This is a genomic window from Variovorax sp. 01N429 (genome assembly GCF_056399425.1).
On record NZ_JBFTRG010000027.1, the window covers coordinates 1 to 45,313 of the forward strand.

The following is a 45,313-nucleotide window of genomic DNA, read 5'->3' on the forward strand; positions in this document are numbered from 1 at the left end:
CTCGCGCGCGCGGCGACGCTCGGCCTCTTCGGCCAGGCGGCGGGCATAGCCTTCGGGGTCGGCGTAGGGCTCCCATTCAGGGTGCTGCGCCAAGTCGGCCTTGGCGCCGGCGCGGAAGGTTGGGTCGCTTGCACGCCCTCGCCACAGCGGCAGCAACGGAAGCCGCAGTGCCGGCTCGGTGCCCAGCCAGGCCGCCACATCGGCGTATGTGATTTCGCCGCGCACCTTGGGTGTCACGTTGCGCTTGGCGAACTGCTCACCGCGGGCGGGCAGGCTGTCGCGGAACTGACGCGGGACCTTGCCCAGGAAATCGGGCGCCGCACGCGCCGCGACCGTCTGCGCACTGCCTTCACGCCGCTGTGCAAAGTCGCCAGCGCTCAGTTGCACCATCGACTGCGCCCGATCGCGCTGCGTGAGCCTGGCGCTGCCGGATTCGACGAACAGCGCGTACTGCGCGCCCTTGGTGTAGATGACGGTGGTGGCATCCTGCGCCGCGACTTCGACACTCGGCGTGACGTAGCCGAAGGCACCTTTGGCGCTGGTCTTGAGCCAGCCCTCGAGCAGATAGAGCGGCGGCGCCGCGAGGCCCTTGCCCACCTGAGGCCGCAGCATCAGCCGCGTCGATTCGCCGATGCCGACAAGCACGCCATTGGGGAGTTCGATCTGTGCGAAGGCGCCGGGCGCCGATTCGATGATGTCCTGCTCGTTCAACACCACGCCCTCGGCGAGCGCATAGCGCGTGGTCTGGCGTATCAGAGCGACGTCGCCTTCGACGATGCCGACGACACTGTTGGTTCGCGCCCAGGCCGATGCGGCATCGGTGGATTGCGCGAGGGCAATCGACGAGGCGAGCAGACTCGCAACGCACGAAAGCAGCAAGCCGAACAAGATCTTCGTGAGCCGCAAGGAGGTAACTCCGTTTGCATTGGGCATCTTGGAACGTGACAGCAAAGAAATTCCATGCTACTCAAGTCGCTCGTGCAGTGACCGCGTTTTTCGGCGTAAGGGACCCCTGACGGGAGTATTCCGTTCGACCGGTTGCGTGACCCGTTTGCAAGCATGGAGGCGAGATGGCATAGGCCCATCGACGCGATGCCGGCGCGGCCGGTCGGAGCGGCCGGCTAAATGACCTTGAAGTGATGCGTTCCGTCGGCCGCGAGTTGGGCGACGAGCCCGAATTCCCAGTCCAGGTACGCCTGCATCGCTTCCGCAGGCGCATCGGTTCCTTCATACGGACGGCGATAGCGGACCGTCGCGGCGGCGGACGGTGGATCCGGAGGGTTGAGCGGCGCCGCACCCGACTCACTCCGCGACGAGGCGGGATGCGGCTCCACGACATGCACATCCCACCCCATCTGCGCGAGCCATGACGCCGTCATCGGGGCGCGAACGCCGTCGTCATCTGCAAGCACGACGCGTGCGCCGCGCACCGGCACGTGGTGATCGGTCTCCTGGACCAGCTGGCCGCCTGGCGCGCTAGCAAAGCCCGGCAGATGTCCGGCCTCGTACTCCTCGGGCGTGCGCACGTCGAAGCGGTAGACCGTGCGGCCCGGCGCCTGGAGACTGGCGAGCGCGTCGAGCGCAACCCAGCGAACCCCCGCCCGCCGCGCCACGTCCCTCGCATTCGCTTGCGCGGCGGCGCGGTTCTCTTCGCCCGGCGCGGGCGCGCGGCGCGACGCTCCGTGGTCCAGTTGCTGCCCGGCCAGCTTCCAGCCGATCGTGCCGTTGCGCAGCGCCGCGACGGGATTGGGAATCCCCGCGTTCACCAACGATTGCGCGCCGATGATGCTGCGCGTGCGTCCGGCGCAGTTGACGATCACCCGTGTGGCCGGATCGGGCGCCATCTCGCGGACGCGCAGCACCAGTTCAGCGCCCGGCACGCTGGTCGCCGTGGGAATGCTCATGGTCTGGAATTCGTCGAAGCGCCGCGCATCGAGCACCACGACGTCAGCCCGCGCATCGATCAGGGCCTTGACCTCCTGCGCCGAGAGCGAGGGTGTGTGGCGCTCGTGCTCGACCAGCTCTCCAAACGCCTTGCTCGGCACATTGACGTCGCGGAACAGTTCTCCGCCGGCATCGCGCCAGCCTTCCAGACCACCCTGGAGCAAGTGCACGCGCGTGTAGCCCAGCGCCGAGAGTCGCTCGGCCGCGAGGGGTGCGAGGTCGGTTCCTTCATGCGCGCCGTAGAGCGCGATGAGCGTGTCGCGGCGCGGGATGCGGCGCGATGCATCCAGCTCGATCCGCGAGAGCGGCAGGTTGGCAGCCCACAGTGGATGGGCCTGTGCATAGAGGTCTTCCCCGCGCACATCGAGCAGCGCAATCTCCTCGCGCGCATGCAGATGGTGACGGACCGAGGCGAATGAGATGGAAGCAGTCATGTCGATGAATTGGGCAAGCCGAGGGGCAACGGCGAATAGCCGGACACGAATCGCTCGCGTCCGCCGCTGGTCGGGTAAGTATGGCGCGCCACCTTGCCGATGTCCGCGCCGTAAACGTGGATGCTGACGGACACGCGATCGTCGTAGGCATTGCGCACGCGGTGCAAGTCGCCGATCGTCGGCGACACCGCCTCGACGTCGCCCGGCTCGAGCCGCACCGGCAAGCCATCGGCCAGCAGCAAGCGATCGCGCTCGATGTAGCGTTGGCTCGACTCGGCGCCGCGAAGCATGCCGATCAGACCCCAGACCGTATGGTCATGCACCGGCGTGGCCTGGCCCGGCCCCCATACGAAGCTCACGACCGAGAAGCGTTCGGCGGCATCGAGATGCAGCAGGTATTGCCGGTACCGCGTGGGATGCGGCTCGGCGAAGGCATCGGGCAGCCAGTCGTCGCGCGCGACGAGACGCCGCAGCAGCGCCCCACCCTCTTCCACGATGCGCGGCTCCTCGGGCCTCGTGTCCATCAGTCGGCCGAAATCGGCGGCGAAATCGCGCAGTCGCTCGCTCATCGTTCGAGCGCGGCCTTGCCGGCGGCCACCAGGATCGCGTCGTTCTGCGGGGTATGGATGCGGCTGCAAAGCACGTCGCGGTAGTGGCGCTCCAGCGGGTTCTGTCGCGTGAGGCCATGGTTGCCGCTGAGCTGCAAAGCCAGTTCGACCGCGCGGATTGCATTCGTGGTGACGGTGTACTTGAGCAAGCCGCTCCGTATGGCGGAGGGCGCCCGCCCTGCGTCGACCTCGGCGCTTGCGTCTTCCAGCAGCACGCGCGCGGCGTTCAGCAAAGCTTCGATCTCGCCAACGGCTTCCTGCACGCGCGGCAGGCTCGCGAGCGGCGCGCCGAGGCCGCTGGGAGCCCTGCGATTGAGAAACCCGACGAGCCAGTCACGCGCCGCACGCGCGACCGAGAGGTAGAGCGTGCCCAGCAGCACCGCCATCCAGGCCTGCTGGGTCGCATGGGCATCGATGTCGGTCTGGCTGCCCGCATCGGGCGCCCATTGCGCCGCCGCACGCAGATCGACCGCATGGTCGAGCGGGATCGCGACATCTTCGAAGATCACTTCGTGGCTGCCCGAGGCGCGAAGCCCCAGGTGATCCCAGCTGGCGATCACGCGAACGCCGGGCGCGTCGCGCGGCACCAGGAAGGCGCCGACGCGCGCCGTGTCGTCCTCGGTGCGTGCCCACACCGACAGCCACCGCAGGCCTTCGATGCCGGTCGTGTAGAGCTTGTGGCCGCTGAGCTTCCATTGATGGCCGTCGAGGCGCGCCGTCGTCGCGGGCAAACCGCCTCGCGCCGGCGAACCCAGAGCCGGTTCGACGCGCAAGGCGTTGATCAACGCGCCCTCCCGGACGGCTTCGTGCAACACACGGTCGCGCAGATGCGCGGGCCAGCGGCTGTCGGTACGGCCGATGGCAAGCTGCTGCAGCCAGCTCATCGTGAGGATCAGCGCGGTCGCGGGCTCGCCGTATGCGACGGCCGACAGTACTCGGCGCGCCGCCGCAAGCGATGCACCCCCACCGCCATGCGTGCGCGGCGCGACCAGGCCGACCAACCCATTGGCATGCAGCGCGGCAAAGTTCTCGTGCGGAAAAGCGCCGCTGCGGTCGTAGTCGGCGGCCGTCTCGGCAAAGAGCGCGGACAGTCGCGCCAGCAACGCATCGTCCGTTTCAGGTGCGACCGGCAGGCGGCGCAAGGCTTGTGAACTCATGGGCTGGCACCTTAGCTGCCGCCGCCGATGCCGAAAACGACGGAAGACGCATATCCAAGAACGTTTTTCTGCGTTCGCTTTCGTACCTGCTCGCCTTACGGTCATGCCTCTTCGTTCCGACCTGAACGCCCGAACCATTCATTGCAAGGACCCACCATGAGCGACATCGAATTCATCGGCATGATCCAGGCCCAGAAGGTCTCCGAGATCCATCCGGCGTACGGCCCCGCGATCGACCGCGACTACGTGCGGGCATTCGCACAGGCGCATGAGAAGGCCGGCTTCGACCGGGTGCTGGTGCCGCACCACTCCACCAGCCCCGATGCGACGTTGACAGTGGCATACGCCGCTTCGGTCACCGAGCGCATCCACTTCATGCTCGCGCACCGGCCGGGCTTCGTCGCGCCGACACTGGCCGCAAGGCAGTTTGCATCGCTCGACCAGTTCAGCGGTGGCCGGCTCGGCGTGCACTACATCTCGGGCGGCTCGGACGACGAGCAAAAGCGTGACGGCGACTGGCTCGACCACGACCAGCGCTACGCCCGCACCGACGAATACCTCGATATCCTGCGCCGGGTATGGACCAGCGACAAACCCTTCGATCACGAAGGCGCCCACTACCGCTTCAAGAATGCCTTCTCCGAGGTGAAGCCGGTGCAGTCGCTCAACGACAGACCGCACGTGCCGGTGTACTTCGGCGGCGCGTCGGAGGCGGCGATTCCCGTCGCGGGCAAACATGCGGACGTGTACGCGCTCTGGGGCGAATCACTGGATCAGGCGCGCGAGCTCACGGGCCGTGTGCGCGCAGAAGCCGCCAGGCATGGACGCACCGTGCGCTTCTCGGTTTCGTTCCGGCCCATCCTTGCTGACACTGAAGAGAAGGCATGGGAGCGAGCGGATGCAATCCTCGACGAGACGCGGCGACTGCGCGTGGTCCAAGGCTTCGGCCGCGGCGGCCCGCAGCAAAGCGAAGGGGCCAGGCGGCTGCTGGCCGCCGCCGAGCAAGGCCCGCGGCTCGACAAACGCCTCTGGACTGCTGTCGCGCGCGAGATTGGCGGCCGTTCGAACAGCACGGCGCTGGTCGGCACGCCCGAACAGGTGGCCGACGCCCTGCTCGATTACTACGACCTGGGCGTCACGACTTTCCTGATCCGCGGCTTCGACCCGCTCGAGGACGCGATCGATTACGGACGCGAACTGATTCCCCGCACACGCCAACTGGTGGCGCAGCGCGTTGCCGCGCAACGCCGCGCGGCCTGATGCACCTCCAACACCCAGCCTTCTCCTATCCAGACCATGAACCATCCGTCTTTCTCGCGGCGCAGCGTGTTGCGCGCCAGCGGCGCCGCGGCCGCCATCGCATCCACCAGCCTGATCGCCACGCGCGCGTGGTCGCAGCAGCGCAAGCTGAGCTTCGCGTGGAACGCGACGGCCTTCTGCCTTTCGCCGGTGGTGGTCGCACAGGAGCGCGGCATCTTCGAGAAGAACGGCCTGCAGGTCGATCTCGTCAACTACACGGGTTCGACCGACCAACTGCTCGAATCGCTCGCCACAGCCAAGGCCGATGCGGCGGTCGGCATGATCCATCGCTGGCTCAAGCCGCTCGAATCGGGGTTCGACGTGAAGATCGTCGGCAGCTCGCACGGTGGCTGCGTGCGGCTCGTGGGGGTCAAGGAGGCCGGGGTCACCGACCTGCAGAAGCTCAAGGGCAAGACCATCGGCGTTTCCGATATCGCGAGCCCCGGCAAGAACTTCTTCTCGATCCTGCTCAAGAAGAACGGCATCGACGCCGACAAGGACGTGACCTGGCGGCAGTATCCGGCCGACCTGCTCGACATTGCGGTGAACAAGGGCGAGATCCAGGCCATTGCCGACGGTGACCCGACGCTGTACCTGATCGAGAAGCGCAACAAGGGCCGCTATCTCGAGCTGGCATCCAACCTCTCGGGCGAATACAAGGACAAGGTCTGCTGCATCGTGGGCGCACGCGGCGAACTGGTGCGCAACGAAAAGCCGGTGGTGGCGGCGCTGGTGCGCTCCATCGTGCAGGCATCCGACTTCGTGGCTGAAAACCCGAACGAATCGGCCAGGCTCTTCGCGAAGTATTCGCCGAAGGTGCCGGTGGAGGACCTTCAGGCGCTGCTGGGCACATTGACGCACGCGCACCACCCCGTGGGCAAGAACCTGCGCGACGAGGTGGAGTTCTATGCGCGCGATTTCCGGTCGGTCGGCGTACTCAAGCAGAGCACCGACCCGGCGCGCCTGGCAAACCATGTGTCGGTGGACGTGCTCGCATGACCACCGCCGACAACCTCATCCTGGGCGCGGCACGTCCACGCGCTGCGAAGCCGCACCCGCACGAAGCGCGCGGCGCATCGGAGAGTGCGCCCATCAAGGTCTGGCGCACAGGCATCCTCGCGGCGAGCGCGTGGCTGGCGCTGGGCGTTCTGACCACCACTTGGCCCAATCGGGAGATCGGCTTCAGTGACTGGAACTTCACTCACGAGTTCGGCATCGGCGCCATCGCCGTCGCAGCGCTGTTGCTCCTGGCAGCGCTGTTCGGCGGCCGCACAGGTCGCTTTGGCCGCAGGCTTCGATCGGCGGGTCAATGGCTCGTTGCAGCACCGCTGCTGCTCGCGCTCTGGGAGGTGCTGACCGCCAAGCTCGGCGTGCTGCCACCGCCCTTCTTCGCGCCGCCGCAAAGCCTGCTCGACGTCGCTTCGGAGGACTGGCGTCGGCTCGGGCTCTCGGCCGCCCACTCTCTGAGGCTGCTCGCGCACGGCTTCGCACTGGGGGCGCTGAGCGGGTTCGCGACGGGCGTGTGGATCGGCTGGTCCCGCATCGCGGGCTACTGGGTGCATCCGCTGCTGCGCTTTCTCGGGCCTGTGCCAGCCTCGGCGCTCCTGCCGCTGGCCTTCTTCTTCGCGCCTTCGAGCTACGCGGCAGCCGTCTTCCTGGTCGCGCTCGCCACATTCTTCCCGGTCGCGGTACTGAGCTGGTCGGGCGTGGCCTCGGTCAACAAGAACTACTACGACGTCGCACGCACGCTCGGCGCACCGCCATGGTTCCTGGTGCTGAGGGTCGCCGTGCCGGCCGCGCTGCCGCAGGTCTTCGTCGGCCTCTTCATGGGGCTGGGTGCGTCGTTCTCGGTGCTGGTCACCGCTGAGATGATGGGCGTCAAAGCCGGCCTTGGCTGGTACCTGCAGTGGGCGCAAGGCTGGGCGGCCTACGCCAACATGTATGCGGCGCTTCTGGTAATGGCGGCGCTGTGCTCCGGGCTGATCACGCTGCTTTTCGCAGTGCGCGATCGAGCGCTGTCCTGGCAGAAGGGGACTGTCAAATGGTAGATGCCCTCGATGCCCCGGCGGTCACCGCCGGTGCGCACATCGAGATCCGCAACGTCAGCCACTGGTTCAAGCTTGCAAGCGGCGCGCTGCAGGTACTGGACGGCATCGACCTCGACGTCGGGCCCGGCGAGTTCGTCGCCCTGCTGGGGCCGAGCGGCTGCGGCAAGTCGACGCTGCTGCGGCTCGTGGCCGGGCTCGAACCCGCGTCTGCCGGCACCCTCACACAGGATGCCGCGCCCATCACGCGGCCCGACCCATCGCGCATCGTCGTGTTCCAGGACCCGACCCTGTATCCGTGGCGCAGCGTCTGGGACAACGTCGCGCTGGGCCTGCAGGCGCGCGGGCTGCTGAAGACGCAGCGTTCGCGCGTGGACGATGCGCTCAAGCTCGTGGGCCTCGGCGAATTCGCCAAGACCTTTCCCCATCAGCTCTCGGGCGGCATGGCGCAGCGCGTGGCGCTCGCAAGGGCGCTGGTCAACGACCCGCGCCTGCTGGTGCTCGACGAGCCGCTCGGCAAGCTCGATTCGCTCACACGCATGGCCATGCAGGGCGAACTCGTGAACCTCTGGCAGCGCGCCGGCTTCTCCGCGCTGCTCGTGACGCACGACGTCGAAGAGGCCTTGTTTCTTGCCAATCGCGTGGTCGTGCTGAGCGACCGGCCCGCGCGCATCGCTGCGCAGCTCGTGGTCGACCTGCCCTATCCGAGGCACCGGGGCCATCCTCGGCTGGCCGCCTTGCGGCACGAAGCACTTCGCCACCTCGGCCTCGATGCCACCTGGTGATGACGCTGAACGCGCTGGTGGCACTCCTGCAGACCGTGCAAGCAGGCCTGCTGCAAGTGCTGGCCTGGCTGGGCCTGGCCGGCACGAGCCACGGACAGCCCGCGTGGCCTTGGCCGCTGCGCCTGTCAGGCGAGAACCTGTCAATCGATCTCGGCCAGGCGCGGCGCATGGCCTTGACGCTGGTCGTGCTCGCGCTGGTGGCAGTCCTGCTCGCAACCGCACTCGCCTGGCGAAAGCGCCGATGGCTCTTGCTTGCGACAGTGCCAATGCTGCTGCTGCTCGCGCCATGGCCTCGGCCTGAGGTCGTGCTCGTGCCTGCATATCCCACGAGCTTTCATCGATCCCCGACAGGCTTCACCGCCGAGTCGATCACGCAGGGACACGCGCTCTATGAGCAGCATTGCGCGGCTTGCCATGGAGCGGATGGAAGAGGACAAGGTCCGTTGGCAGCGGCGCAGCCGGTGTGGCCGCCCGACCTCGCAGGACCGCTGTTGTGGCGGCGCGCCGATGGCGATCTCCTGTGGCGCGTGCTGCATGGAACGAGCGATCGGCATGGAAGCTCGACCATGCCGGCGTTCGAGCAGCTGGCCGATGGCGAGGCATGGGCGCTGATCGACTTCATGAAAGCACAGAGTGCCGGACAAGTGCTTCAGGCGACGGGTGCCTGGAGCGCGCCCATTGCGCTGCCCGAGGTCATCGTCCGGTGCGAAGGCCGTTCCCCGCGTGCCCTCTCGACCTGGCGCGGCCAGCGCGTGCGCGTGCTTGCACGCGGCCCGGCGACCGCGCCGGCACCCGAAGACCCTCGCGTGGTCACCGTCCAACTGGTGCCAGCCGCCCAGCAGGCCCAGCAGGCGCAGCCGCAGGAAGCGGATTGCGTGGTGGACTCATCCGCCGCATGGGACGCCTTCGCGCTGATCGCCGGCACAGAGCATCTCGAAGGCACGCAGCTGCTCGCCGATCGCGACGGCTGGCTGCGCGCCCGCAGCGCGCCAGGCAATCCCGGCTGGTCCGAAGACGACCTGCTGTGCCGCACCGCATCCGCACCCGGAGCCCCGCAGGACGTGCCGCAGCCCGGCGACGGACTCGGTGCCCTGATCGCCCGCATGGATGCCGAGCCTGTGCGCTTCGTCCGGGGCGGCTTCGTCCACTGATCACGATTACTTCCACTTTCAAGGAGCCCCTTCATGGCCCAGGCAACCCGCCGCCAGTTCGTCATCCACACGCTCTCAGGCGCGGCAGCAATCGCCCTGCCGACCACCGCATCGCATGCGCAAGCGCGGCCGCTGCTCAAGGCCGGCGATCAGAAAGGCGGCCTGCGCGCACTGCTCGAAGCGGCAGGCGGACTGGACGGCCTCACCTATGACATCCAATGGTCGGAGTTCCCGGCTGCCGCGCCACTGGCGGAAGCCCTCAATGCGGGCGCCGTCGACTTGGGCCCCATCGGCGATGCGCCGCTGGTTTTCGCGCTGGCCGCGGGAACGCGCATCAAGGCCATCGGCGCGAACCGGTCCGACTCGTACGGCACGGCCGTCCTCGTGCGGCCGGACTCGCCGCTGAAGAACGCGGCCGACCTCAAGGGCAAGAGCATCGCGACCAACCGGGGCTCCATCGGCCACTACGTCACGCTCAAAGCCGTGATCACGGCAGGCCTCAAGCCGGAGGACGTCAACATCCGGTTCCTCGCGCCCGCGGATGCCAAGCTCGCATTGATGCACGGCGCCGTCGATGCGTGGGCCACCTGGGAGCCCTACACGGCGCTGGCCGAAACCAGCCAGCACGCGCGCGTGCTCGTCAGTGGGCGCGGCTTGCTCCCCGGCCTGAGCTACGTGGCCGCGACAGACGCCGCCATCGCGGCAAAACGACCCGTCCTGCGCGACTTTCTGCAAAGGGTCGTCAAGGCGCAAGCCTGGTCGTACCGAAACGTCGATGCCTTCAGCGCCACGCTCGCACGCATCATCGGCATTCCCGCCGAGGCAGCCAAGCTGCAGTTCGTGCGGCGCGAGCAGACATGGGTGCCCATCGATGCCCAACTCATCCTCGACCAGCAGCGCACGGCGGACTTCTATCACCAGGTCGGGCTCATCAAGCAGCCCTTGGACGTGCGCCCCACTTTCGACGCGACCGTGGCGAGCAGCGCCTGAAGGGGTAATGAAGGCTTGCACCCTATAGATCATTTCCCTATTTGAAATCAACGATTCAGTCGTTCCCCGATCCGATGCCTCTGCGGACAATGGCCCGCCACGCCCCTGCGGGCGCCGTTTTCTGTTCGAGCATCATGAATTTCCAACAACTGCGCTCGGTGCGCGAGGCCGTGCGCTGCGGCTTCAATCTCACCGAAGTCGCCCATGCGCTGCATACCTCGCAGCCCGGCGTGAGCCGGCAGATCCGCGAACTGGAGGATGAATTGGGCATCGAGCTTTTCGTGCGTGCGGGCAAGCGATTGACCGGCCTGACCGAACCGGGAGAGCATGTGCTGCCGATCATCGAGCGCATGCTGATGGAAAGCACCAACTTGAAGCAAGCGGGACAAGAATTCGTCGCGCGCGAAAGCGGGCTGCTCTCGATCGCGGCGACCCACTCGCAGGCGCGCTATGCGCTGCCGGTCGCGGTGCAGGAGTTTCGCTCGCACTTTCCCAACGTGAAGCTGCATCTCCACCAAGGCTCGCCCAAGCAGATCGCGCAGATGCTGCTGAGCGGCGAGGCTGACGTCGGCATCGCGACCGAAGCGCTGGGCGACTACCCGCAACTGGTGGCGTTGCCGTGCTACCGGTGGACGCATTCGGTGATCGTGCCGCCGGGGCATGCCTTGCTCGACGCGCCGCCCACGCTCGAAGCACTGACGCGGTATCCGCTGATCACCTACGACACCGGTTTCACCGGACGCACGCGCATCGACAAGGCCTTCGAAGACCAGGGGCTGGCGCCCAACATCGTGCTGACGGCGATGGACGCGGACGTGATCAAGACCTACGTGCAGCTTGGCATGGGCGTGGGCATCGTCGCCGGCATCGCCTACGAGGCAGAGCGCGACACGCAGCTTCGCGCGATCGATGCGGGGAGCCTCTTCGGCATCAACCTCACGAAGCTGGCGGTGCGGCGCGGCAACTACCTCCGAGGCTATGTGCACGCCTTCATCGAATCGTTTGCGCCGACGCTGCCGCGAGGGGTTGTGGAGAAGGCGCTGGCGAGCGATGCACCGGTGCAGGTCGAGGCATGACGCCGGGAAGGCCCTGCTCGTTCACCTTCGCGAGTTCCAGCTGGTATTGCTCCCAACCGGAGGCCGGAACGACTTCCCCGGACCGATCAGCAACAGCCTCCAGCGCGTGACACAGTTGTTCGCCAGCGGTCGAGACATCATCGAGGTGCACGCCCTGCGTCATCGTGATGTGGGCGCATTCGAAGCTGCCGGCGCCTGCCAGCAAGATCATGCGGGTCGGCGCGGCTTCATCCACCAGCGCGATCAGGCCGGGGCTGACATGCTCCGGCGTGAGCCGCGCGAGAGCCTCCGCGGGCAATACGCTTTGCGTCATCGCCGTAGCCGCGCTGGGGGCGAGGCAGTTCACGCGGATGTTGCGCTTCATGCCTTCCAAGGCGAGCGTCTGCATCAGCCCAACCAACGCCATCTTGGCCGCACCGTAGTTGGACTGACCGAAGTTGCCATACAAGCCGGACGACGACGTCGTCATGACGATGCGCCCGTATTGCTGCTCCTGCATCTGCGCCCAGACGGCCTTGGTGCAATGGACGGCGCCCATGACATGCACGTCCATGACCAGGCGAAACTCGTCGAGCGTCATCTTCGAGAACGTGCGGTCGCGCAGGATGCCGGCGTTGTTGACCAGGATGTCGATGCGACCCCACCTTGCGATGGCTTGCGCGGCCATGGCCTCCATTTCGTCGGCGCGGGTGACGTCGCCAGCGACGGCAAGGGCATCACCCCCGCGGCTGCGGATCTCCTCGGCGACAGCTTCGGCCGGTGAGCCTCCCACGTCGTTGACCAAGATGCGCGCACCATGGCGAGCGAGTTCAAGCGCGTGCGTGCGGCCGAGTCCGCCACCGGCACCGGTGACGATGGCCACGCGGCCCTGCAATCGTTGATTCATTGTTTTCCTTACGGCCTCGAAATGGCCACAGCGTCCTTGCCTTTGAGCCCCAACATGCGCCGGGCCTCCTCGGGGGTTGCCACCTCCAGCGACAGTTCATCGAGGATGCGTCGAATCTTCAGCACCTGTTCGGCGCAGGAGTGCGCCAGGCGCCCCTTGCCGAGGTAGAGGCTGTCCTCCAGCCCCACGCGCACGTGGCCGCCGAGCACTGCGCCCATGGTGAGCAAGGGCATCTGGTGTCGCCCGGCGCCGAGCACGGAGAAGCGGTACTTGCCCCGGCCGAACAGCCGATCGGCCGTGCTCTTCATGGTGACCAGGTTCTCGGGGTCGGGACCCATGCCGCCCAGGATGCCGAAGATGCTCTGGATGAACAGCGTCCCCTCGATCAATCCTTCGTCGACGAAATGGGCCAGCGTGTACAGATGCCCCACGTCATAGCATTCGAACTCGAAGCGCGTACCGCAATCCCGGCCGAGCACCTGCAGGATGTGGCGGATGTCCCTGAACGTGTTGCGGAAGATCAGGTCTTCCATGCCTTCGACGTAAGGCTTTTCCCAGGCATGCACCCACTCGGTGTACTTGCGTGCGAGCGGATGGACGGAGAAGTTCATCGAGCCCATGTTCAGCGAGCACATTTCCGGCCGCGCCTGCAGCGGATAGGCCAGCCGCTCTTCCAGCGTCATCCGGGTGCTGCCGCCCGTGGTGATGTTGATGACCGCATCGGTAGCGGCCTGGATGCGCGGCACGAATTGATCGAACAGGCGCGGGTCCGCACTGGGACGCCCGTCCGCAGGATCGCGAGCGTGGAGATGAAGAATCGCCGCACCAGCCTTGGCGGCATCGATCGCCTGTTCGGCGATCTGGTCGGGCGTCAGCGCCAGGTAGGGCGACATCGTCGGCGTGTGGACCGAGCCTGTCACGGCGCAGGTGATGATGACCTTGTCTTGGGCCGTGTTCACGTGCTTGTTCCTTGGGGCTTGTTCCTTGGCGCTCAAACGGCCAGCCAGCGAGACAACAACTCCCGATCGGCGGCGAACTGTTGGGGCCCGCCCTGGAAGACGATGCGGCCGTGTCCCATCACGCACACGCGCGAGGACACCTTCAGGGCAATCGCGAGCTTCTGCTCCACCAGCACCACCGACAGGCCGCGCCGACGCATGTCGTCAATGGATTCGCCGACCTGGGCGACGATCTTCGGCGCGAGTCCTTCGGTCGGTTCATCGATCAGGATGGCCAGCGGATTGCCCAGCAGGGAGCGGCAGATCGTCAGCATCTGCTGCTCCCCGCCCGAAAGACTGCCCGCCTTGGTGTTACGGCGTTCCTTGAGGCGAGGAAAGTAGTCGAACATCTGGTCCAGAGTCCAGCGCAGCGCGCCAGCCACCGGCGGCTGCTCGCCCATGCGCAGGTTCTCGTCGACGCTGAGATTGGCGAAGACCTCGCGTTCCTCCGGCACGTAGGCCAAACCCGCGCGGCAGATGGCATGAGGCTTGGCGCCTGCGAGCTGGCGCTGTGCAAGCTGCACGCGTCCTCCGGTGGGCGGCACGAGCCCCATCAGCGCCTTCAGCGTCGTCGAGCGGCCCGAGCCGTTGCGCCCCAGCAGGCTGACGACTTCGCCCCGATCGACAGCGAAGCTGACGCCGCGCAGGATGTGGCTCTTGCCGTAGTGCGCGTGCAGGTCCTGCACCTGCAGCAACGATGCGCCGCCGCTCAGCATGCGACCTCCTCGCCGAGGTAGGCCTCGCGCACACCCTGGTTGCTGCGGATCTCGTCCGGCGTGCCCGTGGCGATGACTTCACCGTAGACCAGCACGCTGATGCGATCGGCCAGCGCAAAGACCACGTCCATGTCGTGCTCGACGATCAGCAGGGCACGCCCGCTCGTGACCTCGCGGATCAGCTCCAGCGTGTAGTGGGTCTCTTCGGTGGACATGCCGGCCATGGGTTCGTCCAACAGGATCACCTTCGGATCCGAGGCGAGCGTCATCGCGAGTTCCAGCGAGCGCTGCAGCGAATACGACATCTCGCCCGCGAAGGTCGAAGCATGGCTTTGCAAGCGCACGCGCTCCAGGAGCCGTTCGGTGGCCTCCTGCAGGCCCGGCACCCGGTCGATTCGCCGCCAGAACATGTATTGCGGCTGGCGCTCCCGCATGACTGCAAGACGGATGTTCTCGAACACGCTCAGCTTCGGGAAGACGTTCGTGATCTGGAATGAGCGAGCCAGCCCCGCACGATTGATGCGCTGCGGAGCCCAGCCCGTGATCGTCTGGCCATCGAAGCGCACCCTGCCGGCGGTCGGCGCGATGCTGCCGGAGATCAAATGAAACAGCGTGGACTTGCCCGCGCCGTTCGGTCCGATCAGCGCACGGCGCTCGCCACTGCACAGATCGAGGTCCACGCCACGGATGATCTCGGCAGGGCCGAAAGATTTGCGCAGCTCGCGCAGCGAAAGAATGGGGTCGCTCATGGGTGGGCCTCTCCGGCAGGGGCCACGATCGGCATTGATTCATCCCGCGGGCGGGAAAGTCGCAGTGCGCACCATGCGACCAGGCCGCCTGCGGCGAGCAGACCGGCAGGCACCGTCCAGGTGGACATCGCCGCAGCCACCCAGCTGCGCCCGAACAGCGTGACCGGTGGCGCACTCGCGCTCATGCGCGCCAAGGCGCGATAGTCCTGCGAGAACAGGCGCTGCAGCATCTCGACGATGAACACTGCGCCCGACGTCAGCAGCACGGCCGCGAGCACCCACAACAGGATGCGCGGCAACACCGCGGCGACGCCGTGGCGCCGGATCTGCGACGCCGTTGACGTGAACAGCCCCGTGAGCCCGTCCGGCATGAACATCATCACCAGCACGAACAAAGTGCCCTGGTAGAGCAGCCAGACCTGCGTCTGATCCGAGACCGAGTAGCCGAAGAAAGTCATCAGCGCCGCACCCAATGCCGGTCCGAGAAAGCTGCCGACGCCGCCGATGAACGCGTTGAGGACCACGCTGGCGGAGACGCCCGCATCGAAGACGGCGTAGTTGGCGGATTCATTGCCGAGAACTTGCAGGCCGCCCGCGATGCCCGCGAACATGGCCGACAGGGCAAAGGCCGAGACACCGAGGCCATGCATGTCGTATCCCAGGAATCGCAGCCGGTGCGCGTTCTCGCGCAGCGCGAGGGTGAGCCGCCCCAGCGGCGTGCGGCTGTGAAAATACAGCGCGGCGAGCGATACCACGACCCACACCAGCGTCAGGTAGTAGACCTGCGTGGTCGATCCGAAATCGAGTCCCCACGCTGGCATCCGCATGGCGGAAATTCCGGATTCGCCACCGAACCAACCCTTGAGCTGGGGTGCCAGCGAATGCAGCAGTTCGGCGATGGCCAGCGTGATCATCGCGAACGCCGTTCCGCTGCGTTGCGTAGCGAACCATCCGGCCACGAGCCCGAAGGCCAGCCCGGCGACGGCACCCACCAGCGGCAGCAAGGGCGTAGGCAGCAATCCGCTGCCGCCCAGCGCGTTCATGGCATGGACCGTAGCGAAGGCGCCGACGCCGAAGTAAGCCGCATGCCCGAACGACAGCATCCCCGCGCGGCCCGCCAGCAGGCTGTAGGCGCAGGCGAACAAGGCGGCGATCAGCATCTGGATCGAGGCGTTGAGCAAGCCCGCCGACAACATGAAAGGCAGCGCGGCCAGCAACGCCGCGCCGAGCAGGCAAAGAGCAGTACGAATCACCGGGTCAGTCCTTGTCGCCCATGAGGCCTGAAGGGCGCAGCAAGAGAACCAGCAGCATCAACGCGAAGGGAAGTGTCGCGGCCAGGCTCGACAGCTTGAGCGTCAGCAGCCCGCCGACACCCTCGGCCCATTGGCGCGCGCCCACGAACGCGAGCAGGTCCGCCGCGCTGTGGTCGACACCCACGGCCAATGAAGTCAGCACGCCGATCAGCAGCGAAGCGAGCATCGCCCCGCCCAGCGAACCCAGCCCGCCGACGACCACCACGACGAACACCATCACGCCCAGCTCAAGCGCCATATTGGGACTGGTGGTGTAGAACGCCCCGGCGATGGCGCCGGCCAGCCCCGCCAGCGCCGCGCCCACTCCAAAGACGCCCATGAACACCAGTTGCACGTTGTGCCCCAGGGCCTCGACCATGCGAGGCTTGTAGATGGCGGAGCGCACGACGATGCCCACGCGTGTGCGCGTCAGCAGCAGGTAGATCGCGGCGAACATCGCCAGCGCCACGGCGCCCATCAGCAGGCGGTAGGCCGGATACTGCTGACTGCCCAGCACGAAGGCCGACACGTCGAGCGACTTGGGGATCCGGTAGTCCACCGGATAGTTGCCGAAGAACAGCTTGATCGTCTCCGCGATGACGAAGGACAGGCCAAAGGTCAGCAGGAGCTCATGCGCGTGCCCATAGCGATGGACCCGGCGCAGGAACCAGCGTTCGACGACCGCACCCACGAGCCCTGCGAGCAGCGTTGCGGCCACCAGGGCCGGCACGAAGCCGACGACGCCCTGCAGTGAATAGGCGAAGTACGCCCCCAGCATGTAGAAGGAGGCGTGCGCGAAGTTGAGCACCCCCATCATCCCGAAGATGAGCGTGAGCCCCGCCGACACCATGAAGAGCAGGAGCCCGTAGATGACGCCGTTGAGCAGCGAAAACGCCAGCCAGTCCATGCGCGCGTGCCTCGCTTCAGTCGGGGCGCTGCATCTTGCAGTTGGCCTGCGCCGGCGTGGAGGCCTCTTCGCCCGTGAATACCTTCACCGGCTTGAACCCGAGAGCGGTGCCGTCCGCCTTGTACTTGGCATCCTTCGATACCACGGAGACCACCATCGGCATCAGCGCCTGGTGATCGGCCGCGCGCATGCTGATCACGCCGCCCGGCGTCTTGAGCTTCGTGCCTTCGAGTGTCTTCGCGAAGGCGTTCACGTCGAGCGCGCCGTTGACGGGCTTGGTGTGCTTGAGGGCCTCGGCCACCATCTGCAGGCCGAACACGCTTTGCGGCTCGACGAACACCGGCGCGTGCCCAACCTTGGCCGTGTAGTCCGACACGAAGCGTTCACCTTCCGCGCCCGAGGCCTCGGGATTGAACACCTGCGCGACGTAGTTGCCGGCCGCGAGATCGCCCGCATTGCTGATGTTGCCCGGCTGATCGAGGAACACGGTCGCGAAATGCGCCTTCAGGCCCGCGGCCTTGGCGGCCTTCATCATCAGCAAGAGGTCGTTCGACCAGTTGCCGGTGATCACCGTGTCTGCCCCCGAAGCGCTGATCTTCGAGACGTAAGGCGCGAAGTCCTGGATCTTGTTGACGTCGTGCAGCGTCTTCTCGACCACCTGATAGCCACCGGCCGTGGCGTTCTGGACGATGGCCTTTTCCATGTCCTGGCCCCAGGAGTAGTTCTGGTTGATCGAATAGACCTTGGTGCCCAGCGCATTGGCCTCCTTCATCGCCTTGACCAGCGCCTGGGTGCGCACGTCGGCATTGCCCGCAAATCGGAAGTGATAGAAGTTGCACTTCTCGCCCGTCAGCTCGAGCGCCTCCGCGCCAATGTTGATGTAGACCACTTCCTTGCCGGGGTTGCGCAGGTTGTACTTGCGCACGTCTTCGGTGATCTGCCCGCCGATTGCCGACGAGGCGCCTTGCACGATGATCTGGACGCCATCGGAGATCGCCGCCTTCAATTTGTCCGACGCGCCGGCCGGGCCGCCCTGGTTGTCGTACTCCACCAGTTGCACCGGCTCGCCGTTCCATCCGCCGGCCGCGTTGAGCTGGTCGATGGCGTAGCGCACGCCTGCGCGATAGGTCTGCCCCGACGACGCTTGCGGGCCCGAGAGCGTTTCGACCAGGCCGATCTTCACGGGCGCGGCTTCGGCCGCCGTGGCAAGCAGCAGAAGAGCCGGCAGTGCGGCAAAGGCGAGCTGGGATGTCTTCATTTCGTTGTCTCCATTGGGTTGTCTTTTGGATGGGTCTTGATCGATGCCGCCCGCGCGGCTCAGAGGTACTCGAGGTTTCCGTCCACGCTGATGATTTGCCCGCTGACGTTGCGTGCGGCCGGCGAGCACAGGAAGAGCGTCATGGCGGCGACGTCATCCGCGGTGACCATGCGGCGCAGGGAAATCTTCTGCAGGTACTGTTCGCGCATCGCGTCTTCGGTGATGCCCAGCGATGCGGCGCGCGCAGCGATCACGCCCTGCATGCGTTCACCCTCCACCACGCCCGGAAGGATGGCGTTGACGCGGATGTCATCGGGTCCGAGTTCGATCGCGAGCGATCGGGTCAATCCCACGATGGCCCATTTGCTCGATGCATAAGGCGTGCGAAAGGCGTAGCCCAGACGTCCTGCGACCGAGCCCATCGCGATCAGGACGGGGCTGGAGGTCGATTGCTTGAGCAAGGGCACAGCGCGCCGCGCGAAGTAGTACTGGCCATTGAGATTGACGTCGATCGTGCGCTCCCAGCCCGCTGCTTCGATCGTCTCGATGGAGCCGGTCGGGCCCGCAATGCCCGCGTTGTTGATCAGCACGTCGAGCCCGCCCATGGCTGTCCGCACGTCCTCGAACACCAGATCGACGTCGGCGGCAACCGATGCATCGGCCACGCTGCCGGTGAGGCCGGGCGCTTCGCCAAGCAGGCGATCGAGCGCCAAACGGTCGATGTCGCAGACGTGGACTCTCGCTCCCGCCTCGGCGAAGGCGCGTGCGATGCGCGCCCCGAGCCCGCTCGCGCCTGCCGTGACGAGGACGCGCAGGCCTGGCGTTGGCCGAAGAGATTCGAGCAGGGACATGAGACTCCTTGGGGTTGGAGCGAGTCTGCGCGGACAGCCCGTTCAACCCTATGTGTCCCATGCACACATTTGCGGGCGCATCGATGTGGTTGCAGCCCTGTCGCCGGGCGTCGATTCGCCCTGCGCCTCTGGTAGCCTTTCGCCCGTCGCGATGCAGTCGCACTACGCGCCCACCGTGGGCGAATGAGGTCCCCATGAGCACTGTGATTCAAATCGAGCGCGGCGAGCAGATCGCCCGCCGTCTCGTGGGCATGCTGCACCAGGGTGCCGCCGCGGAGGACTTCGCGCAGTGCATTGCCGAAATCGAGGCTCTGCCAGACAGCAGGCCGGACAAGTCCAGCCTCATCGAGATCGTGCGCATGGGCATGGCCGTCCAGAACCGCATCGAGCTTCTGTTGCAGCGCGAGCGTGGCATGTCCGCCGTCATCGAGTCGGCCAAGGATCTTTCCAGCCAACTCGACGTGACGAGCCTGCTGAGTGCCATCGTGGCGCGCGCGCGCAATCTGCTTGGGTCCGACCTGGCCTGGTTGTCCGGCTACGACACGCAGATCGACGGCTTTCGCGTGCTGGTGGCCGATGGCGCCGTCTCACCGCGGGTCTCCGGCATGGTGGCGCGCCGTGACCTTGGCGTCGCCAATGTGGTGATGGCCACGCGCATGCCCTTCACCACCCCCGACTATCTGCACGACAAGCGATTCGCGCACCACGGGAGCCTGGACGAGGTCTTCCGCGAGGAAGGCATCTCCGCCCTCGTGGGCGTGCCGCTGATCTGGGACTCCGAGGTGATCGGTCTGCTGTTCCTGGCGGACCGCTACCAGCACGTCCATACGACCCAAAGCCTTTCGACGCTCTGCACACTGGCCACGCACGGTGCAGTGGCCTTGAAGAACGCGCGCGATTTTGGCCGGGTACACACCGCGCTGGAGAACGCGGACGCGGCTCGCGCGGAACTCGAGGGCCACGTGCGAAGCATCCAGGCCGCTGCCGATGCGCACGCGCAGATGACTTCGCTGCTGGCGCGCGGTGCGCCGCTGTCCACCTTGTGCCAGACGGTGGCGGATCTGCTGGGCGGCAGCCTTCTGGTGCTGGACGAAGCGGCGCAGGTCATCAGCCGGGGCGCCGCGGCCAACTACGCCGACGGCGGTGCGCAACACTACCAAGCCCATGGCGAGCACGGCGCCGAATTGACGCGCGCCCTGCGGCAGAGCCGCGAGAGGGGTCGTTCGGTCGTCGCCTACGAAGCGAACGGCGAATCCTGCCGCGTCATGCCAGTCATCGGCGGCGAGGACGTGCTCGGTTCCATCGCCCTCTTTCATCGCGGTGCACTTGAAGAAGGCGCCGTGCGCACCTTCGAACGCAGTTCCAGCGTCATCGGCATCGTGCTCTTGTCACAGGAACGGATCGAAGCCACCAAGAGCCGCAGCACTTCTGCCTTGCTCCGCTCCCTGGTGTCGCCACGCCAGGACGAACTGGCCGACCTGGCGAATCGGGCCGAGCGCATCGGCCTGGACCTGGCGCAACCGCTGACGCTGCTGCTCGTGGAGATCGAAGGCCCGAGCGCCGGCTACGCCGCGCGGCACTTTCGCAGCCTTCCGTCGATGGAGCATGTGCTCGTCGACGACATCGACGGCGTGCTGGTGATGCTCTGCGCCGCGACGCGGGCCATCGACGTGCGCCAGGCGGTGATGAATTGGGCCGGCCGCGATGCCAGCGCGGTGCACCGGGGCGTGGTCTCGCGGCCGGTTGGCTCGCCGGCCGGGATCCCTGCCCTGTACGCGACACTCAAGCGAGCCCTCGGCGTGCTCGGCCGGCTCGGCGTTCAGGGCCAGGTGATCGGGCAGAACGAGCTGGCGCTCTACTCGGCGCTTTTCGAGACGCACGACCAGACGAGCCTGGGCCAGTTCCTGGAAGCCACGATCGGGTGTGTGATCGCCTACGACCGCAAGCGCAACGCCGAACTCGCACACACGCTGCTGAACTACTTCGACTGCAATCAAAACGCAAAAACGACTGCGCAGCGCCTGGGCATCCACGTCAACACCGTGCGCCAGCGGCTCGCCACGATCGAGGAGTTGCTCGGGCATTGGGGTCATGCCGCGCGTGCGCTGGAGATTCATATGGCGTTGCGCCTCTGGAGCCTGAGCGCAGCACCGTGATTCGCTGAAGCCGTGAAGCCGTGAGGCCGCAAGCCTTTGGGGAAACCCGGATGGTGCTTTCCCCGGTGTGTCCTCAAATGACCTCTCGCCTTCCGTCAGTGACCTTTCAGGCGCCGGCGCAGCTCTCCATGATTCGGCCGCAAGGCAGTGCAGAGCGCGCTGCCGAAACCTCGAAAAAATGGAGACTTCCGTGAAACACAACCTTCTACTCGCGTTGGGCTGCTGCGCTCCCCTTCTGTCCGCCTGTGGCGGCGGCGGCAGCAATTTCATCCCGATCTCTACCCCGCCCGCTGCCTCGCCCAGCTCGCCTGCCCAGCCCCCGGCGCCCGCTCCGACAGCCAAGGCGCTGAGCTGCCAGGAAATGGCGGGCGTGACGATTCCCGCATCGGCCATCGGGCTGCCTACGACCGGCGCCAAGGTGACGGAGGCGCTCGTCGTCCCTGCCGCAGGCACGGGCGCCGCCGCGACGCCGGAGTACTGCCGCGTCACCGGCGCGATTGCGCCCGTGGATTCGAGCGCACCGAACATCATCTTCCGCGTGGCCCTGCCCACGGCCTGGAACAACAAGGCCGCCATGTTCGGCGGCGGCGGGCTGGACGGTACCCTGCCGAGCGTCGCGGGCAACGTCCCCGCAGGCCCGACGGATCAACCTGTGCCGCTGGCCCGCGGTTACGCCGTCTTCGCCAGCGACTCAGGCCACCAAGCCAACGCGGCGGGCTCGCTCGACGGGCAGTTCCAACTCAACGACGAAGCGATGCGCAACTTTGGAGGCGAGGCGCTCAAGAAGACGCACGACGCCGCCATCTACCTGATCAAGGCGCGCTATGCGGCCGGCGCGCCGAAGAAGGCCTACTTCGCCGGCGGTTCGACCGGCGGTCGCGAAGCCCTGTCGGTGGCGCAGCGCTGGCCGGAGGATTGGGACGGCATCATTGCCTGGTATCCGGCGTGGAACCAGTTGTCGGCCATGCTCGGCGGCCACCGGGCGAGCCGCGCGCTCGCGCAGGCGGGCGCCTATCCCAACACGGCCAAGCGGATACTGATCCGCAACGCATCGCTGGAAGCCTGTGACGGACTCGACGGTCTCGTGGACGGGCTCATCAACAACCAGAGCGCATGCAACGGCATCTTCGATCCGTCCACCGCGACGCTGAACGGCGTGCCGCTTCGCTGTGCCGGCGGCGTCGACACCGGCGACACCTGCCTGTCGGACGCGCAGATCACGGCGCTGAAGACGATGAACACGGCGACCAAGTTCAACTTCTTCCTCGCCAGCGGCTCGCAGGGCTATCCCGGCTACAACGTCTGGGGAGCGGACCTGGGCATCACGAGCAACCCCTCGCCGCTGCAGCCCACGGTGACCTTCCTCAACTTGGGCACCGAACAGCCGGCGATGCCCGTGCCTGCCGGCGCGCCCTACATCACCAAGCAGCTGGACCAGGTCATCAAGTACGGCGTCACGCGCGACCCTTCGTACAACTCTCTCTCGCTCGATCCGGAGAACCCCGGCCCCTGGGGCGAGCGTCTCAGCGAGCTGAGCACCATGCTCGACGTGAGCAGCGACGTGTCGGCCTTCGTGGCACGCGGCGGCAAGCTGCTGCTCGCGCACGGCTTGTCCGACGTGCTCGTGAGCACGCGTGCCACCGAGCAGTACTACCAGCGGCTGCAGGCGCAGTTCGGGGCGGCCAATGTCGACACCTTCGCACGGTTCTATGAAGTCGCAGGCTATGGCCATGCGGTCAGCACCGTGTTCAATGTCTCCTGGGATTCGCTGACCGCACTGGAAAACTGGTCCGAGAAGGGTGTCGCACCCAAAGCCCAGGTCGCGACCGACACGGCAGGTGTTCCGGGCCGCAAGCGCCCGCTCTGCGACTACCCGACATGGCCCAAATACAAGGGCTCGGGCGACGTGAACGCGGCGGAGTCCTACAGCTGCGCCAGCAGCTGATCGCGGCCACGCTTTCGTCACATCCATCGCGTCCGATGTGTGTCATGCGCACACATAGGCGCGGGCCTCGCCAGGCCACAGACTCCTGTCATGAACTTTGGCCTGGCGAGGCGGATGCATGTCACATTGGATGCCCTTGTCCGGGGGGAGGCACTATCCCCCTCATCAGATTGCAGCCCTGACGCGGCTGCTGCACGCAGAAGGCATTGACCCTCGCGCCGTGCTCGCAGGCACCGGGCTGCAGCCGGCCGAGCTGGACGATGTGGCGTGCCAGACATCCGTCGAACAGTACCTGACGGCGTGCCGCAACGCACTGGGTCTCGCGCCCACAGCCAGCCTTGCGCTACGGCTCGGCCGGGAGCTGCATCTGTCCGACTGCGGCCTCTATGGCCTGATGCTGCTGACTTGCGAATCCGTCGCCGACCATTTCCGTCTGGCCACGAAGTACCAGTCGATGACGGCCTCGGTGCTGGCCATCGAGGCACAGACCGGCGAAGATGGCGCACTGTGGCTCGTCAACGATGAAGGAGCGCGCGAACTGCCTCTGGCGTTGCGTCTCTTTCTCGTCGAACAGCAGTTCGCACGGCTCGTCACCCAATTGCAGGACCTCGTGGGACCGGCGTGCGCTCCCGTGCTCGCCTGCTTCACGCATGCAGCGCCGGCTCACCAAGCCGACTACGCCAGGCACCTGCAATGCCCCTGCGTCTTTGGCTGGCACCGCAACGAATTGCGCTTCGGCAAGAACGTTCTCGATCGGCGCCCGCGACTGGCCAACCCATTCACCACGGGCACGCTGCAATCCGCATGCGACGCCCAGCTGGCGGACATGGAGGCCTCGTTCGGCTTTGCGGGCAAGGTCTATCGCGCGTTGCGCGTGCTGCCCGGCCCCGGCGCCGACATGCAGGCGGTGGCCTCGACGCTGAAGATGACGGATCGCACGCTGCGGCGGCACCTGGCCTGCGAGGGGACGTCTTTTTCGCGCATCGCCGATCAGGTCCGATACAGCATGGCCAGCCAGCAGCTGCAATGTTCGCAAGCCAGCGTCGAGCAGGTGGCCGAGATGACCGGCTTCTCGGACCCGGCCAACTTCCGGCGTGCCTTCCTGCGCTGGGCGGGCATGTCCCCCGCGCGCTTTCGGCGGGCGAAACGCCCTTTGAATCCTGTGTTCTCGGCGAGCTTGTCGTAGGCCGAGATGCGCGCGCCCCGCAGCGCGCGGGCCGGCGTTAGCCTGGACACGGCCTGTCGGCTTGCGAGTCGCCAGATCGAGGGCCACGGCTGACACGACCGCTCCCATGCGGAGGCGACGATGCTTCACCCAACGCATCGGCCCCCGCGCCATGAAGATCGCCACATTCAACGTCAACGGCATCAAAGGCCGGATGCCACGTCTACTGGAATGGCTCGACGAGGCTTCGCCCGACATCGCCTGCCTCCAGGAAATCAAGACCGGCGATGCGACGTTTCCGCACGAAGCTCTGGAAGCGGCGGGCTACCGGGTCGTGTGGCACGGCCAGCCGCGACATCACGGCGTCGCGATCCTGTCACGGGGCGCCACGCCGGTGGAAGTCCGCCGTGGCGTTCCCGGCGACGATGCGGATGGGCAGGCGAGGTACCTCGAGGCTGCTGTCGGCGATCTCCGCGCGGTGTCGCTTTACCTGCCGAACGGCAACCCCGTGCCGAGCGACAACTTCAACTACAAGCTTCAATGGTTCGACCGCTTCATCACGCATGCGAAGACGCTCGCCGCGCGTGAGGTCGTTCTCTGTGGCGACTTCAATGTCGTGCCGACCAACGAGGACATCTACAACGCGGGCTCATGGCGATTCGATGCCGTGCTCCAGCCGCAAACCAGAGCCGCCTACCAGCGGCTTCTCGCCCAAGGCTGGATCGACAGCGCGCGAAGCTTGCATCCACACGGCCGCAAGGCGCTGTACACGTTCTGGGTCAACGGCGAGGCGTTCCGCCGCGACGCGGGATTCCGCATGGACTTCATCCTGCTAAGCCCCAGCCTCAAATCCCGCTTGCGGGCAACAGGCGTGGACTCGGAGCACCGCGGGCGCGACAAGCCGAGCGATCACGCGCCGATGTGGATCGAACTGGCCGCGCCTGAATGACAACCCGCGCCGCGGCCCATTTGTTCATACCTCGCCTTCTCGCAACAGTTCTCGCAGCAGTTCACGCAGCTTGAACTTCTGGATCTTCCCGGACGGCGTGCAAGGCAGCGCGTCGCGCACGACCAGGCGTTCCGGGATGTACTGCATCGCCACCTTCTGCTCTTTCAGGAACTGCACGATCGAGGGCAGGTCGACGCTTTGCGCCGGCTTGGGCACGACCACCGCGCAGGCGCGCTCGCCAAGCCGCTCATCCGGGTACGCCACGATCGCCGCCATCGCGATCGCCGGGTGCCGATACAACAGCGACTCGATCTCGACCACCGGGATGTTCTCGCCACCGCGGATGATCACGTCCTTGCTGCGGCCGGTAATGCGGATGTAGCCCTGCGCGTCGATGCGCGCCAGGTCGCCGGTGTCGAACCAGTCGTCGGAGTCGGTGCCATTGAGATGCGAACGCCGCAGGTAGCCGCCAAAGTTCGAGCACGAGCGAACGAGCAGCCGTCCCGGCTGGTCGAACGGCAGCTTCTCGCCGAGCTCATCGACCACCTTGAGTTCCACGCCCGGCAGCGCCAGACCGTCGGTCATGGCCGCGCGCGAGTCGTCGTCGTCGAGCCGGATCAGCGTGACGGCGCCGTTTTCGCTCATGCCCCATGCCGACACGATCTTGGCGCCCAGGCCCTGCCGCGCCTGCTCCACCAGCGGCCCGGGAATCGGCGCCCCTGCGCACAGGAACGTGCGAAGGCTCGGCACCGCCTGGCCCGTCTCGGAGACGCTTCGGGCGAGGTCCGTGAGGAACGGCGTCGAGGCCATCGTGAAGGTGACGCCCTCGGCGCGAATCAGCTCGATCGCGCGCTTCGGGTCCCAGACGTCCTGCACCACGGCGCTTGCCTTGAGCATGATCGGCATCATGAGCCCATACATGAAGCCCGTCTGGTGCGCCATCGGCGAGGCCATCAGCACCACGTCGTCGGCGCCCAGCCGCAGGCGCTGTGCGTACGGAATGATATTGGCCATGGTCGTGTTGGCCGAATGCATGACGCCCTTGGGCTCGCCCGTGGTGCCCGACGTGTAGATCAGCTGCGTCACGTCGTCCGGACCGGGCCGGCTGCTTGTGAGGATTTGGTGCGCGTCGGGCTCGTTCTCCCAGGCCGGTCCGCTGAGCAGTGCGTCGAAGCTGTTGGACCCCATGCCGCCGACCACCACGATCTGCTCGAGATGGGGCAAGGCAGATTGCAGCTCGGTCAACATTCGCTCGAAGTCGAAGCCGCGAAAGGTCTTCGGCACGATCACGACCTTGGCTTCGCCGTGCTTGAGCATGAACGACAGCTCACGCTCTCGGAAGATGTGCATCAGCGGGTTCATCACGGCGCCGATGCGCGAGCAGGCCAGATAGACCAGCGTGAACTGCCACCAGTTGGGCAACTGGCAAGCCACCACGTCGTTGCGGCGCACGCCCAGGCGCGACAGCCCCACCGCGATGCGATCGGCCATGCGCGCCAGTTCGCGGTAGGTGAAGCGGGTCGTGACGCCCTCCTCCACTTGCACGGCTGTCAGCGCCAGCTTGTCGGGACATTCAGCGACACACGCGTCCAGGTCGTCATTGATGGTGCGGTCATGCCAGAGGCCCTGGGCGACCATGCGAGCGCGGCGCGGCGGCAGCAATACGGCATCGAATTCCATGTCTTGTCTCCTGCTTTTTTGTCTGTCGATGAGGGTGTCAGGCCGGCACGGCGTCGCGGCCCGCGCGGGTGCGCGCCACAATCGTCTTCATGATCTGCGCGGTGCCGTCGCCGATCTGGAAGCCAAGCACGTCACGCAGGCGCTGCTCCATCACGCCCCGGTCGTAGCCGCCGTGGCCGAACATCAGCAGGCACTGGTGAATCGCGTCATAAGCCAACTTGGGCGCCCACCACTTGCACATCGCCGCTTCGGCAGTGTGCGGCGCGCCCTTGTCCTTGAGCCACAGGGTCTGCAGGCAAAGCAGCCGCGCGGCGGTGACCTGCGTGTCGAAGTCCGCCAGCGGATGCGACACGCCCTGAAACGCCGACAGCGGCTTGCCGAAGGCTTCGCGCTGCGCGACGTAGTCCCAGGTTTCCTCCAGCGCCACGCGCGCCACGGCAAGGACCTGCAGGCCGATGAGCGCACGCGAGAAATCGAAGCCCTGCATCACCTGCACAAAGCCCTTGTTCTCTTCGCCCAGCCGATGGCTGACCGGCACCCGCACGTTCTCGAAGAACAGGGAGCCACGCCCGATCGCGCGCTGCCCATGGCAATCGAAGCGATTGCGCGTGACGCCGGGCAGATCCATCGGCACCAGCAGCGCGGTCACGCCGTGCGCTGCCGAATCGATCGACCCGGTGCGGCCGAACACCACTGCCGCATCGGCCTGGTCCGCCGCCGAGATGGAGGTCTTCTCGCCGTTGATCACGTAGTTGTCGCCAACGCGTTCGATGCGCAGCCGCAGGTTGGCCGCATCCGAACCACCGCGCGGCTCGGTCAGCGCGATGGCGAACAACGCCTCGCCCCGCGTCAGCTTCTGAAGCCACGGCCGGACGACTTCGAGCTGCCCGTGTTGCGAGAGGATCTGCCCATTGAGCGAGGCCAGCAGGTTGATGTAGGACATGCTGAGATCGGCCCGCGCAATCTCCTCGTGGATCACGCCAGCGGCCAGGCAACCCATGCCCTGGCCGCCATGTGCCTCGGGCAATTCGGGCGCAATGAACCCCATCTCGCCCATCTCGCGCATCAACTGGCGCTCGAGTACGCGGGTCTTGTCGCGCTCCAGAAAGCCGGGGGCAATGCGCTCGGCCGCGAAACGGCGCGCGTGGTCGCCGAGCGCTGTGAGGTCTTCGTCCAGATAGGGGTTCATCGCCCGCCCCTATTTCGCGTACTTGCGAAAGTTGGGCTTGCGCTTTTCCTTCAGGGCGCTGACACCTTCGCGCGACTCTTCAGTGTCATAGAAGAGCTTGAGCGCGTACATGCCCATGCCGGCGATGCCACTCTGGTGTGCGGTGTCGGCGTTGAAGCTGCGTTTGGCAATAGCGATGGCCGTGGGACTGCGCTCACAGATTTCCTCGGCCCACTTCTGCACTTCGGCATCGAGCTGCTCGTGCGGCACCACCGCATTGGCCAGTCCCATGGCGACGGCCTCGGAGCCGCTATAGCGGCGGTTCAGATACCAGATCTCGCGCGCCTTCTTCTCGCCGACCACGCGCGCAAGAAAAGCCGTGCCGTAGCCCGGATCGACCGATCCCATCTTGGGCCCGACCTGGCCGAAGATGGCCTTCTCGGACGCAATCGTCAGGTCGCAGATCGTGCACAGCACGTTGCCGCCGCCGATCGCGAAGCCCTGCACGCGCGCAATCACCGGCTTGGGCACGTTGCGGATTGCGTCATGGAGCTCTTCCATCGGCAGACCGATGGTGCCGCGCCCGTCGTAGTTGCCGTCGTGCGCGGACTGGTCGCCGCCGGTGCAAAACGCACGGTCGCCGGCGCCGGCCAGAACGATCGCGCCGATGCTGCGGTCGTAGCCTGCGCGGTTCATGGCCCTGATGAGTTCGTCGCAGGTCTGGCCGCGAAACGAGTTCATCTTCTCGGGCCGGTTGATCGTGATCCAGGCCACGCCGTTGCGTACCTCGTAGAGGATGTCTTCGAATTCCATGGAGTGCTCCTAAGGTTGTGGAGGAGAAGTTGTGGAGAAAGCCGTCTCGGGATCAGCCGTTCATCGTCAGGCCGCCGGACACGCTCAGCACCTGTCCCGTGACAAAGCCGGCGTCGTCGCTGGCGAAGAAAAGAATCGCGCCGGGCAAGTCGTCCGGCTGGCCGATGCGGCCGAGCGGAATCGAGCGCGTGAACGCCTCCATCAGCTTCTCGGGATTGCCCGCGCCTTGCTTGTAGTCGGCGAACAAGGCCGTGTCAGTCGGCCCCGGACAAACGACATTGACCGTGATGCCATGGCGCGCATGTTCGCGCGCGATGGTTTTCGAGAAAGCGACCAGGCCGCCCTTGCATGCCGCATAGACCGCTTCGCCCGACGAGCCGACACGCGCCGCATCGGAGGCGATGTTGACGATGCGGCCGGCCTTGCGCGCCGCCATGCCGGGGAGTACGGCGTGGTGCATGTGCAGGGCGCCTGTCAGATTGATGGCGATGAGCTTGTCCCACTGCGCCGGCTCGGTCTTGGTGAAGGGCTTGAAAACGTCCCACCCGGCGTTGTTGACGAGCACGTCGATGGCGCCCAGACCCTGCTCCGTGGCCTGCACCGCCTGATCGACGCTTGCGCGATCGGTGATGTCGCAGCGGTAGGCCTGCGCCTGTCCACCGGATTCGCGAATGCCTGCAGCCACCTTCTCGGCAGCCTCCAAATTCATGTCGTACACCGCCACTTTTGCGCCTTCGCGAGCGAAGCGCCGGCAGGTCGCTCCGCCGATACCGCCGCCGCCACCGGTGACCACCACGGTCTTGCTTTCAAATCTCTGCATCGGGTTTCTCCGTGAAGTTTGCATATACGTCAAGATGTTGACATAGTATGCGACCGACCCGATCACGAATGCAAGACGTTTCGAAGAGAGATTTTTCTATGGTTAACCCTACTACCAAGCCTTCCGGACTTACTGAAGCCGAAGAGACGACCAGGATCGAACTGGCGAACCGCGTGTTCTTTCGCCTCTATCAATGTGCCAACATGTTGCACAAAACCGGTACCAAGGCGGTGGAGGCGGAGGGCCTGACCACACAGCAGTGGGCAGTGCTTGGAGCGCTGGCGAGGCCGGCCGTGCGCGAAGGCATGAGCATGGGCGACCTCGCGCGCTACCTGAAGGTGAGCCGGCAGAACCTTTCGGGGCTGCTCAGCCGCATGGAAAGGGACGGCCGGATCCAGACCGCAGCCGACGAGCGCGACCGTCGCTCGCGCCTCGTGTCGATGACGGACGCGGGGCTGCGCGTGTGGCAAGACGAAGCCTTGCCCAAAATCCACGGGTACTACGCGCAGGTGCTCGAAGGCTTTTCGGTGAACGACATCGCCCACACCTTGCATTACCTGCTGAAGATCCTGGACAACATGCAAGCCGTCGACGACCGCCAGGGCGGTGGCGACGAGGCGGTCCAGGACGCCTGATCGCCGCGCGAGTCAACGCCGGAGCGGGCAACCGCGTTGAATCCCTCTGCAACAGGCAAGGACGATAGATGGCAACGCTCGGGTGGTTCGCGGTGGCCGCGGTGGCAATCGCAGCCGGTGGAATGGTGGTTTTCCTGCGCCACAAGATCGGCAAGGAAATCGAAGGCGGCCACCTCCGGTCGACGAATCCGCTCGGGAAGGCACCCTAACCTCGACGTAACCTCGCCATAACCTCGAACAGTTCCGCTTCAACGCGCATGCCAAGAAAAAGGAGCCGCTTCAAGCTCGTCGCCTGGACATTCCTGGTGACCGTGGCGGTGGCGGTCCTGGCGCTGAACTTCACGGCCGGCGAGAAGAAGGTCGTCGAGAACGTCAAGCACGAGTACGGGCTGCGCGACCCCCAGTACCAGCGGGCCTTGGGCGTGATGCTCGGCCAGCCGATCACGAGCGGCAACCGCTTCGCCGCGCTCTACAACGGCGACAGCATTTTTCCGCCGATGCTGGCCGCCATCCGGAGCGCCAGGCAAAGCATCACCTTCGAGACCTACATCTACTGGTCCGGCGATATCGGCAAGCAGTTTGCCGATGCCCTGTCGGAACGCGCGCGCGCTGGCGTGCCGGTGCATGTGCTGCTCGACTGGGTGGGCAGCTCCAAGGTCGACAAAGACTTTCTCAAGGAGATGGAAGCCGCGGGCGTGCAGATCCGCAAGTTCCACAAGCCCTCCTGGTACGACCTCGCGCGCATGAACAACCGCACGCACCGCAAGATTCTCGTCGTCGATGGCAAAGTCGGATTCACAGGCGGGGTGGGCATTGCGCCGGCGTGGACCGGTAACGCGCAGGACGCCGAACACTGGCGCGACTCGCATTTCATGGCCGAAGGCCCCGTCGTCGCGCAGATGCAAGCGGTCTTCATGGAGAACTGGATCAAGGTTTCAGGCGACGTGCTGCATGACGCGCGCTACTTTCCGCCGATCGACAGCGCGGGCGACGGCCGGGCGCAAATGTTCAGCAGTTCGCCTTCAGGCGGCAGTGAGAGCGTGTACCTGATGTACCTGATGTCGATCGCGGCTGCGGAGCGGACCATCGACCTGTCGAGCGCCTACTTCGTTCCCGATGACCTCACCGTCGCGGCATTGGTCGCCGCCATGAAGCGCGGCGTGCGGCTGCGCATCATCACGCCCGGACCGATCATCGACTCGCAGACCGTGCGGGGCGCCTCGCGGGCGGCCTGGGGGCCGCTGCTGGCCGCCGGCGCTCAGATCAGCGAATACCAGCCGACCATGTTTCACTGCAAGGTCTTCACCGTCGACGGACTGCTGGTCTCCGTCGGCTCGACCAACTTCGACAACCGCTCGTTTCGGCTGAACGACGAAGCCAATCTCAACATCTACGACGAGGACTTCGCCGCGGCGCAAGAAAAGCAGTTCGAAGCGGATTTGCGCCAGTCGAAGCAACTGACGCTGCAGGAATGGCAGAACCGGCCATTGATCGAAAAGGCCATGGAACACCTCGCCGCGCTGCTTTCGACGCAACTTTGATTGCTTTTATCGCGGCGTGAAGCCGTCGTCGCTCCAGTCTTCGCTGCCCACGCCGTGGTGTACGAAGAACAGGCCTTCAGGGTCGTACCGAGACTTCGCCGCGCGCAGCCGCGTGTAGTTCGATCCCCAGAAAGCCTGCTGCCAGTCGGCTTGAAAGTAATTGCTTTCCGAGACATAGGCGCCGGGGTTCGGCACCAGCTTGCGAAGCTCGCCCATTGCGCGCGCAATTGCCTGCGCTCGCTGGTGCGCCTGTGATGCGTTGGGCTCGTGGCCCGCGATGCCCGGATACGCGGGTTGCTCGTCCGCTCCGAGGATCACCAGCGCAAAGGCATCCAGCGCGGCCGGGTTCATGGCGGTGTCGCGCGCGGCGGCGATCGCCTCGGGAGGCGCCCCCGCCAACCCTTTGTTGAAGTGCAGCGACAAGGGCCAGTGCCGGCTCGCTGCGAAGAGTGCATCGGCCAAGGCTTCGCGCTGGTTGTCTTGCAACATTGCTGCGGGAAGCCAGCCGGACTCATAGCCGTGCAGCACCTGCCCCGCCTGCCTTTGATCGCCCGGCCAGAACACGTTGGTCTTCGGCGCGCCCGGCCGGTCATCGCTTGCCACGAAGCCGAGCGTGCGCTTGATGAGCGTTGGCGACCAGAACTCCTGCGCCGAAACCGACACGACGGAGAACATTCCGGCGTCGACGCTGAAATCATCTGAGGCCGCCCCCAGCGCATCGAGAAAGGGCTGCCATACGATCCGCGCCTGCCTTCGCGTCAGGCCCTGGAACACCATCGACACCCCCACGGTGTTGTCGGTGCGAAAGCGGATCTGCTCGCCCCAGTGGGGGTTCATCAACGACTCGCCATAAAACGCCAGGACCTTGCCGATCAGCGATCGGAACGCGGTCGGCGAATGTGCCTTGATCGTCAGGTTCACCGCGCCGAAGTTTTCTGGCAACTCGTGCACGCGCAGCGTGAGCCTGGTGACGACCCCAAAACTGCCACCGCCTCCACCTTTGAGGCTCCAGAAGAGCTCCGGATTGGTACACGCATTGGCGATGCGCACCTGGCCATCGGCGGTGACCACCTCGGCCTGGAGCAGACTGGCCGACGCAAGACCGTAGCGCTTCGAAAAACTGCCGAAGCCACCGCTCTGGATCAATCCCGCCACGCCGACCGTCATGCAGCCGCCGCCCTGCACATAGCCGCCTGCCTGCGTCGTCACCGCGTCATACACCTGCGACCACATGGCACCGGCTTCGACCGTGACGGCACGCTCCGGCGCGGAAGACGCCGCGCAGCCATCGGCAATGAAAGCGTCGTGCAGCGTGACCGCATTCATGTACCGGGTCCAGACCAGCAGCGAATCGGGCGCATTCGACGTGCCCTGATAGCTGTGGCCGCCGCCCTTCACGACCAAGCGCAACCGGTGCTCACGCGCAAAGTCGACGGCTGCCGCGACGTCGCTCGTTTCGCGCGCCGCGACTGCGTAGACGCTCGGCGAGGATGTCCAGGCGTCGACCCAGCCCAGCGTCTGCGTCAGTGCGACGTCGTCGCCGATGAAATACGGGTTCTTCATCGACTTGAACAGCTGCGCGCATTCGGCGCTGGCCGGTGTGGCGCGACAGGCGACAAGCGGCGACCGCACCTCGATCAGCCGCCCTCCGACCTGCTCTTTCAGTTGCTGCCATTGCATGCTCGACGGCCAGCCCGGCTCGCCCGGCCGGACCCGGGCGCGAGCCGACGGCTGAGCGGCCCATCCGATTTTTGGCAGCAGCGGTGCGAATGGCAGCACTGCAGCAGCCTGCCAAAGGTTTCTTCGGGTTTTCGAGTGGAGCGTCATTCCGTCATTCTGGCTGCGTGTCGAGCCGGCGGGAATCCGATGCGACAAATCGCTTGGACGCGGCGCGAGATGCATGAGCACGGAGCCAATGGCGGCCGGCGTCAGGACGCCCGGTCGTCTCTCAACACCGCTTCTCCAGTGCGAGGATTCGTCAACGTGACGTTCTCGAGCGCCTTGATCCGCCATTCATCAGACTGCCGCGTCAGCACGGCGAGGATCAGCGTGTCGACCGCGTGAGGGCCGGCCGGATGAGCCGCACCCGCACTGAGACGGCTCCAGAAGTGCATGACCACTGCATCGTCACTGATGGCGATGAGATCGATCAACTCGTTATCGAGCGTGGAGTCGCTATAGATGGTCGCGTGAATGGGCGCGTGCATCTTGACGATTTCTTCGACGCCGCGAACGTAGTGGCCGAATCGGTTCACGAATGTCGCGTCATCGTGAAACAGAGTCTTGAAGGAGTCGAGGTCGTGGTTGTTCCACGCGGTTTGAAACGCCAGGGGCATGTCTTCAGGGTGTTTCATTTGCGGGACCGATGTGGTTTCAGAGAAGGGACTACAGGGTGGCTTCATGTTGATCAGCCCGAGGCGCCGAGCTCTTTTTGCATCGGCTGAGCCTCCATGCCGAACGCCTGGATCGAGGGGCCTTCGAGGACGAATCCATTGCGAAGATAGAACGCCCGTGCCGTGAGTGTGCTTTCCAGACGCAAGGCCCGGACGCCCGAGCTAGTGGCGTGTTCTTCGATTGCAGCAACGAGCGCCTTGCCTGCTCCGGTGAAGCGCACCGATGGCGCCACGTAGCAAAGCATCACCTCACCCGTCCCGGAAGCCGCCGCGAAGCCGACCGTCGTCTCGTCGATGCTTGCGACGATCGAGAACATGTCTGGAGCGAGGATGAGCTTTCGAAGGGTCTCGGGCGTCTTGTTGCTCAGCCAACGTTCGAGAAGTTTGGCTTCGCCACGGTGATCGTCCTCGCAACATTCGATGATGGAAGTTCGGATGACGCTGCAAGCGTCGGCGGCATCTTCAGCGATCGCGCGTCGGACTGTGAATTTCATTGGCTTCTCAATGTCGGCTCCATGCGAGGGCCCTGGTCAACGAACTCGCAAATCAATTGTGCCAATGGCTCAGCCAGTGGCAGGTCCGGAATGTTGTACGTGCGGAGATTCTGAGGCCGGTCCATCGACGAGAGCTTGAGAATGTGATTCATGCCTTCGATCAAGACCAGCCTGGAACGCGGATTCGCTGCCGCCAATCGGCGCGCATCCTCGACACCAATCTGGAGGTCCGTCGTCCCCTGAATGATGAGCGTGCGAAGGTCGAGCTTGGATAGCTCTTCAGCGGGATTCAAGGGCAGCCACGACATCAGATAGTTCTGCACACTCGGCCGATAGAGCCCATGCAGTTCTGAAGGCACTTTGGGCACGCGCTCGCCGCGCGTCAAGCTGGACGAGATCCGGAGTGACTCTTCCTGCAAGCTCGGCGCAACGGCGGCGTCGGCGAGTTGTCGCTCGATAACCTGCGCCACTTGCTCGCTTGCGCCCGCGATCAAGACCAGGCTCGATACGTCACCGTGTTGAGCTGCAAGTGTGGCGACAAGGGCACCTTCGCTGTGTCCTAAAAGCCGACGCTTGCAAAGCGCGCCTGCCCTTTCAGAAATCTTGCCCAGGCAACCGCATCCTCAACGAACGTCTGGAATCGCAGTTCATCTTCGCGCAGATCTATCGATCGGCTACCGCCAACGCCTCTCTTGTCGATCCGCAGGGATGCGATGCCCTTCGCAGCAAGAGCGTCACCCAGGAGTTGAAGGCTGTTGTTCTGCGCACCAGGAAATTTCCCGTCGCGATCAACTGCACCAGAGCCAGGAAGGATGAGGATTGCAGGCACCGACGTCCGGCCTTCCGGCATAGTCAAGACGCCTTGCAAATGCTGAATGCTGACCTCACGCTTCTTCATGGATGGATTGAGGCAGATCGAGACTGAGGAGAGGTGTTGTTTTGCAAGCAGATGGCTGCATGCATCGCATGCTCCACCAACTCCCTCGACGCGAAGTCATTGAGCTTCACGACTTTAACGCCATCGAAGTTGTCGCGTTCGCTCGTGATGCCCACAAACGGGACGCCGGCTCCTCGGGCTGCGTCCAGGTCACCCATTGAGTCGCCGAAGAACACGATCTCCTCGCCGGGATGCTGCGCCGAGATCTCCGCCAGAGCCACAGCTTTTGGGGTGCGACTTCCGTAGACCCCGGAAAAGCAGTGCAGGAGGCCCATTCGCACGAGTTGGTCGCGGACCTCTTCTTCCGGGGCAGTCGAACTGACATAAAAAGCGTGCTCGCCACGGGCGACAAACTCCCTGACACCATCGACAAGCGGAGCGACGGCAAGCGAAGACTGAAGAGACTGCGAATAGTGCGCCAGATATTCAGCAACACGCTGCTGAGTGGCTTCAACGCCGAGGATGGTCTCCAGTATCACGACCAGCTTGTCTCGCCTGGCGACGCCGCCATGGGCAAGGATGTAGGCGTCGATGGCCGCACGCTTCTCTGGATGATCCTCGAACAGGGCCGACATCGCCCTGTACTTGATGAGGTTCGACCTGACGATCACGCCATCGAGGTCGAGGACAACCACTGGCTCTTCAATCATTTCTTGGAGGTCCTTGCACAGGCGAGATTCTTCAAGACTCTCGCCATTGTCGAATGTGAACTTCATTTGCATTTCTGACACTGCTATCCAAATGTGTTACCCGAGACTTCTTTAGTTCGCATTCTGATCCAGACGTGTTTGGCGCTCTGTCTCGGGGCTCGTGGCGTTGCAACGACGACCTGTCCTCAACGAGAAGATTCGGTGAAATTTTTCTCAAACTCCTAGACGTATTGAGCCGGCATCTCAGCTTCTGTTCATAGACTAATCCCCAAGAAGCGCTCAAGAAGGCTTCAGTGACGGGACACCCCGCACGTATCGCGTCCTCCCCGGACGCTTCAGCAAGAAAAATGATTCAACTCCTCCGCCGTAGTGCGCGGGCCATCGGGCCTGTGCGACGTGTTTCCACACTCTCCGTTTTCAAGCTTTCGCCCCTCCTGCTGAGCGGCGCTGTCGCGTCGTTCGCGGCGCACGCGCAGACTGCCTCCACACCGAGGCCGCTCATGGATGAACAGCGCCAGCAAGAGCGCGAACGGGCGCTGCGCGAGGAACAGCGCCAGCAAGAGCGCGAACGCGCATTGCGCGAGCAGCAAGAGCGCACCGTCGACGACCGACAGAAGCCCGCAGTCATCGAAGCGCAAACCCTGCCCGTTCGCGAGGTGCCGTGTTTCGATATTCACCGGCTCGTCTTGTCGGGAGAACTCGCGGATGCCTTTCAGTGGGCGCTGGATGCGGCGTCGAAATCAGGGGATGCGCCCGATGACTGGCGCGATCGCTGCCTCGGCACGGAGGGAGTGAATGTCATCCTCGCGCGCGTGCAGCAGGCCATCATCGCCCGCGGGTTCGTCACGACGCGCGTGTTGGTCGGCCCGCAGGATCTCTCCGCCGGCACGTTGACCCTGACGCTGGTGCCCAGCCGGATCGCAGCGATCCGGTTCAAGCAACCCGAACACGGCCCGGGCGAGGCCACAAACGAGACCGCAATCGAGGCCGCAATCACGAGCCTGCGCGGCGCCATTCCCGCACGCATTGGTGATCTGGTCAATCTGCGCGACATCGAGCAGGGCCTGGAAAACCTTAAGCGCCTTCCAACGGCAGACGCCGACATCCAGATCGAGGCGTCGCGCGCCAGCGACGCTCGGCCCGGCGACAGCGATCTGGTGATTGCGTACACACGCAAACCTTCGGCGCTGGGTCCGTTGCGGGCGACCCTGAGTCTCGACGACGGCGGAACGGACGCTACCGGAAAAATCCAGGGTGGCGCCACCGTCGCCTGGGACAACCCGCTTGGACTGAATGATCTTTTCTATGTCAGCCTCAGTCACGATGTCTTCAATCATGAAGGCCAGGGCACGGGCGGCCAGACCGTGCACTACTCCGTTCCCTACGGCTATTGGCTGCTGAGCGCGACAGCATCGCAGAACGACTACCGCCAGTCCGTCGCGGGTCTGACCGAAAACTATGTCTATAGCGGCGAGTCGAGCAACGCGGAGGTGAAGCTCGCAAGACTCATCTACCGGGACGCCTCGCGCAAGACGACCACGGCGCTCCGGGCATGGCGGCGGGCTTCGCACAACTTCGTCGATGACACCGAGGTCGATGTTCAACGTCGCACTGTCGGCGGCTGGGAGGCCAGCATCAATCACCGTGAGTTCATCGGTGAAGCCACCTTGGATGCGACCCTTGCCTACCGGCGCGGCACGGGCGCTTTTGGATCGCAGCCGGCACCCGAAGAAGCTTTCGGCGAAGGCACCTCCCGCATGAAGCTCTTCACGGCCGAGGCGAATCTCGATGCGCCCTTCAAGCTCGGGGGCGAACAGTTTCGCTACAGCGCGTTGTGGCGCGCACAACTGAACCGCACGCCCCTCACACCGCAGGACCAATTCGCGATCGGCGGCCGCTACACGGTGCGGGGCTTCGACGGCGAAAACAGCCTGCTCGGCCAACGCGGCTGGTTCATCCGCAACGACCTCGGCCTGGCGCTCGGCCAGAGCGGTGCCGAACTGTATGCAGGCGTGGACTACGGCCACGTTGGTGGGCTTTCCGTCGCGTTTCAGCCCGGCTCCGAGCTCGCGGGCGGCGTTGTCGGCGTTCGCGGCGCATTCCGCGGCCTGAACTACGACTTCTTTGTCGGCACGCCCATCAGCAAACCCGAGGGCTTTCGCACCGCGAACGTCACTGCCGGCTTCGGCCTGAACTACAACTTCTAACGCAACAACAAGATGAACAAGCTGCGACACAGGGTGATTTTTAGCGCCGCACGAGGAATGCGGATCGCGGTGCAGGAGAACGCGCGAAGCGCCGGCAAGGCACCGGGCACGACCTCCGGGGCTGTCGGAATACCGGTGCTGGCTGCCTTTGCATTTGCCTTTGCACCCGCGCAGGCCCAGATCGCGGGCGACCCAAACGCACCGGGCAATCAGCGGCCCACCGTGCTCGCCGCACCCAATGGCGTGCCTGTCATCAACATCGTGACGCCTTCCGCGGCGGGCGTGTCTCGCAACGTCTATCGGCAGTTCGATGTCAACGCACCGGGTGCCATCTTCAACAACTCCCGCACTCCCGTGCAATCGCAGCTGGGCGGCTTCCTTGCCGCGAATCCGTGGCTTGCGAACGGGTCCGCGCGGATCATCCTCAACGAGGTGAACAGCTCGTCGCCGAGCTACCTGCGTGGTCCGCTGGAGGTCGCCGGCTCAAGGGCCGAGATCGTCATCGCGAACCCCTCGGGCATTCAGGTGGACGGGGCAACCTTCATCAACGCCAATCGCGTGACCCTGACCACGGGCGCGCCACAGCTCAACGCCTACGGCGGCATCGAAAGCTATCGCGTCACTGGAGGGACCATCGGCGTGAGCGGCGCCGGCCTTAATGCCAGCGGGACGGAGTTTGCGGCGCTCTATGCGCGCATGGTCTCGATCAACGCCGGGGTCTGGGGCGGCGGCGAGCTGCGCGTGGTGACGGGCGCGAACCAGGTGGGCGCCGACAGCGCACCGGGCGCTGCTGCCAACGTCGCTCCGATCGCGGGCACAGGGCCGACGCCACCGCTCGCCTTCGACTCGGGAACGCTGGGTGGAATGTATGCCCAGAAGATCTGGATCATGGGCACCGAGGCAGGCGTCGGAGCGCGCAACGCCGGGACCATCCAGACCGGCGCCGGCAATGCCGCCCTCATGGGCATCGGCGAACTGACCGTGACGGCCTCTGGACACATCGAGAACATCGGCACGATCCAGGCGGCGGGCGACGCGATCATTGCGGCGTCAAGCTTTGCCAACAGCGGCACGGTGCTGAGCGTCGGTGCCACGAAGATCAGCTCGAACGGCGAGCTCACCAATTCGGGGACGCTGGAAGGTCAGCGCATCGAGCTTGCGAGCGCGGCCGGCGACGTCGTGAACTCCGGGACGCTCCGGCAGAACGGCGCGGCGGGCCTTACGCTCGCCGCGCCCATCTTGAACAACACGGCCGGCGCGGTCATCGGTGCCGAGCCAGCCCCCGCAGCGCCATCTCCCAACGAGCCAAGCAGCGGCAATGAAAACACCGGCGGCGATCCGGCAGATGCGGGCGGCGCGGGCGGCCCTGGAACTCCCGGCAACGCAGGACAGGGCGCGCCGAACACGCCGCCCTCCCCCGGCTCTTCGCCGCCAGCGCCGGGCAGCATCACGGCCGCGAACGGAAAGATCAGGAATGAAGGCGGCCGCATCTACGCCGGAGGCCCGATCACGCTGCAAACCCCGCAGGTGAACAACTCGGGCGGCCAACTGGACATTGGCACGCTGACCGTCAGCGGCCCCGCGTTCAGCAACGCAGGAGGCGTGCTCAACGTCGCAAACAACTTCACTGCCGATGTCGGGACCTTCGACAACGGCGCCGGAGGCAAGCTGCACGCCGGCAGCGTGACGATCACCACCAGCGGCGACCTGAACAATCAGGACGGCTCCATCGAAAGCAACGGGGACGTGGTGCTCGAAGTCGGCGGCGCCACGAACAACATGCGCGGCGCGATCTCCGCCGCCGGCGCGCTGAATGCACGCGTTGCAGGCGACGTCCAGAACTCGGCGGGCTCGCTGGTTGCCAATCAGGCCCTCACGCTCTCGGGCAATTCCTTGGACAACACACAGGGGACGATTTCTTCGGCCACGGCCGGCGTCTCTGTCAACGTCTCGAACGCACTGACGAACTCCGGCCAGATCGGCGCCGCGACCGACCTCTCGATCCGTGCCGGCAGCGTGAGCAACAGCGGCACCTTGCGCGGCACGAACGACACCGCCATCAGGGTCGCGGGCCAGCTTTCAACCGACGGCAGCATCACGGCGGGACGGAATACGACCATCGACGCCGCGAGCTTGCGAGGCGGAACCGGCAGCGTCCTTGGCGCAGGAATCAACGCCGACGGCAGCCTCGCCGCGACTGGCGATCTGCATGTGACGACCACCGGCGCGCTCGTGGCCCAGGGCCAGAACCTTGCAGCCAGCGTCACGCTGCAAGGCGCGAGCGTCGATCTGTCCGACAGCACGACAAGCGCTGCGAACATCGCAATCAGTGCCACGCAAGGCGAAGTCGCCACGAGCCGCGCCACCGTGGTCACGCCCGGCACGCTGACTGTGACGGCAAACAATCTCGCCGCGCAGGCACTCGTGAACGACGGCGGCCAGATCAACGCGGGGCAACTCGACCTGCGTGTCTCGAACATCGCCAATACCAATGGCGGGGAGCTCGTGCAGACAGGCGCGGCTTCCAGCACCATCGCGGTGGCCGGTAGCCTGGACAACTCGAACGGTCTCATTGCCAGCAACGGCCAGGACCTCACCCTGTCGGCCGGCCGCATCATCAACACGGCGGGCGAGATCCACCATGCCGGGGTGGGCGCCCTGTCGATCAACGGCGGCTTCTTCGACGGTGCAGGCGGCAGCGTCTTGAGCAATGGCGCGCTCGCCATCAACGTCGCTGGCGCCTTCAAACAGGACGGCGGCACGACCAGCGCCCAGCAGCTCGCGATTGATGCGGGCAGCTTCAGCAACAAGGGCGGCACCGTCACCCAGACGGGTGAAGGCGCGACGCGCATTTCAGTCGCGGGCGAACTGGACAACTCCGCCGGAAGCATCAGTACCAACGGCGCGGACTTCATGCTCGGCGCGGACGCGGTGGTCAACACCCAGGGCCGGCTGGAGCATGCCGGGGCCGGAACTCTGGCGCTGAAGGCTCGCACCTTCAGCGGCGCTGGCGGCGCCCTCCTCTCCAACGGTCGCGTGGACATCAAGGCCGGGCAATTCGAGCAGCACGGCGGCAGCATGGCCGCGCAGCAGATCTCCATCGCCGCCACGGACCTGAGCAACCAGGATGGCTCCATCGTCCAGAGCGGCGCCGAGGCCACTGACATCGCCGTCACTGGCACTTTCGACAACAGCGCAGGCCGCCTCGCCACCAACGGAGGCGATCTGCGGCTGAACCTGCAGGGCGCCACGCTCGTGAACTCGGGCGGTGCCATCGAACACGCCGGCGCCGGAACCCTGCTGCTGAACGCCGCGACCTATCGCGCGAACGACGGGCAGATCACCAGCAATGGCGTGCTCAGTGCGCGCGTCGGCAACTTTGCTCAAGCGGGCGGCGCCACCGTCGCTCAGCAGGTGAGCATCGATGCGGCGGCGTTGAGCAACACGCTCGGTGCGCAGATCGTCCAGAGCGGCGCCGGCACCACACGCATCGCCGTTTCGGGGCCACTCACCAACGATGGAGGGCTCATCGCGAGCAACGGCTCGGATGTGGCCATCGAGGCAGGAACGCTCTCCAATGCGGCCGGCCAGATCCTGCACGCGGGCGCCGGCACGCTGGCGCTGACCGCAGGCAGCCTGCAGGGTCCAGGAGGAGAGATCACGAGCAATGGCGCGCTGGTCGCCCAGGTCATGGGCGACTTCAACCAGGACGGCGGCGCTGCCACCGCGAAGCAGATCACCATCGATGCGGGGTCGCTCGGCAATCGCGGAGGCACCATCGTGCAGACCGGGACCGACGCGATGCGCATCACAGTCGGGGGCGCGCTCGACAACAGCAACGGTGGAAGCATCGCGAGCAATGGCGCTACGACCCTCTCTGCGCTCAGCCTGGACAACCGAGCCGGATCGATCCGCACCGCCGGGACCGCCGATCTGGACGTCAGCACAGCGGGCGTCGCCGACAACAGCGCGGCAGGCTTGATCACTTCGGGCGGCGGCGCGACGATCCACGCGGGCAGCCTCGTCAACGACTCGGGACGCATCACCGCCGTGGGCGATCTCGCAGCCGCCGTCACGGGCACGGCCACGAACGTCGGCGGCATGCTGGCGGCGAATGGCGATACAACGGTCACGGCCGCGAGCCTCGACAACACGCAGGGCACGGTCGCAGCCGTTTTGGGTGACCTCGACGTCACGACCAGCGGCAGCACGCGCAACACCTCCGGCACCCTGCAGGCCGGAGGAAGCGTCGCGCTCGCCAACGCCGGGTTGGACAACACGCTCGGCAAGGTCTTCGCAAACGCGCTCTCGATCGATACGAACGGGGTCGCGCTGACGAACGCACAAGGCACGATCGCGGCCGCGACCACGGTGGCGATCCATTCCGGCGCACTCGCGAATGACGCCGGGTTGATCCAGTCCGGCGGCGCGATGACGATCGACACGAACGGGCAGGCGCTCAGCAACACAAACGCGGCTGCGCATGTCAGCGGCCAAGGCGGCATCGCGAGCGCCGCCACCCTGACGATCGAAACTGGCGCATTGACCAACACGGGCGGCTTCATCGGCTCGAAGAACGCGCTCACCGCGAACACCGGGTCATTCACGAACAATGGCGGCGGCGTCGTCCTCGGGCAATCGAGCGTCAACATCGACACTCACGGCACAACCTACGACAACGCTGGCGGACAGACGCAGGCGGTCGGCGACCTCACAATCAGCGCGGCCCACGTCGCCAACTCTGGCGGCCTCATCCGCTCGGCGGGGACCACGGCGCTCAACGCCGCATCGATCAGCAACGCGAACACGCTGGGTGCTGACCAGGGCATCGAGGGCGGCAACGTCGTGATCAATGTCGCGAACCTGGACAACACCTCGGGTGCGATCCGCAGCGACTCCACGATCGGCAACACGACCGTCACGAGCGGCGGCAGCGTCAACAACAGCAACGGGCTGATCTCGGCCGGCAACATGCTCGCCATTGCCGATCCGAACGCAGCGACACCGGGCGCAAAGACCCTTTCCATCACGAATACCGGCGGCACGCTGACGGCGAACAACGACCTCCGGCTGGACGCCGCGACCTTCAGCGCTGACGGCATCGTCGCCTCAGGGTGGGATCTCAGCATCGCTCTCACGCAAGACCTCGTGAACAACGGCGAGGTCAGCGCCAAGGGCGACCTCACGTACAAGACGACTGGCAATCTGACCAACAACGGCAAGCTGCTCGCGGGCGGCACCCTGAACGCTGGCGGCGCTGTCGTGGAGAACACTGCCAATGCCGAGATGAGCGGGACCGACACCTTCATCCAGGCTGCGACGCTCAACAACCGAGGGCTCATCGACAGCCAGGGCCAGACGCGCATCGATGCCGGCACCGTGAACAACATCGGCACGGGGCGCATCTATGGCGATGCGGTGGCAATCGGCGCAGGCACGCTGAACAACGTCTCGGAGACGCTCAACGGCACGACGTCGGCGGCCACCATCGCAGGCCGTTCGACGCTGGACATCGGCGCCGACAGCATCAACAACCGCGACGGCGCTTTGCTTTTCAGCGCTGGCGATATGTTCATCGGCGCCCATCTGGACGCCAACGGCTACGCCACCGGCAAGGGCAGCGTGCTCAACAACGAAAGCGCCTCGATCGAATCGCTCGGCGACATGTCGATTGCGATGACGAACGTCAACAACATCGACACGCACCTGAAGGTGGTGCAGCAGACCAGCACGGCGCAGGACCACTACCTCGTCACCACGGCGGACCAGAAGCGCTGGAGCCTGGCCGACACCCGAGGCGATCCGCTCACCGGCTTCGTGTGGCACCGCAATCCCGATGGCACGGAGAGCCTGGTCGGTGTCGGCTACGGCGACTGGACCGCCACCGTCACGACCACGAGCGACGTCGCCACCAATGTGGCCCCGGCGCGGCTTGTCGCAGGCGGCGACATGAACATCGACGGCCACCTGCTCAATCGCGACAGCAAGGTGATTGCCGGCGGCGCGCTCAACGCATCCGGCGCGACAAACGAAGCCACCAAGGGCACGTCGACCACGAGCCTGAGCAACATCACTGTCATAGGGTGCGACGGCAGCGGCGCTTGTGCGCCCTTCCCGGTGGCGCCGTTCTCCAACCCGCCCCAGACGATCGACGTCGGTGCCTACGAGTACACGCACGATTCGAACGCCACCTTGGGCTACAACGCGGGCTCGGCGCCCGGCGTCAACGCGCCGGGAGGTTCCGCAGGCAGCACGGGCAGCGTCTCGGCCGGCGGCGCAAACGGCCCAGGCGCCGTGATCGAAGTGCCCTCCGCGGTCAACGGTTCGGCAGCAGCCAGCGGCAACGCCGCGGCCCCTGCGGCCGACCAAGCAGCCGGTGCGGCCGGCCCGGACCCAGTGGGAAGTGCCAGCGGCAGCACGGCAGGCGCGGCCGGCGCGGTGGACGCCGCGAGCCAGTCCGGCAGCTCGCGCAGCATCCCGATGGTCGTTCGCACCAGCACACCCGAGACCCGCTTGCCCACAGCGAGCCTGTTTCGCACCCAGCCGGGCGCGACCGCCCATTACCTGATCGAAACCGATCCGCGCTTTGCCGACTATCGCCAGTGGCTCAGCAG

The 45,313-nt window shown here is 65.7% G+C and carries 39 protein-coding genes; 17 read left to right on the plus strand and 22 right to left on the minus strand.

Annotated elements, in window-relative coordinates; genetic code table 11:
• From AC1DSF_RS28775 to AC1DSF_RS28790, 4 genes are all read right to left on the minus strand, one after another.
• Positions 1 to 906 (minus strand): FecR family protein (locus AC1DSF_RS28775; protein ID WP_478183917.1); only part of this gene is annotated, 906 nt, incomplete at its 3' end.
• A 215-nt stretch (positions 907 to 1,121) separates the two neighbouring features.
• On the minus strand, positions 1,122 to 2,378 hold the full coding sequence (locus AC1DSF_RS28780) for a rhodanese-like domain-containing protein (RefSeq protein WP_478127872.1): 1,257 nt from the start codon (positions 2,376 to 2,378) through the stop codon (positions 1,122 to 1,124).
• Positions 2,375 to 2,947, minus strand: coding sequence for a cysteine dioxygenase family protein (locus tag AC1DSF_RS28785; protein WP_478127873.1), 573 nt, complete (start codon positions 2,945 to 2,947; stop codon positions 2,375 to 2,377). Before AC1DSF_RS28785 ends, AC1DSF_RS28780 begins: the two co-directional genes overlap by 4 nt.
• Complete coding sequence (locus AC1DSF_RS28790; protein ID WP_478127874.1) at positions 2,944 to 4,143, minus strand: acyl-CoA dehydrogenase family protein; 1,200 nt, start codon at positions 4,141 to 4,143, stop codon at positions 2,944 to 2,946. The genes AC1DSF_RS28785 and AC1DSF_RS28790 overlap by 4 nt, the downstream gene beginning before the upstream one ends.
• Before the next feature lie 156 nt (positions 4,144 to 4,299).
• On the opposite strand from AC1DSF_RS28790, the gene AC1DSF_RS28795 reads away from it, so the two are divergent.
• The 7 genes from AC1DSF_RS28795 to AC1DSF_RS28825 all read left to right on the plus strand — a co-directional run bounded on the left by AC1DSF_RS28795 (position 4,300) and on the right by AC1DSF_RS28825 (position 11,489).
• Complete coding sequence (locus AC1DSF_RS28795; protein WP_478127875.1) at positions 4,300 to 5,403, plus strand: LLM class flavin-dependent oxidoreductase; 1,104 nt, start codon at positions 4,300 to 4,302, stop codon at positions 5,401 to 5,403.
• A gap of 36 nt (positions 5,404 to 5,439) precedes the next feature.
• Complete coding sequence (locus AC1DSF_RS28800; protein WP_478127876.1) at positions 5,440 to 6,441, plus strand: ABC transporter substrate-binding protein; 1,002 nt, start codon at positions 5,440 to 5,442, stop codon at positions 6,439 to 6,441.
• Entirely contained in the window at positions 6,438 to 7,490 is a 1,053-nt protein-coding gene (locus tag AC1DSF_RS28805; RefSeq protein ID WP_478127877.1) for an ABC transporter permease, read from the plus strand. The genes AC1DSF_RS28800 and AC1DSF_RS28805 overlap by 4 nt, the downstream gene beginning before the upstream one ends.
• Complete coding sequence (locus tag AC1DSF_RS28810; protein WP_478127878.1) at positions 7,484 to 8,272, plus strand: ABC transporter ATP-binding protein; 789 nt, start codon at positions 7,484 to 7,486, stop codon at positions 8,270 to 8,272. Before AC1DSF_RS28805 ends, AC1DSF_RS28810 begins: the two co-directional genes overlap by 7 nt.
• Positions 8,272 to 9,423, plus strand: a complete 1,152-nt coding sequence (locus AC1DSF_RS28815) for a c-type cytochrome (protein ID WP_478127905.1) — start codon at positions 8,272 to 8,274, stop codon at positions 9,421 to 9,423. The genes AC1DSF_RS28810 and AC1DSF_RS28815 overlap by 1 nt, the downstream gene beginning before the upstream one ends.
• 33 nt (positions 9,424 to 9,456) lie before the next feature.
• A complete protein-coding gene (locus tag AC1DSF_RS28820) occupies positions 9,457 to 10,413 on the plus strand; it encodes an ABC transporter substrate-binding protein (RefSeq protein ID WP_478127879.1) in 957 nt (318 codons plus the stop codon).
• 134 nt (positions 10,414 to 10,547) lie between these two features.
• On the plus strand, positions 10,548 to 11,489 hold the full coding sequence (locus AC1DSF_RS28825) for a CysB family HTH-type transcriptional regulator (protein WP_478183918.1): 942 nt from the start codon (positions 10,548 to 10,550) through the stop codon (positions 11,487 to 11,489).
• Here AC1DSF_RS28825 and AC1DSF_RS28830 read toward each other — a convergent pair.
• From AC1DSF_RS28830 to AC1DSF_RS28865, 8 genes are read right to left on the minus strand one after another with little or no spacing between them, the layout of a single operon-like run.
• Positions 11,404 to 12,375, minus strand: coding sequence for an SDR family NAD(P)-dependent oxidoreductase (locus AC1DSF_RS28830; RefSeq protein ID WP_478183919.1), 972 nt, complete (start codon positions 12,373 to 12,375; stop codon positions 11,404 to 11,406). The genes AC1DSF_RS28825 and AC1DSF_RS28830 overlap by 86 nt on opposite strands.
• 8 nt (positions 12,376 to 12,383) lie before the next feature.
• The gene (gene kce / locus AC1DSF_RS28835) at positions 12,384 to 13,334 is read right to left on the minus strand and encodes a 3,5-dioxohexanoate:acetyl-CoA acetone transferase (RefSeq protein WP_478183920.1); all 951 of its coding nucleotides are present in this window, start codon (positions 13,332 to 13,334) and stop codon (positions 12,384 to 12,386) included.
• Positions 13,335 to 13,366: 32 nt separating this feature from the next.
• Positions 13,367 to 14,089, minus strand: coding sequence for an ABC transporter ATP-binding protein (locus AC1DSF_RS28840; protein WP_478183921.1), 723 nt, complete (start codon positions 14,087 to 14,089; stop codon positions 13,367 to 13,369).
• Positions 14,083 to 14,838, minus strand: coding sequence for an ABC transporter ATP-binding protein (locus AC1DSF_RS28845; RefSeq protein WP_478183922.1), 756 nt, complete (start codon positions 14,836 to 14,838; stop codon positions 14,083 to 14,085). The genes AC1DSF_RS28840 and AC1DSF_RS28845 overlap by 7 nt, the downstream gene beginning before the upstream one ends.
• The gene (locus AC1DSF_RS28850) at positions 14,835 to 16,088 is read right to left on the minus strand and encodes a branched-chain amino acid ABC transporter permease (RefSeq protein WP_478183940.1); all 1,254 of its coding nucleotides are present in this window, start codon (positions 16,086 to 16,088) and stop codon (positions 14,835 to 14,837) included. Before AC1DSF_RS28850 ends, AC1DSF_RS28845 begins: the two co-directional genes overlap by 4 nt.
• A 7-nt stretch (positions 16,089 to 16,095) precedes the next feature.
• The gene (locus AC1DSF_RS28855; RefSeq protein ID WP_478183923.1) at positions 16,096 to 17,037 is read right to left on the minus strand and encodes a branched-chain amino acid ABC transporter permease; all 942 of its coding nucleotides are present in this window, start codon (positions 17,035 to 17,037) and stop codon (positions 16,096 to 16,098) included.
• A gap of 16 nt (positions 17,038 to 17,053) precedes the next feature.
• A complete protein-coding gene (locus AC1DSF_RS28860; protein ID WP_478183924.1) occupies positions 17,054 to 18,295 on the minus strand; it encodes a branched-chain amino acid ABC transporter substrate-binding protein in 1,242 nt (413 codons plus the stop codon).
• 59 nt (positions 18,296 to 18,354) lie between these two features.
• On the minus strand, positions 18,355 to 19,146 hold the full coding sequence (locus AC1DSF_RS28865; RefSeq protein ID WP_478183925.1) for an SDR family oxidoreductase: 792 nt from the start codon (positions 19,144 to 19,146) through the stop codon (positions 18,355 to 18,357).
• Between AC1DSF_RS28865 and AC1DSF_RS28870 the strand changes: the two genes are divergently transcribed.
• The 5 genes from AC1DSF_RS28870 to xth all read left to right on the plus strand — a co-directional run bounded on the left by AC1DSF_RS28870 (position 19,145) and on the right by xth (position 25,361).
• On the plus strand, positions 19,145 to 19,333 hold the full coding sequence (locus AC1DSF_RS28870; RefSeq protein WP_478183926.1) for a hypothetical protein: 189 nt from the start codon (positions 19,145 to 19,147) through the stop codon (positions 19,331 to 19,333). The genes AC1DSF_RS28865 and AC1DSF_RS28870 overlap by 2 nt on opposite strands.
• 7 nt (positions 19,334 to 19,340) lie before the next feature.
• Positions 19,341 to 21,302, plus strand: a complete 1,962-nt coding sequence (locus AC1DSF_RS28875; protein ID WP_478183927.1) for a helix-turn-helix domain-containing protein — start codon at positions 19,341 to 19,343, stop codon at positions 21,300 to 21,302.
• Positions 21,303 to 21,480: 178 nt separating this feature from the next.
• The gene (locus AC1DSF_RS28880) at positions 21,481 to 23,247 is read left to right on the plus strand and encodes a tannase/feruloyl esterase family alpha/beta hydrolase (RefSeq protein ID WP_478183928.1); all 1,767 of its coding nucleotides are present in this window, start codon (positions 21,481 to 21,483) and stop codon (positions 23,245 to 23,247) included.
• A 118-nt stretch (positions 23,248 to 23,365) separates the two neighbouring features.
• A complete protein-coding gene (locus AC1DSF_RS28885; protein WP_478127891.1) occupies positions 23,366 to 24,433 on the plus strand; it encodes an AraC family transcriptional regulator in 1,068 nt (355 codons plus the stop codon).
• Between the two features lie 151 nt (positions 24,434 to 24,584).
• Positions 24,585 to 25,361, plus strand: a complete 777-nt coding sequence (gene xth, locus AC1DSF_RS28890) for an exodeoxyribonuclease III (protein ID WP_478183929.1) — start codon at positions 24,585 to 24,587, stop codon at positions 25,359 to 25,361.
• Between the two features lie 24 nt (positions 25,362 to 25,385).
• On the opposite strand, the gene aliA is transcribed toward xth, so the two are convergent.
• Genes aliA through badH form a run of 4 tightly spaced genes read right to left on the minus strand, consistent with a single transcriptional unit; the run spans position 25,386 to position 29,842 of the window.
• The gene (gene aliA, locus AC1DSF_RS28895) at positions 25,386 to 27,041 is read right to left on the minus strand and encodes a cyclohexanecarboxylate-CoA ligase (protein ID WP_478183930.1); all 1,656 of its coding nucleotides are present in this window, start codon (positions 27,039 to 27,041) and stop codon (positions 25,386 to 25,388) included.
• 37 nt (positions 27,042 to 27,078) lie between these two features.
• A complete protein-coding gene (aliB, locus tag AC1DSF_RS28900; protein WP_478127894.1) occupies positions 27,079 to 28,230 on the minus strand; it encodes a cyclohexanecarboxyl-CoA dehydrogenase in 1,152 nt (383 codons plus the stop codon).
• A 9-nt stretch (positions 28,231 to 28,239) separates the two neighbouring features.
• On the minus strand, positions 28,240 to 29,022 hold the full coding sequence (gene badI / locus AC1DSF_RS28905; protein ID WP_478146427.1) for a 2-ketocyclohexanecarboxyl-CoA hydrolase: 783 nt from the start codon (positions 29,020 to 29,022) through the stop codon (positions 28,240 to 28,242).
• 52 nt (positions 29,023 to 29,074) lie between these two features.
• Positions 29,075 to 29,842, minus strand: a complete 768-nt coding sequence (gene badH, locus AC1DSF_RS28910; protein ID WP_478146428.1) for a 2-hydroxycyclohexanecarboxyl-CoA dehydrogenase — start codon at positions 29,840 to 29,842, stop codon at positions 29,075 to 29,077.
• 98 nt (positions 29,843 to 29,940) lie between these two features.
• Here badH and AC1DSF_RS28915 point away from each other — a divergent pair, with 98 nt between their 5' ends.
• The 3 genes from AC1DSF_RS28915 to AC1DSF_RS28925 all read left to right on the plus strand — a co-directional run bounded on the left by AC1DSF_RS28915 (position 29,941) and on the right by AC1DSF_RS28925 (position 32,018).
• Positions 29,941 to 30,477 (plus strand): MarR family winged helix-turn-helix transcriptional regulator, encoded by a 537-nt coding sequence (locus AC1DSF_RS28915; RefSeq protein ID WP_478127897.1) that lies wholly within the window; start codon positions 29,941 to 29,943, stop codon positions 30,475 to 30,477.
• A gap of 68 nt (positions 30,478 to 30,545) precedes the next feature.
• A complete protein-coding gene (locus AC1DSF_RS28920; RefSeq protein ID WP_478183931.1) occupies positions 30,546 to 30,686 on the plus strand; it encodes a hypothetical protein in 141 nt (46 codons plus the stop codon).
• Positions 30,687 to 30,734: 48 nt separating this feature from the next.
• Positions 30,735 to 32,018: a phospholipase D-like domain-containing protein gene (locus tag AC1DSF_RS28925; protein ID WP_478183932.1), complete on the plus strand. Its 1,284-nt coding sequence runs from the start codon at positions 30,735 to 30,737 to the stop codon at positions 32,016 to 32,018.
• Between the two features lie 6 nt (positions 32,019 to 32,024).
• On the opposite strand, the gene AC1DSF_RS28930 is transcribed toward AC1DSF_RS28925, so the two are convergent.
• The 6 genes from AC1DSF_RS28930 to AC1DSF_RS28955 all read right to left on the minus strand — a co-directional run bounded on the left by AC1DSF_RS28930 (position 32,025) and on the right by AC1DSF_RS28955 (position 36,558).
• Complete coding sequence (locus AC1DSF_RS28930; RefSeq protein ID WP_478183933.1) at positions 32,025 to 33,845, minus strand: FAD-binding oxidoreductase; 1,821 nt, start codon at positions 33,843 to 33,845, stop codon at positions 32,025 to 32,027.
• A 101-nt stretch (positions 33,846 to 33,946) separates the two neighbouring features.
• Positions 33,947 to 34,372, minus strand: a complete 426-nt coding sequence (locus AC1DSF_RS28935) for an SgcJ/EcaC family oxidoreductase (RefSeq protein WP_478183934.1) — start codon at positions 34,370 to 34,372, stop codon at positions 33,947 to 33,949.
• Between the two features lie 53 nt (positions 34,373 to 34,425).
• On the minus strand, positions 34,426 to 34,905 hold the full coding sequence (locus tag AC1DSF_RS28940) for a GNAT family N-acetyltransferase (protein WP_478183935.1): 480 nt from the start codon (positions 34,903 to 34,905) through the stop codon (positions 34,426 to 34,428).
• Positions 34,902 to 35,516: an alpha/beta fold hydrolase gene (locus tag AC1DSF_RS28945; protein WP_478183941.1), complete on the minus strand. Its 615-nt coding sequence runs from the start codon at positions 35,514 to 35,516 to the stop codon at positions 34,902 to 34,904. Before AC1DSF_RS28945 ends, AC1DSF_RS28940 begins: the two co-directional genes overlap by 4 nt.
• Complete coding sequence (locus tag AC1DSF_RS28950) at positions 35,465 to 35,803, minus strand: alpha/beta hydrolase family protein (RefSeq protein WP_478183936.1); 339 nt, start codon at positions 35,801 to 35,803, stop codon at positions 35,465 to 35,467. The genes AC1DSF_RS28945 and AC1DSF_RS28950 overlap by 52 nt, the downstream gene beginning before the upstream one ends.
• On the minus strand, positions 35,800 to 36,558 hold the full coding sequence (locus tag AC1DSF_RS28955; protein ID WP_478183937.1) for an HAD family hydrolase: 759 nt from the start codon (positions 36,556 to 36,558) through the stop codon (positions 35,800 to 35,802). Before AC1DSF_RS28955 ends, AC1DSF_RS28950 begins: the two co-directional genes overlap by 4 nt.
• Before the next feature lie 434 nt (positions 36,559 to 36,992).
• Between AC1DSF_RS28955 and AC1DSF_RS28960 the strand changes: the two genes are divergently transcribed.
• Together AC1DSF_RS28960 and AC1DSF_RS28965 are read left to right on the plus strand one after the other, a co-directional pair.
• Positions 36,993 to 38,699, plus strand: coding sequence for a ShlB/FhaC/HecB family hemolysin secretion/activation protein (locus tag AC1DSF_RS28960; RefSeq protein WP_478183938.1), 1,707 nt, complete (start codon positions 36,993 to 36,995; stop codon positions 38,697 to 38,699).
• 12 nt (positions 38,700 to 38,711) lie between these two features.
• A partial coding sequence (locus tag AC1DSF_RS28965; protein WP_478183939.1) for a two-partner secretion domain-containing protein occupies positions 38,712 to 45,313 on the plus strand: 6,602 nt, incomplete at its 3' end.

Coding starts and splice junctions, on each gene's coding strand:
- AC1DSF_RS28780 (WP_478127872.1), bottom strand. CDS start 2,378: ATGACTGCTTCCATCTCATTCGCCTCGGTCCGTCACCATCTGCATGCG.
- AC1DSF_RS28785 (WP_478127873.1), bottom strand. CDS start 2,947: ATGAGCGAGCGACTGCGCGATTTCGCCGCCGATTTCGGCCGACTGATG.
- AC1DSF_RS28790 (WP_478127874.1), bottom strand. CDS start 4,143: ATGAGTTCACAAGCCTTGCGCCGCCTGCCGGTCGCACCTGAAACGGAC.
- AC1DSF_RS28795 (WP_478127875.1), top strand. CDS start 4,300: ATGAGCGACATCGAATTCATCGGCATGATCCAGGCCCAGAAGGTCTCC.
- AC1DSF_RS28800 (WP_478127876.1), top strand. CDS start 5,440: ATGAACCATCCGTCTTTCTCGCGGCGCAGCGTGTTGCGCGCCAGCGGC.
- AC1DSF_RS28805 (WP_478127877.1), top strand. CDS start 6,438: ATGACCACCGCCGACAACCTCATCCTGGGCGCGGCACGTCCACGCGCT.
- AC1DSF_RS28810 (WP_478127878.1), top strand. CDS start 7,484: ATGGTAGATGCCCTCGATGCCCCGGCGGTCACCGCCGGTGCGCACATC.
- AC1DSF_RS28815 (WP_478127905.1), top strand. CDS start 8,272: ATGACGCTGAACGCGCTGGTGGCACTCCTGCAGACCGTGCAAGCAGGC.
- AC1DSF_RS28820 (WP_478127879.1), top strand. CDS start 9,457: ATGGCCCAGGCAACCCGCCGCCAGTTCGTCATCCACACGCTCTCAGGC.
- AC1DSF_RS28825 (WP_478183918.1), top strand. CDS start 10,548: ATGAATTTCCAACAACTGCGCTCGGTGCGCGAGGCCGTGCGCTGCGGC.
- AC1DSF_RS28830 (WP_478183919.1), bottom strand. CDS start 12,375: ATGAATCAACGATTGCAGGGCCGCGTGGCCATCGTCACCGGTGCCGGT.
- AC1DSF_RS28840 (WP_478183921.1), bottom strand. CDS start 14,089: ATGCTGAGCGGCGGCGCATCGTTGCTGCAGGTGCAGGACCTGCACGCG.
- AC1DSF_RS28845 (WP_478183922.1), bottom strand. CDS start 14,838: ATGAGCGACCCCATTCTTTCGCTGCGCGAGCTGCGCAAATCTTTCGGC.
- AC1DSF_RS28855 (WP_478183923.1), bottom strand. CDS start 17,037: ATGGACTGGCTGGCGTTTTCGCTGCTCAACGGCGTCATCTACGGGCTC.
- AC1DSF_RS28860 (WP_478183924.1), bottom strand. CDS start 18,295: ATGAAGACATCCCAGCTCGCCTTTGCCGCACTGCCGGCTCTTCTGCTG.
- AC1DSF_RS28870 (WP_478183926.1), top strand. CDS start 19,145: ATGAGACTCCTTGGGGTTGGAGCGAGTCTGCGCGGACAGCCCGTTCAA.
- AC1DSF_RS28865 (WP_478183925.1), bottom strand. CDS start 19,146: ATGTCCCTGCTCGAATCTCTTCGGCCAACGCCAGGCCTGCGCGTCCTC.
- AC1DSF_RS28875 (WP_478183927.1), top strand. CDS start 19,341: ATGAGCACTGTGATTCAAATCGAGCGCGGCGAGCAGATCGCCCGCCGT.
- AC1DSF_RS28880 (WP_478183928.1), top strand. CDS start 21,481: ATGGAGACTTCCGTGAAACACAACCTTCTACTCGCGTTGGGCTGCTGC.
- AC1DSF_RS28885 (WP_478127891.1), top strand. CDS start 23,366: ATGTCACATTGGATGCCCTTGTCCGGGGGGAGGCACTATCCCCCTCAT.
- xth (WP_478183929.1), top strand. CDS start 24,585: ATGAAGATCGCCACATTCAACGTCAACGGCATCAAAGGCCGGATGCCA.
- aliA (WP_478183930.1), bottom strand. CDS start 27,041: ATGGAATTCGATGCCGTATTGCTGCCGCCGCGCCGCGCTCGCATGGTC.
- aliB (WP_478127894.1), bottom strand. CDS start 28,230: ATGAACCCCTATCTGGACGAAGACCTCACAGCGCTCGGCGACCACGCG.
- badI (WP_478146427.1), bottom strand. CDS start 29,022: ATGGAATTCGAAGACATCCTCTACGAGGTACGCAACGGCGTGGCCTGG.
- badH (WP_478146428.1), bottom strand. CDS start 29,842: ATGCAGAGATTTGAAAGCAAGACCGTGGTGGTCACCGGTGGCGGCGGC.
- AC1DSF_RS28915 (WP_478127897.1), top strand. CDS start 29,941: ATGGTTAACCCTACTACCAAGCCTTCCGGACTTACTGAAGCCGAAGAG.
- AC1DSF_RS28920 (WP_478183931.1), top strand. CDS start 30,546: ATGGCAACGCTCGGGTGGTTCGCGGTGGCCGCGGTGGCAATCGCAGCC.
- AC1DSF_RS28925 (WP_478183932.1), top strand. CDS start 30,735: ATGCCAAGAAAAAGGAGCCGCTTCAAGCTCGTCGCCTGGACATTCCTG.
- AC1DSF_RS28930 (WP_478183933.1), bottom strand. CDS start 33,845: ATGACGCTCCACTCGAAAACCCGAAGAAACCTTTGGCAGGCTGCTGCA.
- AC1DSF_RS28935 (WP_478183934.1), bottom strand. CDS start 34,372: ATGAAACACCCTGAAGACATGCCCCTGGCGTTTCAAACCGCGTGGAAC.
- AC1DSF_RS28940 (WP_478183935.1), bottom strand. CDS start 34,905: ATGAAATTCACAGTCCGACGCGCGATCGCTGAAGATGCCGCCGACGCT.
- AC1DSF_RS28950 (WP_478183936.1), bottom strand. CDS start 35,803: ATGAAGAAGCGTGAGGTCAGCATTCAGCATTTGCAAGGCGTCTTGACT.
- AC1DSF_RS28955 (WP_478183937.1), bottom strand. CDS start 36,558: ATGAAGTTCACATTCGACAATGGCGAGAGTCTTGAAGAATCTCGCCTG.
- AC1DSF_RS28960 (WP_478183938.1), top strand. CDS start 36,993: ATGGATGAACAGCGCCAGCAAGAGCGCGAACGGGCGCTGCGCGAGGAA.